The sequence below is a fragment of the Mycobacterium sp. SMC-15 genome (assembly GCF_045310925.1).
Classification (GTDB): domain Bacteria; phylum Actinomycetota; class Actinomycetes; order Mycobacteriales; family Mycobacteriaceae; genus Mycobacterium.
In genome coordinates this window covers 1-57,671 of sequence record NZ_JBJIAJ010000015.1, presented here as the reverse complement: position 1 = coordinate 57,671, position 57,671 = coordinate 1, and the positions used below count along the sequence as shown (strand labels likewise).

Sequence of the window (57,671 nt, the reverse complement as noted above, 5' to 3'; positions counted from 1 at the left end):
GGCCCGGGATGCGCGTCCATGTGCTGGCGCCCTCGGGAACCTTCGTGCCCAAGTCACTGGACGCCGACTTTCTGCTGCTGGCCGCCGGCAGCGGGATCACCCCGATGATGGCGATCTGCAAATCGGCGCTGTCGCAGGGCAGCGGCAAGGTGGTGCTGGTCTACGCCAACCGCGACGAGCGGTCGGTGATCTTCGGCGCCGCGCTGCGCGAGCTGGTCGACAAATACCCCGACCGGCTGACGGTCCTGCACTGGCTGGAGTCGGTCCAGGGCCTGCCGAGTCGTGCGGCGCTGGCACAGCTGGCCGCCCCCTACACCGATCGCCAGGTCTTCATCTGCGGTCCGGGCCCCTTCATGGCGGCCGCTCGCGAGGCCCTGGATGCCTGCAACGTCCCGGCCGATCAGGTCCATCTGGAGGTGTTCAAGTCGCTGGACAGCGACCCGTTCGCCGCGGTCAAGATCACCGAAGCTCCCGAAGGCGAGCAGGCCGCGGCGCCGGCCACCGTCATCGTCGAGCTGGACGGCGAGAAGCACGAGTTCGCGTGGCCCCGGCACGTCAAACTGCTCGATCTGCTGCTCGACAAGGGCCTCGACGCCCCGTTCTCCTGCCGGGAGGGCCACTGCGGCGCGTGCGCCTGTGAGCTGAAGAAGGGCAAGGTCTCCATGGAGATCAACGACGTGCTCGAACCCCAGGACCTCGCCGAAGGGCTGATCCTGGCCTGCCAAGCCCATCCCGAGACCGATTCGGTGGAAGTGACCTACGACGAGTGATGTCCGGTCTAGGTTGGTGCGACATGAAGCGGTTGCTGATGATCCCAGCGGCCTTGACGCTGTTGGCGGCGCTGATCCCGTCCGCGATCGCGTCGGCGGCCAGTGACACCAAGACCACGTTGTTCCCGGTGAACGACGCCGATCAGCTGCAGACTCACAGCTGGGTCGACTGCAGCGCACCGCCGCTGTGCCGATTCACCGTCGGGGTGCAACTGCAGACGCCCGCGGGGATGGCCGGGTTCCCGCCGGACCTGTGGGCTCGCCAAAGCACCGAGATCCGCTCGTCCAAGCGCACCGCCTACCTGGACGTGCACACCGACGGCGGTGAGGGCTGGTTCAAGGACCGCGGCGGCCCGGGAACCAAGGTGTTCAAGGACGGCACCGGCGCGGTGATCCAATCGATGTACTACGGCGAGGGCCCGCCGGAGAAATACCAGACCAACGGCAGCATCGATGTCCTGGAATACTCCACCGGCCGGCCCAAGACCGACGCCAACGTGATCGTGTGCACCCATGTGCAGGTGGTCTACGCCGGAGTCAACCTGACCACGCCGTCCACCTGCGCCCAGACGGTTTTTTAGAGGCGCACTCAGTACACGTCGCGCTGGTAGCGACCGGCGGACGACAGCGCCCGCACATGGGCCTTGGCGGCGTCGCGGGCGAGCAGCCCATGGCGCGCGGCGATATCGCAGATCGCGCGGTCGACCTCCTTGGCCATCTGGCTGGCATCGCCGCACACGTAGAGGTGTGCGCCGTCCTGCAACCACGCCCATACTTGGGCGCCGCGCGCGCGGAGCAGGTCTTGTACGTAGACCTTCTCCGGCTGATCGCGGGAGAACGCCAGATCGAGTTCGGTGAGGAAACCGCTGGCGTGCATGTCGTTCAGCTCGTCGCGGTAGTAGAAATCGGTGGCGGCATTGCGTTCGCCGAAGAACAACCAGTTCCGGCCTCGGTGCCCGAGCGCACGGCGCTGCTGCAGGAAACCACGGAACGGTGCGACGCCGGTCCCGGGCCCAATCATGATCATCGGAGCGTTGGGATCCGCCGGCGGCCGGAAATGATTGGTGGGCTGTACGAATATCCCGATCTCGGCGTCGTCGCTTCGATCAGCCAGATACGTCGAGCACACGCCGCCGCGCGGCATTCCCTGACATTCATAACGCACTGCGCCGACCGTCACGTGCACCTCGCCCGGATTGTCCACGCATGCCGACGAAATCGAATACATCCGCGGCGTCAGCGGTTTGAGCACGGCAAGCCAGTCGTCGACGGCGGCATGGACCGGGGTTGCGGCCAGCACATCCACCGACTGGCGACCCCACATCCAGTCCGTCAGCACGGCTTTGTTCTCCGGCCGCAACAACTCGACCAGCTCGCGGTCTTGACTGCGCTGCGCCACGAACCGTAGTAATTCACCGGTGACACGGGCGATCTCGAATCGCTCGACCAGGGCTTGTCGCAATGGCATCGATCCGTAGTCGGCGGCCTCGACGACGTGCCCGCCATCGAGGCCGGTCACCGTCAGCCATTCGTCTACCAGTGCGGCGCAGTTGCGTGGCCACACCCCGAGCGCATCACCGGCCTGATAGCTCAGAGACTTGTCCGGGAGCTCGAACACCAGCTGCCGCACCTCTTTGGTCGAACCCGGTCCGCTGAGCACGGTGTTACGTATCAGCCTGGTGAGCAGCGGGTTCTTCCTGCTGTACCGCCCCGGTACCCGCGACGAGCGGGCCGCGACGGGAGCCGCCACAGCCGGTGCCGACGCGGCGCCCAGCGCCCCGCGGAGCGTACTGAACCACTCGTCCACGGCGTCGTCGTAGTCGGGCTCGCAGTCGACACGGTCCAGCATGCGGGTGGCGCCGAGTTCTGCCAGCCGGGTATCGAGTTTGCGCCCGTAACCACAGAAGTCGTCGTAGTTGGAGTCGCCCAGCGCCAGCACGGCGTAGCGCGTGTCGGTGAGTTGCGGTGTGCCCTCGGCGGATAACTCGTCCCAAAGGACAGCGCCGTTGTCGGGCGGCTCACCGTCGCCGGTGGTGCTGGAGACCAGGATCAACTGTCGGGTTGCGGACAGGTCGGTCACCGGGAAGTCGTTCATCGTGTGCAGCGCGACCGGAAGTCCGGCCTCGCCGAGGTGTGCCGCGCAACGGGCGGCCACCTCTTCGGCATTGCCGGTCTGCGAGGCCCACAACACCACGATCGACTCAGGCCGAGACCCGATGTCCTGGGGTGGGGACGCCGCCGGCGTTGGGCACCGGGAGAACAACCCGGCCAACAGGCCGTCTACCCACATTCGGGTGGCCGGCTCCAGCGGTGCGTTGGCCGGTACCGTCGGCACACCGCTGGCGCTGCGCCCGGCCTCGGTGCGGAGCGCGGTCAGCAACCCACTCAGATATATGCGCTCCATGGGAGCGAATGAGGGCACCGTGGTCACGGATTCCCCACTGAGCCCGAACAATTCGATGAGGGTATCCACCCGGTCCAAGCTGACTTGGCCGGTCTTCGGCGTCTCGGGCGTTTCCGGTTCGGGCGGCGAATCGACCAGAACCTTCGCCAAGGTGACCGCACACGCCTTGTACTCCGGCTGTTGCGATGTCGGGTCGACGGCGTCATTGGTGACGGCGTTGATCGACAGGTATTCACCGAACGCGTCGTTCCAGTGGAACGGAGCGAAACAGTTCCCCGGCCGCACCCGATCGGTGACCACCGCCGGGAGCACGGCCCGGCCCCGGCGCGAGGCGATCTCCACCGCATCGCCCTCGACGGCGCCCAGTCGGATGGCGTCGTCGGGGTGGATCTCCACGAACGGGCCCGGGTTGAGCTTGTTGAGTTTGGCGACCTTTCCGGTCTTGGTCATGGTGTGCCACTGATGCGGCAGCCGTCCGGTATTGAGCAGGAAGGGATAGTCGTCATCGGGCATCTCGTCGGGCAGCAGGTGCGGACGGGGGTAGAAGACCGCTCGGCCGGACTCGGTCGCGAACGCCAACCGCGGCACGCCGCCGTCCTCGCGGACCACCAGTGTCTGACTGACCCCGTCGTTGAGGTAGCGGATCGGGTGGCGGTCTTGCGCGCTCTCCGGCGGGCAGGGCCACTGGATCGGGCTCTGACGCAATCGCTCGTAGCTGATTCCGCGTAGGTCGTAGCCGGTCTTGGGGTTGGCGAATCGTTTGATCTCTTCGAACACGTCCTCGGCGCTCGAGTAGTCGAACGCGTTGGCGTAACCCATTTCTGCCGCGACGCGGGCGATGATCTGCCAGTCCGGCAACGATTGCCCGACCGGGTCGACCGCCTGCTGAAAGAGCGTGAGATTACGCTCGGAGTTGACCATCACGCCGTCGCACTCGCTCCACAACGCCGCCGGTAGCAGCACATCGGCGTAGGCGCTGGTCTCGGTGTCGGCGAACGCGTCCTGGGCGATCACCAGCTCAGCCCGTTCCAGCCCTTCCAGCACCGTCTTGCGATTGGCCACTGTGGCAACCGGATTGGTGCAGATGATCCAGCACGCCTTGATCTGGCCATCGGCCATCCGCGCGAACATGTCGATGGTGCCGGCGCCCACCTCGGTGCGCAGCGAGCCGCGCGGGATACCCCAGATGTCCTCGACGAATTCGCGATCGTCGGCGCAGACGACGCTGCGCTGACCCGGTAGACCCGGGCCCATGTAACCCATTTCCCGGCCGCCCATCGCATTGGGCTGACCGGTCAGGGAGAACGGCCCGCTGCCGGTCTTGCAGATGGCTCCGGTGGCCAGGTGCAGATTGCAGATGGCGTTGGTGTTCCAGGTTCCGTGGGTGCTCTGGTTGAGTCCCATCGTCCAGCAGCTCATCCAGTTGCCCGCCTCGCCGATCCACTCCGCGGCGGTGCGGATGTCGTCCTCGGGGATTCCGGTGAGCTCGGCCACCACCTCCGGCGTGAACTGTTCGAGGAAGCTGGGCATGACCTCCCAGCCCTGCGTGTACTCGGCGATGAATTCGTCATCGGTGTGGCCATTCGCGACGATCAGGTGCAGCAGCCCGTTGAGCAGCGCCAGATCGGTTCCGGGCGCGATCTGCAAGAACAGGTCGGCCTTCTCCGCGGTGGCAGTGCGGCGCGGGTCGACGACGATCAGCTTGGCGCCGGCCTTGACGCGATCCATCATCCGCAGGAACAGAATCGGGTGGCAGTCGGCCATATTCGCGCCGATCACGAAGAACACGTCGGCGTGATCGAAGTCCTGATAGGAGCCGGGCGGCCCGTCGGCGCCGAGTGACTGCTTGTAGCCGCTGCCCGCGCTGGCCATACACAGCCGCGAGTTGGACTCGATCTGATTGGTGCCGATGAAGCCTTTGGCGAGCTTGTTCGCCAGGTATTGGGCCTCGGTGGACATCTGGCCGGAGACGTAAAGCGCTACGGCATCGGGCCCGTGCTGGTCGATGATCGCCCGCAGCCGGCCGGCACAGTGGGTGATGGCGGCGTCGATGTCGGTCGGCTCGACGGGCTCGTCGCGTTCGGGCCGCAGGTAAGCCGATTCCATGCGGCCGGGTGCGGCGAGCAGGTCGGCGGTCGTGGCTCCCTTGGTGCACAGTCGGCCGAAGTTGGTCGGGTGGGATTGGTCGCCGGTGGATTTGGCCACCCGGCGACGCCCGCTGGCCGGATCGGTTTCGACCTGCAGCACCACGCCGCAGCCGACCCCGCAGTAGGCGCAGAGACTGGAGACGGCCGGTGCGCGCGGGGAGTCGTCTGACGTGGGCACGGAAGCTCACCTCCTGCGGTTGCGGGCCTTGCCGCCACCCTGCCGCGCCCAGGTTTCAAGATCATTTCAGGACCATTACCACGCGTTGCGATATTCCTGCAGAGTTGCCGACCGGAGGTGATGCCGACGTCATCGCGGGAAGAATGTTGCGTGAATCACTTCGGGGCCAAGGACTTCTGGGGCAGACGCAGAACCGCGAACGAATGCCCCGGCAACCGTGTGATGTCGCTCTCACACTCTGGTGTCCCCCAGCCCAGTACCAGCTCGCCACAGACCGGCACACTCACCGTGTCCTCGCCGAGATTGCAGACGAGCAGCAGCGGACCGCGGCGCATGGCGATCCATCGCCTGTCCTCGTCGTAGTCGATCACGAGCTGGCTCAACCAGGGGCCGACCGGATCGATCTCGGTGCGCAGCCCGATCAGCGCCTGGTAGAGGCGGAGCAGCTGCACGTGGCGTTGGTCTTCGAGCTCGCCCCACGCCAGCTTGGACCGGTGGAAGGTATCGGGATCCTGCGGGTCGGGGATCTCGTCGGCGTTCCAGCCGTGCTCGGCGAACTCGGCCTTGCGGCCTTCGGCGGTGGCGCGTGCCACCTGTGGGTCCTCATGGGAACTGAAGAATTGAAACGGGGTGAGCGCACCCCATTCCTCCCCCATGAAAAGCATTGCGGTATAGGGCGACAGCAGTACCAGCGCAGCTTTTATCGCGAGTTGCCCGGCGGTCAGGTTCTGCGATGGGCGGTCACCGAGCGCGCGGTTGCCGACCTGGTCGTGCGTGCACGTGTAGGCCAATAGGCGGGTGGCCGGGATCTGTGAGATCGGCAACGGCCGGCCATGGCGCCGGCGGCGAAACGACGAGTAGGTGGCCGCATGGAAGAAGCCGTTGCGCAACGTGGTCGCCAGGGTGGCCATGCTCCCGAAGTCGGCGTAATAGCCTTGCCGCTCGCCGGATACCGCGGTGTGGATGGCGTGGTGGATGTCGTCATCCCATTGCGCGGTGATCCCGTAACCGCCGTCCTCGCGCCGGGTGACGGTCCGTGGGTCGTTGCGATCGCTTTCCGCGATGAGTGACAGCGGACGCCCCAGCTGCGCGGCAAGCGCGTCGGTTTCGGCAGCCAGCTCCTCAAGAATATTGATCGCTGTGGTGTCCACCAGCGCGTGCACGGCGTCCAGTCGGAGGCCGTCGACGTGGAAGACGCGCATCCAGCGCAGCGCACAGTCGATGATGTAGCGGCGTACTTCGTCGGAGTCGGCGCCGTCGATGTTGATGGAATTGCCCCATGGGTTACGGGCTTGCGACAGGTACGGCCCGAAGCGGGGAAGGAAATTCCCGGACGGCCCAAGGTGATTGAAGACGGCATCGATCAGCACGCCGAGGCCGCGTTCATGGCAGGCGTCGACAAAGCGCGCCAACCCATCCGGGCCGCCATAGGGCTCATGCACGGCGTACCACAACACACCGTCGTATCCCCAGCCGTGCTCACCGGAGAAGGCGTTGACCGGCATCAGTTCCACGAAGTCGACGCCCAGATCGACCAGGTGATCCAGCTTGGCGATCGCGGAGTCGAATGTGCCGACGGGCGTGAATGTGCCGATGTGCAGTTCGTAGATCACCGCGCCTTCGACCGGCCTTCCCTTCCAGTCGTCGTCGGTCCATTTCAGGCTGGACGCATCCCACAAGGCCGAGCGCGCGTGCACTCCGTCGGGCTGGCGGGCCGACCGCGGATCCGGGAGTACCTGCGGGTCGTCATCGAGCAGGTAGCCGTAGCGCGCATCCGGCGCCACGTCGACCGTCGTTCGCCACCACCCATCATCCGAACGGGCCATCGGGTGCGGCACCCCGTCGACATCGAGGCCGACGACTGCCGAATTCGGTGCCCAGACGGCGAACTCAGTCATCGACACGCTCCAGCAGCACAACCGGTAGATCGGCGAACAACTCGACGGCCCGCACCGGCCCGCTGTGTCTGATGCCGGAGAGCACGTCAGACCACGTGCCGGGAGGCAGCGCGACCACCGTATCGCCCCACCCGGTGCCCTGCAGGCGCACCGTCCACCGGCTGACCGCCACCACTACGTCATCGCCCCGGCGAAAAGCCACGACCTGATCTCCGGCCGCGCCCGACGCCGGCAGGGGCTGATAGCCGCCGTGCAGGAAGGTGTCGGGACGTGCTCGTCTCATCTGCAGCGCGGCGGCGACCACCCGCATCTTCCGGTGCCGATGCAAAGACTCCAGCGCTTCGCGGCGCGCGGCGTAGTCGACCGGTCGCCGGTTGTCCGGGTCGACCAAACTGTCATCGCAGAGTTCGGTGCCCTGATAGACGTCCGGGATGCCGGGGACGGTCAGGGCCAAGAGCTTCTGGCCGAGGATGTCGCTGTCGATGTGCGGAGCGAGTTCGGCAACGAACTGCGTCAGCTCCTGAGCGATGGGGCCATCCAGTATGTCGTCGAGCCATCGGTGCAGCGCACCCTCGAACTCTGCGTCGGGGTCGTGCCACGATGTCCGGCGGTCCGCCTCGCGAACCGCCTTTTCGGCATAGGCGTGCAACCGCTCGCGCAGTGCGGTGGTCACCCGGCCGTCGGCTGGCCACACACCGAAAATGTTCTGCCACAGGAAAAGTCCGGTAGCCAGATCGGGTGCGGGCGTCCTGGATTCCCAACGAGCGACGAACTCCGCCCATAACGACGGCACCTGCGACAGCACGCCGATGCGCGCCCGTACATCCTCGCCGCGTTTGGTGTCGTGGGTGGACAGCGTCGTCATGGTCTGCGGCCAATGCCGAGCCCGGGTGGCGGCCCGGTGATGAAACTCGGCCGAGCCCACACCGAAATACTGTGGGTTGCCGCCGACTTCGTTGAGCGACACCAGCCGGGCATCCCGGTAGAACAGGCAGTCTTCGGTTGCCTTGGCGGTCACCGCTCCGCACAGCTGTTGCAGCCGCACCGCTGCTTCCCCACCGTCGGCGATCGCAGCCGCGAGGACTGCAAGCGGTTCGTCGAGTTCGGGCCGCTGCGCATGCGCGTGTGCCAGCGCCACCGGCAATATCGCCGCCAACCCGGGATAGTCGCCGCGATAGACACCCACCTGACCGAGCACGGCCACGATGGCGTCGGCCAACCGCGGATGGTCGGCGCCGGCGGCACTCACCACACAACGACACAGCCGCGCCAGCTCGCTGCCCAGCGTCTCGGCAGCGGCGATCTCCTTCTGCTCGGCCAGCAGGATCGGCATCGCGCGGTAGTCAACGCCGGCGGTTTCACACAACTCGGTCAGCGCCGGTTCACCGTTCGGGTCGATGAACAACCCGCCGATCTCCCGCAGGACGTCGTAACCGGTGGAGCCGGCCACCGGAAGGTTGACGTCGAGTGACTCGTCAACGGCCAGAATCTTTTCCACGACGATCCAGGCGTCAGGTCCGACCAGCTCCCGCAGCCATTGCAGATACCCCTGCGGATCCGCCAGCCCATCCGGGTGGTCGACCCGCACCCCATCGACAAGGCCCGCGTCGAACCAGCGCGCCAGCTCGGCGTGCCAGGCGTCGAAGACCACCCGGTCCTCTTGACGCAGGCCGGCCAGCGACGTGATCGAGAAGAAGCGGCGGTATCCACAGCCGCCGTTGCGCCAGCCGACCAGCCGATAGTGCTGGCGATCGTGGACTTGGGCTCCGCTGCCGGCGCCGGTTCCGGGCGCGATCGGAAACACCAGATCACCCAGACGGAGCGACTCGCCGTCGACGGCCAGGTCGGCGACGTCGTCGTCAGAGCCCAGTACCGGCAGCATGATTCGTCCGTCACCAAGGTCCCAATCGATGTCGAAGAACGCGGCATACCGCGAGGATCGGCCGTGCTTGAGCACGTCCCACCACCACGGGTTCTGCTCGGGCCTTTGCACGCCGACATGATTGGGCACGATGTCGATGATCAGACCGATCCCGCGGGCATGCGCGGCCGCCGAGAGCCGCGCCAAACCCGCCGGGCCGCCCAGCTCGGCGGAGACCGTGGTCGGATCGACGACGTCGTAACCATGGCTCGATCCGCGCACCGCGGTCATGATCGGCGAGAGGTAGAGGTGCGAAATCCCCAGCGCATCGAAATAGCCGAGAAGTTTCTCGACGTCGGCGAAGGTGAACGCGAAGCCGCTTTCTGCGCCCCGCAGCTGTAACCGGTAGGTGGACAGCACTGGGCGGGCCATGCGTTAGCGCACTTTCCTCAAGACCAGCAGCGAAACGGGCAGCGCGCCCCCGGGTCGCACGGCCTGCTCAGCGCGGGATGCCGGCTCTGCGGTGTCCAATTCGACGGTCCATTCTGGGGCGTAATCCTTGCCGGGAACGGCGAACTCGCCCGTCCCCTCGTGCGCATTGAAGCACAGCAGGAACCGGTCAACCACCCCGCCGGACCTCGGGCAATGCCCGTCCTCGCCCAATTTCGTCAGCACTTTCGATTCCACCCGCCTTTGCCGACGGGGGCTACCCGCCCGCCGCCCGGTCAAACTATCGCCTGCTACGACACTACGGTCCGGTTCACGATGCAGACTGTTGAAATGCACCCCGGGTGGGTATAGGCGTTGTTCGTGGCACCCGATGACCTACGCCGGCTGGCCGCGGCACACGGCGTAGCCACCGCCTATCGCAACGAACGGCGCGAGTTGGTGCAGGTGGATGCCGACGTCGTTGTCCGGGTTCTTCGGCTGATGGAAGTCGAGGCGGGCAACCAAGCCGCCCGTCGTCATGAGTTGCTCAGGCTGGACGAACGCGAGCGTGCGGGCGGCTCGCCTCCGACGGCCGCCGTGCGGGTGACCGGCACTGCCCTACCGTTTCCCGGGGCCGCCGCACTGGTGAGCGAGGACGGCGAGCGCACGGTGGTGCGCGATGAACTGCCCGCCGAGCTGTCGCCGGGCTGGTACCAAGTTGAGCTGCGCAGCGGCCAAGAGGCCACCCTGGTGGCGGCTCCGACGCGGGTGCCGCAGGCGCCGGATGCCTGGGGATGGATGCTGCAGCTGTACGCGTTGCGGTCCGCGCGCTCCTGGGGAATCGGCGACCTGTCAGACCTGCGGGATTGGGTGTCCTGGACAGCCGCCGAGCACGGCGCCGGCGCGGTGCTGCTCAATCCGCTGCACGCGCCGGGGCCGACGCATCCGGTGCAGCCGTCACCGTATACGCCGTCGAGCCGGCGGTTCGCCAACCCGTTGGCACTGTGCGTCGTTGACCTGGCCGCCTACCAGCGCGCCGATCCGGACACCCGGGCGGAGGTCGACGCGCTGCGGGTCGCTGCGGACACCGCACGAATCGACTACGACCTGGTCTGGGCAGCCAAACGCTCGGCCCTGGAGTTGCTCTGGCGTGCTGAAGGGCGTCCCAGCGGGCTTGACGAGTCGTCGGAGCCCCGGGCGCTGCGTGACTGGGCCACCTACTGCGCACTGGCCGAACGCCACGGTGGTCGGTGGTCCGGTTGGCCTGCGCCGCTGCAGGACGTAACCGGCGCCGCGGTGGCGGCCGCGCGGCGGGAGCTCGCGCCGAGGGTCGCGTTTCATGCGTGGGTGCAGCAGCGCTGCACCGAGCAGCTGCTGGCGGTGCAGCGCGCCGCCAGGGACTCGGGCATGGCCGTGGGCGTGCTGCACGACCTGGCCGTCGGCGTCGACGGCGATGGCGCCGATGCGTGGGCCCTGGCCGACGTACTGGCCGTTGAGGCCAGCGTCGGCGCGCCCCCGGATACGTTCAGCCCTCGCGGACAGGACTGGTGTCTACCGCCCTGGCGGCCGGACCGCTTGGCGGCCACCGGCTACCGCGCGGTGCGCGACATGTTGCGGGCCGTCCTGGCCCACGCGGACGGTGTGCGTATCGATCACGTCGCCGGCTTGTGGCGGCTGTGGTGGATCCCGCCTGGCGAGAGCCCCGATCGCGGCACCTACGTCCACTACGACGCCGACGTCATGATCGCGGTGCTGGCGCTGGAGGCGCATCGCGCCAACGCCGTCGTCATCGGCGAGGACCTGGGCACCGTCGAACCCTCCGTCACCCGTGCGCTGGCCGACAACGGAATGCTGGGATGCGCGGTCTCCTGGTTCACCCGCGACGATTCGGCCCCCGGTCAGCCGTTACTTCCGCCGGGGAAGTGGCCCGCGCGGGTGGCTGCCAGCATCTCCACCCACGACCTACCCACCGCGGCCGGATTCTTCCGCGCCGAGCATGTGCGGGCACGCGCGGAGCGGGGTCTGCTCGACGACGTGGCGGCCGCGCAGGACGCCGCCGAGAAAGAACGCGCCGAATGGCTGGCGCTGCTGCGTTCCGAAGGGTTCCTCGAGCATGACGACATGGCCCCGGATGAGCCGCGAATCATCGACGCCATGCACCGTTTCTTGGCAGCCACGCCGAGCCGGCTGAAACTCCTCTCCCCTTACGACGTGCTGGCCGAACCCTGTCAGCCCAACCTGCCCGGCACCGTCGACCAGTATCCGAACTGGCGCCTGCCGCTGTCCGAGCCTCTTGAGCTGTTGCAGACCGATCCGAGGATCGCCCGCACTGCCGCGTTGTTCTCGCACGATCACGGTCACCAAACCTCCGCCAGGTAATCACGTCCGGAATGGGGTACATGTCGAGATATGGCCATCGACGCTGACGACGAATTTGGTCAGGACCTAGCGGACCCCGTGGCGGGCAGCCATGTCGAGGACGGCATCGTCGAGCACCCGAGCGCGGACGACTTCGGCGATGCCGCGGCCCTGCCGGCGGATCCCGTCTGGTTCAAGCGAGCGGTGTTCTACGAGGTGCTGGTCCGGGCGTTCTACGACTCCAATGGGGATGGCATCGGTGACCTGCGGGGCCTGACCGAGCGACTGGACTACCTGCAGTGGCTCGGCGTCGACTGCCTGTGGCTGCCGCCGTTCTACGACTCGCCGTTGCGCGACGGTGGCTACGACATCCGGGACTTCTACAAGGTTCTGCCGGAGTTCGGCACGGTCGACGATTTCGTCGAACTGCTCGACGCTGCGCACCGCCGCGGTATTCGGGTGATCACCGACCTGGTGATGAACCACACCTCCGACAGCCACCCCTGGTTTCAACAGTCGCGGCAAGACCCGGACGGCCCACATGGCGACTACTACGTGTGGAGCGACACCAGCGAACGGTATGCCGACGCCCGGATCATCTTCGTCGACGCCGAGGAATCCAACTGGACGTTCGACGCGGTGCGCAAGCAGTTCTATTGGCACCGGTTCTTCTCCCACCAGCCCGACCTGAACTATGACAACCCCGCGGTGCAGGAGGCCATGATCGACGTGCTGCGGTTCTGGCTGAACCTCGGTATCGACGGTTTTCGTTTGGACGCGGTGCCGTACCTGTTCGAGAGGGAGGGAACCAATTGCGAAAACCTGCCCGAGACACATGATTTCCTGAAGCGCTGCCGCAAGGTGGTCGACGACGAGTTCCCGGGCAGGGTTCTGCTGGCCGAGGCCAATCAATGGCCCACAGATGTGGTCGAATACTTCGGCAACCCCGACACCGGCGGCGATGAATGCCACATGGCATTCCACTTCCCTTTGATGCCACGTATTTTCATGGCGGTGCGTCGCGAGTCGCGCTTCCCGATTTCCGAGATCATGGCGCAGACGCCACCGATCCCCCACCTGGCGCAATGGGGAATCTTCCTGCGCAACCACGACGAACTGACCTTGGAGATGGTCACCGACGACGAGCGCGACTACATGTACGCCGAATACGCGAAAGACCCGCGGATGAAGGCGAATGTGGGGATCCGACGCCGGTTGGCCCCGCTGCTGGACAAAGACCGCAACCAGATCGAACTGTTCACCGCACTGCTGCTGTCGTTACCCGGATCCCCGATCCTCTACTACGGTGACGAGATAGGAATGGGCGACATCATCTGGCTGGGTGACCGCGACGCGGTACGCACCCCGATGCAGTGGACACCCGATCGCAATGCGGGCTTCTCCACCGCGAACCCCGGCCGTCTTTACCTGCCTCCCATTCAAGACGCGGTGTACGGCCATCAGTCGGTCAACGTCGAATCGCAACGCGATACCTCCACGTCGCTGCTCAACTGGACCCGCACCATGCTCGCCATTCGACGCCGATACGAAGCTTTCGCCCTCGGCGGATTCCGGGAATTGGGCGGGTCCAATCCCTCGGTGCTGGCCTATGTACGGGAGATCTCCGGCGGCGATGGGCGCGTCCAGGGGCACACCGTCTTGTGCGTCAACAACCTGTCCCGGTTTCCGCAGCCGATCGAATTGAATCTGCAGCACTGGGACGGCCACACGCCGGTGGAACTCACCGGGTCCGTGGAGTTTCCGCGAATCGGAAAACTCCCCTACCTACTCACGCTGCCCGGCCACGGCTTCTACTGGTTTCAGCTGAGCGAGCCATGCGAGCCGAAGGAGGACATGTCATGACTGGTGGCATCGGCGAACCAGCGCACCTGCCGTGGGCCGAATGGCTACCGACCCGGCGCTGGTACGCGGGACGCAATCGGCAACTGGCGAGCGCAGATCCCGCCCAGGTGGTGCAGCTGGGCGGTGGACTGCAACTGGTGCTGATCGATGCCGACTACACCGACGGAACCACCGATCGCTACCAGGTGCTTGTCAGCTGGGATGTGGACATGGCACCGGAGTACGCCCAGATCGCGATGATCGGAACCCACGATGGGCATACCGCCTACGACGCGCTGTATGACGTTGCGGCAACCCGAGTCTTGTTGTCGCTGATCGATTCTTCGGCCCGACGCGGCGAGGTCACGTTCACACCGGAGCCGGGAGTGCCGCTGCCGGTTCGGGCCGATTCTCGCGTATCGGAAGCCGAGCAGAGCAACACCAGCGTCATCGTCGAGGAAAAGGTGGTCCTCAAGGTTTTCCGGCGGATCAGGGCTGGCATCAATCCGGACATCGAGCTCAACGCGGCGCTGGGTCGGGCCGCCAACCCACACGTGCCGCGCCTGCTGGGCTCCTACCAGATCGAGTTGCCGAGCGACTCTGGCGCGCTGCCCTACGCGTTGGGCATGGTCAGCGAATACGCGATGAACTCAGCCGAGGGTTGGGCGATGGCGACCGCCAGTGTGCGTGACCTGTTCGCCGAGGCCGATCTGTATGCCTATGAAGTGGGCGGCGACTTTGCCGGTGAGTCCTACCGTCTCGGCGAGGCTGTCGCATCGGTCCATCGGGCACTTGCCGACAGTTTGGGGACGTCGCAGTCGGTCTTCCCCGCCGAGGCACTGCTGTCACGGTTGGCGGCGACGGCGGCGACGGTGCCCGAGGTACGCCCCCACATGGCCGCTATCGAACAACGGTTTGCGGCGCTGGCCGGTGAGACCATCACGGTCCAGCGAGTCCACGGCGACTTGCATCTGGGCCAGGTGCTTCGCACCCCGAACGGATGGCTGCTGATCGACTTCGAAGGCGAACCCGGTGCGCCGTTGTCGGAGCGTCGGAGGCCGGACTCGCCGCTGCGAGACGTGGCCGGCGTGCTGCGGTCCTACGAGTACGCCGCGTACGGGAAGCTGGCCGACGTGGCGCGTGATGGTCAAGACCGGCAACTGGCCACCCGGGCGCGCGAGTGGCTGGACCGTTGTCGCAGCGCCTTCTGTGACGGCTATGGCGCGGAATCGGGCACCGATCCGCGCGACTGCGCCGCACTGCTGGCCGCCTACGAAGTGGACAAGGCGGTCTATGAGGCCGGCTACGAGGCCCGGCACCGGCCCGCCTGGCTGCCCATTCCACTGCGCGCGCTGAATCGACTCACCAGCCCGGCGTGACAACAGCCTCCTGGGGCTCCAGCCACAGCGCCGACAGCGGCGGCAGCACCAGCACCGCAGAGGCGGGGCGGCCGTGACGGGGCTCGTCGACGGCGTCCACGCCACCGAAATTGCCTGCGCCGCCGCCGTTGTAATCGACGGCATCGGTGTTGAGTATTTCGCGCCACCGGCCCGCGAAGGGCAGACCCAGGTGGTAGTCGGTGTGCGCCACACCGGAGAAGTTGAACACCGCCGCCAGCACTGACCCGTCCGACGCGTAGCGCAAGAAGCTCAGCACATTGTTGGCGGAGTCGTTGGCGTCGATCCAGGAATAGCCGTTCGGGTTGAAGTCTTCGCTCCACAGCGCGGGGCGACTGCGGTAAACGGAGTTGAGATCGCGTGCCAAGCACTGTATTCCGGTGGAGAATCCAGAGTCTGCACGTTGCGGGTCGAGCTGGAACCAGTCCAATCCGCGCTCCTGCGACCACTCGGCACGCTGACCGAACTCCTGGCCCATGAACAGCAGCTGCTTACCGGGGTGCGCCCACTGGTAGGCCAACAGGCTGCGCACCCCGGCCGCCCTGGCATGGTCGTCGCCAGGCATCCGGCTCCACAGTGTGCCCTTGCCGTGCACCACTTCGTCATGGCTGATCGGCAGCACGAAGTTCTCGCTGTAGGCGTAGAGCATCGAGAAGGTCATCTCGTGGTGGTGATAGGAGCGATGCACCGGGTCGTGACCGAGATAGGACAGCGTGTCGTGCATCCAGCCCATGTTCCACTTCATCGAAAAGCCCAGCCCGCCAAGGCTGGTCGGCCTCGATACGCCGGGCCACGAGGTGGATTCTTCGGCGATGGTGACGATGCCGGGCACCGACTTGTGTGCGGTTGCGTTCATCTCCTGCAGGAACTGGACTGCCTCCAAGTTCTCCCGCCCGCCGTGGACGTTGGGCGTCCAGCCGCCCTCCGGCCGTGAATAGTCCAGGTAGAGCATCGAAGCCACGGCGTCCACTCGCAGCCCGTCGATGTGGAATTCCAGCAGCCAATACAGTGCATTGGCCACCAGAAAGTTACGCACCTCGGGGCGGCCGAAGTCGAACACATAGGTGCCCCAGTCGAGTTGCTCGCCGCGGCGCGGGTCAGCATGTTCGTACAGCGCGGTGCCGTCGAACCGGCCCAATGCCCAGGCATCCTTCGGGAAGTGCGCCGGCACCCAGTCCACGATTACTCCGATGCCGGCGCGGTGCAGCGCGTCGACCAAGGCACGGAAGTCGTCCGGAGTGCCGAAGCGAGCAGTCGGCGCGTAGTACGACGTCACCTGATATCCCCACGACCCGCCGAACGGGTGCTCGGCGACCGGCAGCAGTTCGATATGGGTGAACCCTTGCTCCACAACGTAGTCCGTCAATTCGGTGGCAAGCTGGCGGTAGTTCAACCCCGGCCGCCAGGAGCCGAGGTGCACCTCGTAGATGCTCATCGCTTCGAATGCGGGATCTGCGGTGGCCCGCCGTCTCATCCAGTCGCCGTCACCCCAGGTGTAGCGACTGGTGGTGACGCGCGAGGCGGTGTGCGGCGGAGTTTCGGCGGCGAACGCCATCGGATCGGCCCGCTCGGTGACGACGTCGTCTACGCCGTGGACCCGAAACTTGTACAGGCCGCCGATCGGGAATCCCGGCCAGAACAGCTCCCACACACCGGAAGAGCCGAGTACCCGCATGGGCGCTCCGATGCCGTCCCAGCCGGTGCTGTCACTGATCAACCCGATTCCCTTGGCGTTGGGCGCCCACACCGCGAACGACACACCCGTCACCGACCCGTCCGGGGTGGTGAACGTGCGTGGATGGGCGCCAAGGACCTCCCACAGCCGTTCGTGTCGCCCCTCGCCGAACAGATGCAGGTCGATCTCGCCCAGTGTCGGCAGGAAGCGATACCCGTCGGCCACAGTCTGCGGTTCCGCGGTACCGGGATAGTCGATCTGCAACCGATAGTCGATCAGGTCGGCGAACGGCAGCGTCGCGGCGAACAACCCCTCACCCAGGTACTCCATGGGCACCCGGTCGTCACCCACCAGGATCGTCACGGCTGCCGCCCCCGGGCGCAGGGCGCGGATCACCGTGCATTCACCGTTGTCGTGGGCGCCAAGGATCGCGTGTGGATCGTGATGGGCACCGGACAACAGCCGGTCGATCTCGATTCGGTCCAGCACCGAGCTCCCCGTTCGTCGGATCGACTTGCGTCTTTCCGACCGGGATACCCGCGGCGGGCCGAAGCTATGCGGACGGCGGGTCTACCCGCGCGGCAGCCCCAGCAGCCGCTCGGCGGCCAGCGTCAACAGGATCTGCTCGGTGCCCCCGGCGATCGACAGGCACCTGGTGTTGAGGAAGTCGTGCACCTCGCGCCCGGCCACCGCGCCGGCCCCGTCGGCCACGTCCATCCGGAACTCGGCCAGCTCCTGGCGGTAGCGCACCCCGATCAGCTTGCGCACCGAGGACTCCGAGCCGGGGTCTTGGCCGCCGACAGCAAGCTGGGCGATGCGTTGATCCAGCAGCGAACCCGCCTGCGCGGCGATGATCAGCCGGGCCAGCCGCTCGGCGGTGGCGGTGTCGGGTTCCCGATCCGCCAGGGTCTTCAGCAGCTCCTCCATCGGGTTACCCAGCGCGGTTCCGCCGGCGATCGCGACGCGCTCGTTGGCCAGCGTGGTGCGGGCCAGCCGCCAGCCGTCGTTGACGCCGCCGACCACGTGCTCGTCGGGGACGAATACGTCGTCGAGGAAGACCTCGTTGAACAAGGCCTCGCCGGTGATCTCCCGCAGCGGCCGGATGTCGATGCCCTCGGCGGCCATGTCGACCAGGAAATAGGTGATGCCCTTGTGTTTCGGGGCCTCGGCATCGGTTCGAGCCAGGCAGACGCCCCACTGCGAGTCATGGGCCCGCGACGTCCAGACCTTCTGACCGGTCAGCCGCCAGCCGCCGTCGACCTTCACGGCCTTGGTGCGCAGTGCCGCCAAGTCCGATCCGGCGCCGGGCTCGGAGAACAACTGGCACCAGAACACCTCGCCGGTCAGGGTGGCCGGGATGAAGCGCTCGATCTGCTCGGGCGTGCCGTGCTCGAGAATCGTCGGCGCCGCCCACCAGCCGACCACCAGGTCAGGGCGCCCGACGCCGGCCGCGGCCAGTTCCTGGTCGATCACCAGCTGTTCGGCGGGGCCGGCCGCGCGGCCGTAGGGAACCGGCCAGTGCGGCGCCAGCAGCCCCGATTCGGCCAGCGCCACCTGGCGCTGGTCGGTCGGCAACGCCGCAATGCGGGCCGCCTCCGCGGCGATCTCGGGCCGGACCTCGGTGGCCTCACCCAGGTCGACCTCCAGTCGACGTCGCAGGCCGTCGCGGGTCAGCGCGGCGGTACGGCGCAGCCAGCGCTCGGGCCCGCCCAGTGCCTGCCCGATGCCGTAGGCCCGGCGCAGGTACAGGTGCGCGTCGTGCTCCCAGGTGATGCCGATGCCGCCGAGCACCTGGATGCAGTCCTTGGCGTTGGCCTTGGCAGCATCGATGCAGATCGCGGCGGCGACCGCGGCCGCGATCGTGAACTGCTGGTCATCGGGGTCCGACGCGGCACTCGCCACGTCGCTGGCCGCCACCGCGGCCTGGTCGGCCCGGCACAGCATCTCCGCACACAGGTGCTTGATGGCCTGGAAGCTACCGATCGGCTTGCCGAACTGTTCACGCACCTTGGCGTATTCGACGGCGGTGTCCAACGCCCAGCGGGCGACCCCTGCGGCCTCGGCGGCCAACACCGTGACCACCAGGTTCTCCACCCGGTTGCCCGCATCGACCAGCACCGCCGGCGCGCCCGACAGCGTCACCTTGGCCAGCGGCCGGGAGAAGTCGGTGGCGGCCAGCGGTTCGACCTCCACGCCGTCCGCTCGGGCGTCCACGAGTACCCAGGCCTGACCTTCTTGACCGGCCGGCAGCAGCAGCAGACCGTCGGCGGTGGCACCGAGCACCCGCTCAGCGGTGCCGGAGGCCTGACCAGCCGCGGCGTCGAAGCTCACCGCCGCCGAGGCAGGGTCGGTGACCACGCCGGCCACCCGTTCGCCGGCGGCCAGGGCTTCGACCAGCGCCGGATCGGTGACCACCAAGGTGGCCAGCGCGGTGGTCGCCACCGGCCCGGGAACCAGGGCCTTGGCGGCCTCATCGACCATCGCGCACAGGTCTTCGAGTCGCCCACCGGCCCCGCCGGACTCCTCGGGCACCGCCACTCCGAACAGGCCCAAATCGGCCAGGCGCGCGAAAACGGCTCGCCAGGAATCGGTTTCACCCAACTCCGCGGCACGAATCGCCTCGGCGGTGCCCGCGGCGGCGGCCCAGTCGCGGACCAGCTCGCGGGCAGCGAGCTGTTCGTCGTTGATGGTCACGGACACGCTGGGCTCCTCGGGGTCGAGATGGGCTTGAGAGAGGCGGGTCACGAACGCCCCCACCAACCACTAGAACGTGTTCTAATAGTGCCAGCGTCCGAGCGTCAAGTCGAACCGTAATGGCTGGACACGTTGGGTCCGGCCGATGTCGGGAGTGCGAAATTCAACTACGCGGTGCGTATCGTTATGGGCCAATAGATCGACGGAGGGAGCCGCGCAGCACATGTCGTCACCAGCTGGGGGCACCGCAGGCCGCGGATCGTCGAGCCAACCGCGAGAGGTGGTCAGCGTCGCCGTGCTGACCGAATCCGACCTGGGCTCCGAAGCGCAGCGCGAGCGGCGAAAGCGCATCCTCGACGCGACGCTGGCGATCGCCTCCAAGGGCGGCTACGACGCCGTGCAGATGCGCGCGGTCGCCGATCGTGCGGACGTGGCCGTCGGCACCCTGTACCGCTACTTCCCGTCGAAGGTTCACCTACTGGTTTCGGCGATGGGCCGCGAGATCGCGCGGGTGGACACCAAGACCGACCCGGCAACGTTCGCCGCAACCACGCGGCACCAGCGACTCAACCTGGTGGTCAACAAGCTCAACCGCGCCATGCAGCGCAATCCGCTGCTCACCGAGGCGATGACCCGGGCCTACGTCTTCGCCGACGCCTCGGCGGCCGGCGAAGTCGACCACGTGCAGAAGTTGATCGACTCGATGTTCGCCGGGGCCATGAGCGACGGCGAGCCGACCGAGGAGCAGTACCACATCTCCCGGGTGATCTCGGATGTGTGGCTGTCGAACCTGCTCGCCTGGCTGACCCGGCGGGCGTCGGCCACCGATTTCAGCACCCGACTGGACTTGGCTGTCCGATTGCTGATCGGCGACGACGACAGCCCCAAGGTCTAGCCCCACTTCTCTAGACAGATGCGGACCGGTTTGCGAGATTCAAAACCGGTGACGGATCCAAGTTCACGCCGGCTGGCGCACGCGCTGGATCTGTTGAACTTCACCCTGGCCGACGTACGGGACGGGCTGGGCCCCTATCTGTCGGTCTACCTGTTGGTGACCCACCATTGGGACCAGGCGTCGATCGGCCTCGTGATGGCGATCGGCGGGATCGCCGCGGTCGTGGCGCAGACCCCGGTAGGAGCGCTGGTCGATCGAACCACCGCCAAGCGAGCACTACTCGTCGTCGGTGCGCTGGCGGTCACGGCGGCGGCATTGGCAATGCCGCTGTTCCCCGGCTTCTACAGCGTCGCCGCGTTGCAGTTGCTCACCGGAATCGCGGGTTCGGTGTTCGCCCCGGCACTGGCCGCGATCACCCTCGGCGTGGTCGGCCCCCGCATGTTCGCAAAACGGCTCGGCCGCAACGAATCGTTCAACCATGCCGGCAATGCCGCGACCGCGGCAGCCACCGGGGCCATGGCCTATTTCTACGGCCCGATCGTGGTGTTCTGGATGCTGGCCGCCATGGCCGCGCTGAGCGTCGTGGCCACCTTGCGGGTGCCCGAGTCCGCGATCGACCACGACGTAGCCCGGGGCATGGACCATCTGGCCGGCCAGCCCCATCCGCAGCCGTCGGGATACGCGGTACTGCTGCGCAATCGGCGACTGCTGGTGTTCGCCGCGACCGTGGTGATGTTCCACTTCGCCAACGCGGCGATGCTGCCGTTGGTCGGCCAGGAACTGGCACTGGTCAACACCGAGGTAGGCACGGCTCTGATGGCGGCGTGCATCGTGGCCGCCCAGCTGGTGATGGTGCCGGTGGCCTATCTGACCGGCTCCAAAGCCGATGCCTGGGGCCGCAAGCCGATCTTCCTGGTGGGGTTCGCGGTGCTGACCATCCGCGGACTGCTCTACCCGGTCTGGGACAACTCCTACTGGCTGGTCGGAGTGCAGCTGCTCGACGGGGTGGGAGCGGGGATCTTCGGGGCGCTGTTCCCGCTGGTGGTCCAGGACATCACGCACGGCACCGGCCGCTTCAACGTCAGCTTGGGGGCCATCACCGCGGCCTGCGGCGTCGGCGCCGCATTGTCGAACTTCGTCGCCGGCCACATCGTCTCGGCCGTGGGCTACAACGCGGCGTTCATCACCCTGGCCGCGGTGGCCGGCGCGGGCTTCATGCTCTACCTGACCGCGATGCCCGAGACGGCCAGACTCAGCGGCGCCTCCGCACCCCCGTTAGCCTAAGCGGATGCGCCTCAAGCTCGGCCGCCCCGACATCGGCCGGTACGCCGACCGGTTCGACGTCACACCCGCGGCGCCGGGTGCACCGTTGTCGGTGACGTGGCTCGGCGTGACCAGCATGCTGATCGACGACGGGTCGTCGGCGCTGATGACCGACGGTTATTTCTCCCGACCCAGCCTGGCGCAGGTGGCACTGCGCAAGGTGTCGCCGTCGGCCGCCCGCATCGACGGCTGCCTGGCCCGGGCCGGCGTCCATGAGCTGGCTGCGGTGATCCCCCTGCACTCACACATCGACCACGCGCTGGACTCGGCCGTGGTGGCCGAACGTACCGGTGCGACGCTGGTGGGCGGTGAGTCGACAGCCAATGTCGGCCGGGGCCATGGACTCTCGGACAACCGCCTGATCGTGGCCACCACCGGAGCGTCCCTCACGTTGGGCAGCTACGACGTCACCCTGATCGAGTCGCGGCATTGCCCTCCGGACCGCTTCCCCGGCATCATCACCACTGCGGTGGTTCCGCCGGTGCGGGCGTCCGCCTACAAATGCGGTGAGGCATGGTCGGCGTTGGTGGCCCACCGCTCCTCGGGGCGCAGCCTGCTGATCATGGGCAGCGCGGGGTTCATCCCGGGGGCGTTGGCCGGCCGCAGCGCCGACGTGGTTTACCTGGGCATCGGCCAGCTCGGCATCCAGCCGCGGCAATATCTGGTCGACTACTGGAACGAGACCGTCCGCGCCGTCGGTGCCTCGACGGTGGTGTTGACGCACTGGGACGACTTCTTCCTGCCCCTGTCGAAACCGTTGCGCGCCTTGCCCTACGCCGGCGATGACCTCGACGTCACCATGCGGGTGCTCAGCGAGTTGGCCGAATCCGACGGAGTCGGACTACACCTGCCCACCGTGTGGCGTCGTGAGGATCCGTGGGCCTGAACCTGGCTCTCGCGCTGCTGCTGCTTGCCGCGGTGCTGGGCTTCGCGGTGGTTCGCCCGCGGGGCTGGCCGGAGATGTTCGCTGCGGTGCCGGCCGCCGGCATCCTTGTTGCCACCGGCGCGATCTCGATGCAGGACGCACTCACCGAAGCCGCCACGCTGCTGCACGTCGTCGCGTTCCTGGGCGCGGTACTGGTGCTGGCTCGGCTCTGTGACGATGAGGGCCTGTTCGAAGCGGCCGGCGCGGCGATGGCACGAGGCGATGTCGGCCCGCCGCAACATCTGCTACGCCGTGTCTTCGTCATCGCGGCCGGCCTGACCGCGGTGCTGAGCCTGGACGCGACGGTGGTGCTGCTGACTCCGGTGGTACTGATGATGGCCCGCCGCCGCCACGCCCCGATCCGTCCGCACGCCTATGCGACCGCGCACCTGGCCAACACGGCGTCCCTGCTGCTGCCGGTGTCCAACCTGACGAATCTGTTGGCGTTCAACCAAGCTGGGCTGTCGTTCGTGAAGTTCACCGCGCTGATGGCGGCGCCGTGGCTGGCCACCACGGCCGTTGTCTATCTGATCTTCCGCTGGTTTTTCCGCGCCGATCTGCGGGCCACACCGGTGCACCAGCACGCCGGCCCGCCGCCTCCGGTCCCGGTGTTCGTGCTGGTGGTACTGGGCCTGACCTTGGCCGGCTTCGTGGTCGCCGAGACATTCGGCGTGCCGGCGGCGTGGGCGGCCGTCGCCGGTGCGGCCGTGCTCGCCGTCCGTGGTCTGGCACAGCGGCGCAGCACCCCGGCCGGTATCGCGCGGGCCGCCCACCCGGGCTTCCTGGTGTTCGTGCTGGCGCTCGGCGTGGTGGTGCGTGCCGTCGTGGACAACGGGCTGGGCGAGCGGATGACCACGGTGTTGCCGACGGGATCGGGACTGCCGGCGCTGCTGGGTATCGCGGCGGTGGCCGCGGTGCTGGCCAACGTCGTCAACAATCTGCCGGCGACCCTGGTACTGGTGCCGTTGGTGGCACCGAGCGGCCCACTGGCAGTGCTGGCGGTGTTGATCGGAGTCAACATCGGGCCCAACCTCAGCTACACCGGCTCGTTGTCGAATCTGCTGTGGCGCCGGGTATTGCGCCGCTACAGTGTTGCGGCCGGGGTCGGCGAATACACCCGTCTGGGGCTGTGCACGGTTCCGGCCACGCTGGGAGTGGCGGTGCTGGCCCTGTGGGCCGGCGCTCGACTGCTGGGTGTCTAGGACCGGGGAAACGACGGCGGCAGGGGCATGCCGAGGTCGGCCATGACGGCACGCAGGCGCGCCGGATAGTCGGTGATGAGCCCGTCGACGCCGGCAGCGATCTGCTCGCGCATGGCATCGGCATCGTTGACCGTCCACGGAATCACCCGCAGCCCAGCGGCATGCGCGCGTTCGACGAAGGCTCGATCCACCATCGAGTAGTCCGGGGACACGATGTCGGCACCGACCCCCACCGCCCCAAAGATCGGGTCGGGCCCCTGTTCGGCCAGCGCCACCAGCGGAATGGCCGGTTCGACGGCGCGAACCATCGGCAGAGTGCGCCAGTCGAAACTCTGGATCTCGACGGAATCCAGCTTGCCGGCGGCGCGCACCGCCGCCAGGATCACGTCGACGAGCTGCTGCTGGTTGGCCGCGTCGACCTTGGTCTCGATGTTGTACCGGACGCCCGTGTGGCCGGCGAGCGCGAAGACCTCCGGCAGGGTCGCGATCACGTTGTGCTGCACGACTTCCGCGTCGGGGAATTCCGGCAGCAGCTGTCCACAGTCCAAGGTTCGGATCTGGGCGAGGGTGAGATCGGCTACCCGCTTGCCGACGTACGGGTAATCGGGGTCGCCGGCGAAGGCCGGTCCGGTGTCGACGCACTTCGCCGGCTCGAGGACCGGGTCGTGCCACACCAACGGCTGGCCATCGCGGGTCAGCACGATGTCCAACTCCAGGGTGCTGACCCCCAACTCAAGTGACTTGGCGAAGGCTCGCAGCGATTCCTCGGTGGTCTCGCCCCGGCCCCCGCGATGCGCCTGCAGATCGAACGCCGGCGGTTGCGCGGCGGCGGTTGACGAAGGATTCACTACCGAAGCGATCAGGACCGCAGCGATCAACGCGCGGCGAATCACCGTCGCTGACGCGCGATCTCGGCCAGTACCACCCCGGCAGCCACCGATGCGTTGAGCGACTCGGTGGGCCCGGACATCGGGATCGACACGATGGCGTCGCAGTTCTGCCGGACCAGCCGGGACAGCCCCTTGCCCTCGGAACCGACGACCAGCACCATCGGCGTGGTGCCGTCCAACTCATCGACCACGGTGTCGCCGCCGGCATCCAAGCCGACGATCTGCAGGCCGCGGTCTGCCCACGTTTTCAGCGTTTGGTTCAGGTTGGGCGCACGCGCAATGGGAACCCGAGCTGCCGCACCGGCACTGGTGCGCCAGGCCACCGCCGTCACCGACGCCGACCGACGCTGCGGAATGACCACGCCGTGCCCGCCGAACGCCGCGACCGAACGCACAATGGCGCCGAGATTGCGTGGATCGGAGATGTTGTCCAGTGCGACCAGCAACGGCGGTGCGACATCGCGCCGCGCGGCGGCGATCAGGTCGTCGGGATGCGCGTAGTTGTAGGGCGGAACCTGTAGCGCGATGCCCTGATGCAGACCGTTGGTGGTCATCTTGTCCAGGTCGGACCGCGGGACCTCCAGGATTGGCAATCCGGAATCGGCTGCCCGAGTAACTGATTCAGTCAGGCGCTCATCGGCTTCGGCCCCCAGCGCCACATACAGCGCGTTGGCCGGGATTCCGGCACGCAGGCACTCCAGGACCGGGTTGCGGCCCAGCACGGTCTCGTTCTCGTCGGTGCGCTTGGTGGTCCGGTAGGCGCGCTGCTTCGCCGCGCGCTTGGCCGCCTTGGCCGCCGGGTGGTATTCCCGCTGGTGCGCCGGCGGGGTGGCGCCGCGGCCTTCGAGCCCACGGCGGCGCTGACCTCCGGAACCGACGGTGGGCCCCTTCTTGGTGCCCGGCTTGCGCACCGCACCCTTGCGCTTGGAATTTCCGGCCATCTACTCAGACCCCTCCACCAGTAGTGACCATTGCGGACCGTCTCCGGTGTCGGTGACGTCGATACCGGCATCCTTTAGCCTGCAGCGGATCTCATCGGCCAGCTGCCAATCCCGTTCCGCGCGAGCCGTTTCCCTGCGTTCCAGTTCGGCTCGGACCAGCACGTCGACCGCGGCCAGTGCCGCCGAGGTCTCATCGCGCGATTCCCAGCGCTCGTTGAGCGGGTCGCAACCCAGCACTTCCATCATCGCCCGAATGGCACCGGCGGCAGCCAGCGCGCCCTCGTGGTCACCGGAGTCCAGGGCCCGGTTTCCCTCCGCGCGCGTGCGGTGCACCTCGGCCAGCGCGATCGGCACCGCCAGGTCGTCGTCGAGCGCTGCGGCGAAACGGTCCGTCCAGGTGCTGGGAACCACGGCGCCCACCCGACTGCGCACTCGGTGCAGGAAGTCCTCGATACCGACGTAGGCGTTGACGGCGTCACGCAACGCGGTCTCGGAGAATTCGAGCATCGACCGGTAGTGCGCGCTGCCCAGGTAGTACCGCAGCTCGGCGGGCCGGACCCGCTGCAGCACCGCCGACATCGAGAGCACATTGCCCAGCGACTTGCTCATCTTCTCGCCACCCAGGGTGACCCAGCCGTTGTGCAGCCAGTAGTTCGCGAATCCGTCTCCGGCGGCGCGGCTCTGAGCGATCTCGTTCTCATGGTGCGGGAAGACCAGGTCCATCCCGCCGCAGTGGATGTCGAATTCGGCGCCGAGGTAGGAGCGGGCCATCGCCGAACACTCCAGGTGCCAGCCCGGCCGGCCCGGGCCCCACGGCGTGGGCCAGCTGGGCTCACCGGGCTTGGCGCCTTTCCACAGCGTGAAGTCGCGCGGATCGCGCTTGCCGGTGGCGACCCCCTCGCCCTGGTGCACATCGTCGATCCGATGACCGGACAGCTGGCCGTAGTCGGGGTAGCTGAGCACGTCGAAGTACACGTCGCCGCCGCCGGCATAGGCGTGGCCTCGCTCGATCAACCGCTCGATCAGCTCCACCATCTGGGTGATGTGTCCGGTGGCGCGCGGTTCAGCCGACGGCGGCAGCACGCCCAGCGCTTCGTAGGCGGCGGTGAACTCACGCTCATGGGTAGCGGCCCACTCCCACCACGGCCGGCCCGCCGCGGCGGCCTTGGTGAGGATCTTGTCGTCGATGTCGGTCACGTTGCGCACAAAGGCGACGTCGTAGCCGCGGGCGGTGAGCCACCGGCGCAATACGTCGAACGCCACGCCGCTGCGGACGTGGCCGATGTGGGGCGCGGCCTGGACGGTGGCACCGCATAGATAAATAGAGGCATGACCGGGCCGCAGCGGGATGAATTCACGCACGGCGCCGGTTGCCGTGTCGTGCAGCCGCAGGCTGGGGCGATCGGTCACGACGGGCCAGCTTACCGGGCGCCGAGCCCACGACCGGCACGCCCGCCGCTACCAGGGCCTTGCCAGGAACGGCCACCACCTGCCGTATCGGTGGACAGGGGGTGTGACGTGGCATATATTGCGGCAGTGAGTAAACGTCTGGTGGCAGTCTCGGGAGCAGTCTTGGCTGCGGTCGCATTTGCAGGTAGCGCGACCGCCTACGCCGATGAGCCGAACAACAACCAGCAGCCTCAGCCCGCAGAAGTTGTGGCTGCGGTTACTCCGGTGCCAGCCGAGCACCAGGCGACGCCAGACCTCCAGGCCCAGCAGGCCCCGCAGGCGGTAGACCCGGACATGCAGTCCCAGCACGAGGCGATGCAGGACGCCCAGGCCGAGCAGCAGCGGCAGCAGGCCGAGGCGCAGGCCGACCAGGCGGCGGGCGCCGCTGGTGCTGCTGGCGCCGGCGCGAGCAGCGCCAGCATGGCTGCGATGGGTCCCCAGATCGGTATGTCGATGGCGATGATGGCGCCGATGGTCGGGATGATGGGCTTGCCCCTGGTGACGCCCCTGTTGACCTCGGGGCTGACTGGTCTCGCCACGTCGGGCGCGAACAACGGTGCGAACGCGGCTGCCGACGCCGGTTCGGCCGCGGCGACCGACGCGCTGAACTTGGGAGCACCGGACGTCGGCTCGGCCGCGGCGACCGACGCCTTCAACCTGTTCGATCCGGCGACCGACGGTTTCAGCCTGGCAGCGGCCGATGTGCCGCTTGACGTCCCCGTGGACGTGCCCCTTGGCGACATCCCGCTTGACGTCGACATCACCCCGTTCCTGGACGGCACTGCGGCCCTCGACGGTGCCGCCGAGCTGCCGGTTGCGCTCGCGGACGCCGGCGCGCAGATTGGCACGACGGTGGCCACCGAGGTCCCGTGTGGCATCGTCGGCGCCATCTTCGGCGTCGGCTGCTAAAACTCGCCTGACTGTTTAAGCAGGCACTACCAACGCGGTAGCCACTGCGGCCAGTCCCTCGCCACGACCGGTGAGCCCTAGGCCGTCGGTGGTTGTCGCCGACACCGAGACCGGTGCGCCCAACAATTCCGACAGCAACTGCTGCGCTTCGGCGCGGCGGGGCCCCACCTTCGGCCGGTTGCCGATGACCTGCACCGCGGCATTCCCGATCACGAACCCGCTCTCGGCGAGCAGTTCGCGCACGTGGCCGAGCATCACAGCACCGGTTACTCGTGCCCAGCGAGGCTCGTCGACGCCGAACACCGTCCCGAGGTCCCCCAACCCTGCCGCCGACAACAGCGCGTCACACAGGGCGTGTGCGGCCACGTCGCCGTCGGAGTGTCCGGCGCAGCCATCGGCGTCGGGAAACAGCAATCCCAACAACCAGCAGGGCCGCCCCGGCTCGATCGGGTGCACGTCGGTGCCCAGCCCGACCCGCGGCAGCGCGCTCACCGGTTGACCACCGCCTCGGCGAGTACCGCATCCAGCGCGGTGGTGATCTTGAAGGCCAACGGATCGCCTTCGACGGTCTGGACCTGGCCGCCGACGTGCTCGACCATCGAGGCGTCGTCGGTGAACTGCGTGCCCGCACCGGCCTGCTGGTAGGCCCGTAACAGCAGCTCGGCGGCGAAGCCCTGCGGTGTCTGTACGGCCCGTAGTCCGGCCCGCTCAGGTGTGCCCAGCACCGTGCCGTTGGCGTCGACCGCCTTGATGGTGTCGGCCACCGGAAGCACCGGAACGACTGCGCGGTGCCCGGCGTGCAAGGCCTCGACCACCCGGGTCACCAGTGCGGGCGGAGTCAACGGTCGGGCGGCGTCGTGGACCAGCACGAAATCGGGCTCTCCAGCGCTGGCCAGCGCCAACCGGACGGAATCGACGCGGTCGGCGCCACCGGCGACGATGGTGGCGGCCCCACCGAGGATCAATTTGGCCTCATCGGTGCGGTCCGGCGGCACCGCGACCACGACCTGATCGACTACCCCGGACTCCCGCAGGCCGGCCACCGCGCGCTCAACAAGCGTCACGCCGCCCAGCAGAAAGAACGCCTTCGGTATGCCGGCGCCCAGCCGCACACCCGAACCGGCAGCCGGTACCACGGCTACTGTGCTTGGCACCGGGTCCTCGGTAGCTCAGAACGACGCGGTAAGGACACTGCGGTCAGGACGCCGCGGCCAGCACCTCGTCGAGGATGGTCTCCGCCTTGGCGTCATCGGTGTTCTCGGCCAGGGCCAGCTCACCAACCAGGATCTGACGTGCCTTGGCCAGCATGCGCTTCTCACCGGCGGACAGACCGCGCTCCTGGTCACGCCGCCACAGGTCACGAACAACCTCGGCTACCTTGTGCACATCACCGGAGGCGAGCTTCTCCAGGTTGGCCTTGTAACGACGCGACCAGTTGGTCGGTTCTTCAGTGTGCGGGGCCCGCAATACCTGGAAGACCTTGTCCAGGCCCTCCTGGCCGACAACGTCACGCACACCGACATATTCGGCATTCTCAGCGGGAACTCGAACGGTGAGGTCGCCCTGCGCCACCTTAAGGACCAGATAGTCCTTTTGCTCGCCTTTGATGGTCCGGGTTTCAATCGCCTCGATCAACGCTGCACCGTGGTGTGGATATACGACGGTGTCTCCGACCTTAAAGATCATCTGATTTGAGCCCCTTTCGCTACCCCATGCTAACACGCCGCCACAACACGCGACCACCAACGGTGCAGGTCAGGGGCACCGCGACCCCAGAAGGGGGGTTGACACCACGACGGAAGCGTGCTGGGTCGATCCTGATTGGAGCCTGATCGGGGCTGGTCGATGGGGGTGGTGGACGACCGGTAACCCTGCGCTACCGCCAGCAGATGGTTCCTACTACAGTGCATAGTCACAAGTCGCCACGGCCGAGCAGGAGACCATACGTGAACTCGTTCAGCAGGGCCTTCAACAAGGCTGCGATCGCGCTGATTGCTGCAGCGGCGCTGGCCGGCTGCGGTACCGGTCAGATCTCTCAGACCGCAGACCAGGCATCCGCGGTCAACGGCTCCTCGGCCACCATCGGTGACCTGGCACTGCGCGACGTGCGGATCCAGGCGACTCAGACCGGCGACGCGTTGGAGCCCGGCCAGACCGTCGACCTGGTGTTCGTGGTCAGCAACCAGTCGACCGACGCCGACGACGAGCTGACCGACATCAAGACTTCGATCGGCAAGGTGTCACCGACCGGTAGCAAGACCGTGCCGGTCGGCGGTGTCCTGGTCGTGAGCGCGCCGGCCGGCCCCGACCTGCCGACGGCTCCCGCGGCCAAGGCACTGCCCGAGGTCGCCAACGCCAACACCGCCACGGCGACGGTGACCCTGGACAAGGCGATCCGCAACGGGCTCACCTACGACTTCACCTTCAACTTCAAGAAGGCCGGCGAGGTGCGCGTGGACGTCCCGATCTCGGCCGGCCCGGTTTCGCACCACTGACGCATCGGTCGCCGCCGACACTGTCGGACCTAACCGATACGGTCGCCGGGTGGCCAAAGCGCGTTCGCTCTATCGCTGTTCGGAATGCGGGAACACCACCGCGAAGTGGCTGGGCCGTTGCCCGGATTGCGGCAGCTGGGGTGGTATCGACCCGGTAGGCGAAGCGGCAGCACCGGCGGGCGGGCTGCGGCCGGCGGCACCGGCGCGGCCCGCGGTCCCGATCAGCTCCATCGCGGCGGGGCGCGCACAGCCGGCGCCCACCGGTGTCACCGAACTCGACCGGGTGTTGGGCGGCGGGGTCGTCCCCGGCTCGGTCACCCTGTTGGCCGGCGATCCCGGGGTCGGCAAGTCGACGCTGCTGCTCGAGGTCGCCCACCGCTGGGCGCTGGCCGGGCGCCGGGCGCTGTACGTCTCCGGAGAGGAGTCCGCGGGGCAGATCCGGTTGCGCGCCGAACGCACCGGATGTAGCCACGACGAGATCTACCTGGCCTCCGAGGCCGACCTGCAGACCGTGCTGGGCCACATCGAGGCAGTGCGGCCCACCCTGGTGGTGGTGGATTCGGTGCAGACGCTGGCCGCTGCCGACACCGACGGCGTGGCCGGCGGGGTCACCCAGGTGCGGGCCGTCACGGCCGCCCTGACCGCGGCCGCCAAGACCGCCGATGTGGCACTGATCCTGGTCGGACACGTGACCAAGGACGGTGCCATCGCCGGCCCACGTTCACTGGAGCACCTCGTCGACGTGGTCCTGCACTTCGAGGGAGACCGCAACTCGGTGCTGCGAATGGTGCGAGCGGTCAAGAATCGATTCGGTGCCACCGACGAGGTGGGCTGTTTCCTGCTCCGTGACAACGGCATCGAACCAATCGCCGACCCGTCCGGCCTGTTCCTGGAACAGCGCAGCGAGCCGGTGCCGGGCACCGCGATCACCATCGCACTCGATGGCAAGCGACCGTTGATCGGCGAAGTGCAGGCGCTGCTGGCCAAGCCTGCGGGTGGGTCGCCGCGCCGCGCGGTCAGTGGCATCGACCACGCCCGGGCGGCCATGATCACCGCGGTGCTGGACAAGCACGCCGAGCTTCCGATCGCGGCCGGCGACATCTACCTGTCCACGGTGGGCGGTATGCGGTTGACCGATCCGTCCACGGATCTGGCCGTCGCCATCGCACTGGCGTCGGCCTATGCGGATCTGCCGCTACCGGCGACCACCGTTGTGGTGGGCGAAGTCGGTCTGGCCGGTGACCTGCGCCCTGTCAGCGGGATGGACCGCCGGCTCGCTGAGGCGGCCAGGCTCGGATTCACCACCGCACTGACTCCCCCGGGCGCCCCGGCCAGCGTCGGTGCCCTGCGTACGGTGCCGGCCGCCAATATCGTTGCGGCGCTGCACCATCTGGTCGAGATCGCCGACCGGCGTGTGGGACAGCTGGCGCCACCGAAACTACTGGACCGGAGCTAAAGCCAACCCGACGATCAGTTGCCCGGCGGCGGAGCGTCCGGCGGGGGCACGTCCTGCCCCGGCGGCGGCAGGTCCGGTGAAGGCTCGGTAAGCATGAACGGCACCGTCGCTGATCGCAGATTGCCCAGTTGGACGACGAGGTTGTAGGTACCGGGCCCGATCGGCTGCCGTGGCAGTGGGCACTGCGGCGCCGAACCCATTCCGGTCCAGGTCACCGTGGTGGTCACCTGCTCACCGGGATCGAACGTCTTCACCAGGGTTTCGTTCGACGGCGCGCAGTCCAGGTTCGACCACAGCCGTTGGTTGTCCAGCGAGTAGACGTAGGCAGCCAGTACCGCGGCACCCACGTCCCGCTTGCAGGCCACCAACCCGATGTTGGTGACGACCATGGTGAACTGGGGCTGTTCACCCACCGTGTACTGCGGACCGGTCAGACCCTTGACCGCCAGCGTCGAGTCGGGGCAGTCGTCGCCCTCCTTGAGCACTGGGGGCGGGGTCACCGCAGCGGTAGGCGTCGGCGCTTGGGGTGGCACCTGCTCCGCGGGAGCCACCACAGGCGTCTTGACCTCTTCAGGCGAGGGGTTCTGTGGCTTGGCGTGCTGCGCGGCGGAAGACTTCTTCCCGTCGGCGTTGTCGGCACCAGCGCTGCCATGAATGACACCGAAGATGATGGCCGACACGACTGCAATCACGATGAGCGCAATGCCCAGCGCGAGGCCACGTCGTCGCCAATAGATCTGCGAAGGCAGCGGACCCTGCGGTTCCAAATCGAGCACGTTCTCACGGTAGGACGACCTCACCGAGAGTTGTTCGACCCGTCCCGGCGTGTCGTAGCCGCGTTGTGACCTTCGGCGACTATTCGGCGCCGTAATCGCCGATGTCGCCCAGGTGATTGCGCGCCGACACCCGTCCGTCGGCCAGGTGATAGGTGGCGCCGACGATCGCCAACGAACCGGCCACGATCCGCTCGGCGATCGCCGCGGACCGCGTTGCCAGCTGGGCCACCGTCTCGGTCACGTGCCGGGCTTCGAACTCGTCGACGGCACTCAGCCCGTCGCGGCGGCCCAGCAGGATCGACGGCATGACCCGCTCGACGATGTCCCGCAGATAACCGCCCGGCACGGCCCCGCCGTCCAGCGCACCCAGGGTCGCCGAGATCGCCCCACAGCTGTCGTGGCCGAGCACGACGATCAACGGAACGTTGAGCACCTCCACCGCGAATTCGATCGAGCCCAGCACCGCCGCGTCGACGACGTGGCCGGCGGTGCGGACCACGAACATGTCGCCCAGACCCTGGTCGAAGATCAGCTCGGCGGCCACCCGACTGTCACCGCAGCCGAACACCACCGCGGTCGGCTTCTGACCGGCGGCCAGTGCAGCGCGGCGCGCGACGTCCTGGCTGGGATGGCTGGGCTCGCCTGCGACGAAGCGCTCGTTACCCTCTTTGAGTGCTTTCCACGCTGAGATCGGGTTGGAATTAGGCATGCCCGATATTCTGCCTGTGAATCCAACGCAGCGCGCGGCGAGCATCGAATTTCACCAGCTGTTCAACTGGTTCGCGTCGGCTGAACGCGATCTGCCTTGGCGGGCGGGCGATGTCACGCCGTGGCAGATCCTGGTCAGCGAGTTCATGCTGCAGCAGACGCCGGTCGCACGGGTCCTGCCGATCTGGCCGGACTGGGTGGCACGCTGGCCGACGCCGTCGGCGACGGCGGCCGCAAGCCAGGCCGACATCCTGCGGGCATGGGGCAAACTCGGCTATCCCCGCCGCGCCATGCGGCTGCATGAATGCGCGACGGTGATCGCTCGGGAATTCGCCGACGTAGTGCCCGACGACGTCGATGTCTTGCAGCAGCTGCCCGGGATCGGCAGCTACACAGCCAGGGCGGTGGCCAGCTTCGCCTACCGCCAGCCGGTTCCGGTGGTGGACACCAACGTGCGCCGGGTGGTGGCCCGGGCCGTGCACGGGCAGGCCGACGCCGGTGCCCCGTCGGCAAAACGCGACCACGCCGACGTCGGCGCCCTGCTGGCCCTACTGCCCAAAGCCGACCGGGCCGCCACGTTCTCCGCGGCGCTGATGGAGCTGGGCGCCATCGTGTGCACCGCGCGGTCGCCGCGCTGTGACGCCTGCCCGCTGCGGGCTACCTGCCAGTGGCGGCTGGCCGGCTCGCCGCCGCCCACCGGTCAGAAGCGCCCCACCCAACGCTATGCCGGCACCGACCGCCAGGTCCGCGGACGGCTACTGGATGTGTTGCGGGACAACGCCGTTGCAGTGACACGCGCCGAGCTTGACCTCGCCTGGCCGGCCGACGCGGTGCAGCGCGAGCGCGCCCTGAGCTCCCTGCTGGGCGACGGACTGGTGGAATTACTGCCCGACGGCCGCTTCGCGCTGCCAGGTCAGGACAGGAACGACTCGACGGCCTCGCGGTAGACCTGCGGCGCCTCGTCGTGCACCAGGTGTCCCGCCTCGGGGACGTGCAGGTAGGTGCTGTCGAAGGCGATGCGGTGCATTTCGCGCATCTGCCCCGGCGGGGTCACCGAGTTACCGGCCTCGATCAGCAGGGCCGGCGCACGCACCGCGCGCCACTGCTCCCAGTAGTCCCGAGTGCCCCACTCGGCGGCGATCTGCAACCACCACTCGGGTCGACCATGGAGCCGCCAGCCGGTCTCGGTGTGGTCGAAGGCTTCCAGGAAGTAGCGTCCGGCGATGTCGCCGAATTCGGCGATCACCTGCTCAGCGCTGGGGAACTCCACCGGCAGGGCATGCACCCACGGCTCCCACGGGCCGGTGGTGCGGCCCCGGAAGTCCGGCGCCATGTCCTCGACCACCAGCGCGGAGATGAGTTCGGGGCGACGGGCCGCCAGGCACCACGAATGCAATCCGCCCATCGAATGTCCGATCAGCCGCACCGGGCCGGGCAACTGCTCCACCGCGGTGGCCAGGTCGGCGACGAAGCGTTCGGTGGCGATGGGATGGGGGTCGGCGACCTCGCGGCCTCGATGCCAGGGGGCGTCGTAGGTGTAGACCGCACCGAGCCTGGTCAGCCAGGGCAGTTGCCGCGGCCAGGTGGTGCCACGCCCCATCAGGCCGTGCACCAGCACCAACGGCGCCCCGCGTCCGCCGCGGTAGGTCAGCAACTCGGTCGACGCGATCCCCACCCGGGGCACGGTAGCCTAGGCCCATGTCAGTGGTGAAGATCAATGCAATCGAGGTGCCCGCCGACGCCGGGCCCGAACTGGAGAAACGGTTTGCAAATCGCGCGCACGCGGTGGAGAACCAGCCCGGTTTTCTTGGCTTCCAGCTGCTGCGCCCCGTCAAGGGCGACGACCGCTACTTCGTGGTGACGCACTGGGAGTCCGACGAAGCGTTCCAGGCGTGGGCGCAGGGACCCGCCGTCGAAGCCCACGCCGGGCAGCGCGCCAAGCCGGTGGCGACCGGGGCATCATTGCTGGAGTTCGAGGTCGTGCTTGACGTCGCCGGAACCGCCGCACAGGCCTAGTCCCGTGCGGCGCCACCTGGCGGCATGGACGACCGCTCTGACCCTGGTCCCCCTCGCCGCCGGGGCAGCCGCCGGCTGCGCCCCTTCACCGGCATCTCCCGCCGACGCCGGCGCCGACAGCGGCGTGACGATTTCGACCAAGACGCCGCCGGGTCTGCGCGCCAAGCAGACCATGGACATGCTGAACTCCGACTGGCCGATCGGCCCGATCGGGGTGGCGACCCTGGCCGCACCGGACAAGGTCGAGCAGGTGGTCACGACCATGGAATCACTGTGGTGGGACCGGCCGTTCCACCTCGACAGCGTCGACATTCGCGCCGGCGCGGCCACCCTGCACCTGACCACCTCCTACGGCGCTCGGCAGGACATCAGGCTCCGCACCGACGACAACGGCATGGTCGACCTGTTCAAGCCGACCACCGAGGCACCGACCATCGCCTCGTGGCATGACCTCGATGCGGTGCTGAAAAAGACCCGCGCGCGGTACTCCTACCAGGCCTCGCGGATCGAGGGCGGTGCCTGTAAACCGGTGGCCGGTGCCAACACCGCCCAGCCCCTGCCGCTGGCATCGATCTTCAAGTTGTACGTGCTGCTGGCGGTGGCCAACGAGGTGAAGGCCGGGACGGTGTCCTGGGACGACCCGCTGACCATCACCGGCCGAGCCAAGGCGGTCGGCTCATCCGGGCTCGAGGAGCTGCCCGACGGCGCCCATGTCTCGGTACGCAGGGCAGCCGAGAAGATGATCGCCACCAGCGACAACATGGCGACCGACCTGCTCATCGGCCGGGTGGGCACTCGGGCGGTCGAGCGCGCGCTGGCCGCGGCCGGCCACCACGACCCGGCCAGCATGACACCGTTTCCCACCATGTACGAACTGTTCTCGGTGGGCTGGGGCAAACCAGACCTGCGCGAGCAGTGGCAGCACGGCTCACCGCAGGAACGGGCAAAGCTGCTGCAGCAGGCCGATTCCCGGCCCTATGAGCCGGATCCGATCCGTGCGCACATCCCGGCGTCCGCGTACGGCGCCGAGTGGTACGGCAGCGCCGAGGACATCTGCCGGGTGCACGTCGCGTTGCAGGCCGCTGCGGTCGGCAAGGCCGCACCGGTCCGGGAGATCCTGTCCGCGGTGCGTGGCATCGACCTGCCACGCACCGACTGGCCCTATATCGGCGCCAAAGCCGGTGGCCTGCCCGGCGATCTGACCTTCAGTTGGTACGCCGTTGACCGGGGCGGTCAGCCATGGGTGGTCAGCTTCCAGCTCAATTGGCCGCGTGACCACGGCAAGAGCGTCGGTAGCTGGATGCTGCAGGTCGCCAAGCAGGCGTTCGGTCTGCTGCCCGTCCAGCGCTAGCCCGAACCGCCGCACCGTGCAACCAGGAAGGGACCCCATGCGACAGCTGGTCCGGGTGCAGAACTTCAGCATTTCCAGCGACGGATACGGCGCAGGGGAAGGACAAAGCCGCGAGCGTCCGTTCGGTCACGCCGATCCGGCGGACTTCATGTCCTGGGCAGGTGCCACCGCGCACTGGGTCAACCGGACCGATCCCGGCGGCAGCTTCGGTCTAGATGACTACATCACCCGCGACTGGGCCAACAACATCGGCGCAGAGATCATGGGGCGCAACAAATTCGGCCCGCAGCGGGGTCCGTGGGAAAACTACGACTGGCAAGGATGGTGGGGCGACGAGCCCCCGTTCCGCACACCGGTGTTCGTCCTCACCCACCATGCGCGGCCATCTTTCACACTGGCAGACACCACCTTCCATTTCCTCGACGTCTCCCCCGAGGAAGCACTGGCCCGCGCATTGTCTGCGGCCCAGGGCAAAGACGTGCGCATCGGCGGCGGCGTTGCCACGGTGCGGGAGTTCCTCGACGCCGATCTCATCGACACGATGCATGTCGCGGTGGCACCGGTCGAGCTCGGCCGCGGGGAACGGTTGTGGACGAGCCCCGACGAACTCGTGGACCGTTTCCATCTCGAGCAGGTCCCCAGCCCCAGCGGGATGGTGCATCACTTCTTCTGGCGTCGAGGCCTGAGCTGACCAGTCTGCCGGAAACGAAACGGGCGGCACCTCGAGTGAAGGTGCCGCCCGTTTCGCGTCAGTAGCAGTTACTCGCCAGTGGGCGCGCCCGCCTTGGCCAGGTCGGACGCCTCCGCGGTCGGCTTCTGGCTACCGGCAAAGGTGAACACCGCGTTCTCGTGTGCACCCTCGCCGTCCCAGTTGTCGACATCGACGGTGACCAGCTGACCGGGACCGATCTCGTCGAACAGGATCTTCTCCGAGAGCTGGTCCTCGATCTCGCGCTGGATGGTGCGCCGCAGCGGACGCGCACCCAGCACCGGGTCGAAGCCACGCTTGGCCAGCAAGGACTTGGCCCTGTCGGTCAGCGCGATGTCCATGTCCTTGGCCCGCAGCTGCTTGGCCACCCGGCCGATCATCAGGTCGACCATCTCGATGATCTCTTCCCTGGTGAGCTGGTGGAAGACGATGATGTCGTCGATGCGGTTGAGGAACTCCGGACGGAAGTGCTTCTTGAGCTCGTCGTTGACCTTGAGCTTCATCCGCTCGTAGTTGTTCTCCCCGCCGCCCTGGGTGAAGCCCAATCCGACCGCCTTGGAGATGTCGGAGGTGCCCAGGTTGGAGGTGAAGATCAGCACGCAGTTCTTGAAGTCCACCGTGCGACCCTGCCCGTCGGTGAGCCGGCCGTCCTCGAGAACCTGCAACAGGCTGTTGTAGATCTCGGCGTGGGCCTTCTCGATCTCGTCGAACAGCACCACCGAGAACGGCTTGCGCCGCACCTTCTCGGTCAGCTGACCGCCCTCTTCGTAGCCGACGTAGCCCGGAGGGGCACCGAACAGCCGCGACGCGGTGAAGCGATCGTGGAACTCGCCCATGTCGATCTGGATGAGCGCGTCGTCGTCGCCGAACAGGAACTCAGCCAGCGCCTTGGACAGCTCGGTCTTACCGACACCGGACGGGCCGGCGAAGATGAACGAGCCAGACGGCCGCTTGGGGTCCTTCAGCCCGGCGCGGGTACGCCGGATCGCCTTGCTGACCGCCTTGACCGCATCCTCCTGGCCGATGATCCGCTTGTGCAGCTCGTCTTCCATCCGCAGCAGGCGGGTGGTCTCGGCCTCGGTGAGCTTGAACACCGGGATACCGGTCCAGTTGCCCAGCACCTCGGCGATCTGCTCGTCATCGACCTCGGCCACGACATCCAGATCACCCGAGCGCCACTGCTTTTCACGCTCGGCGCGCTGCGCGACGAGTTGCTTCTCCCGGTCCCGCAGACTGGCCGCCTTCTCGAAGTCCTGCGCGTCGATCGCGGACTCCTTCTCCCGACGTGCGTCGGCGATCTTCTCGTCGAACTCACGCAAGTCCGGCGGCGCGGTCATCCGGCGGATACGCATCCGGGCGCCGGCCTCGTCGATCAGGTCGATCGCCTTGTCCGGCAAGAACCGGTCGTTGATGTAGCGGTCCGCCAGGGTGGCCGCCGCCACGATCGCCGAGTCGCTGATCGAGACCCGGTGGTGGGCCTCGTAGCGGTCCCGCAGACCCTTGAGGATCTCGATGGTGTGCTCGACGGTGGGCTCGCCGACCTGCACCGGCTGGAACCGGCGCTCCAGTGCGGCGTCCTTCTCGATGTATTTGCGGTACTCGTCGAGAGTCGTGGCGCCGATGGTCTGGAGTTCACCGCGAGCCAGCTTCGGCTTGAGGATCGAGGCCGCGTCGATCGCGCCCTCGGCCGCACCGGCACCCACCAGGGTGTGCAGCTCGTCGATGAACAAGATGATGTCGCCGCGGGTGTTGATCTCCTTGAGGACCTTCTTCAGGCGTTCCTCGAAGTCACCGCGGTAACGGCTGCCGGCCACCAGCGAACCCAGGTCCAGGGTGTAGAGCTGCTTGTCCTTCAGCGTCTCGGGGACCTCGCCGGCCACGATGGCCTGCGCCAGGCCCTCCACCACGGCGGTCTTGCCGACGCCGGGCTCACCGATCAGCACCGGGTTGTTCTTGGTGCGCCGGGACAGCACCTGCATGACCCGCTCGATTTCCTTCTCGCGGCCGATGACCGGGTCGAGCTTGCCCTCCATGGCGGCCGCGGTCAGGTTGCGGCCGAACTGGTCGAGCACCAGCGAGGTGGACGGCGAGCCGGACTCGCCGCCCCGGCCTCCGGTGCCGGCCTCCGCGGTCTCCTTGCCCTGGTAGCCACTCAGCAGCTGGATCACCTGCTGGCGCACCCGGGTGAGGTCGGCACCCAGCTTGACCAGAACCTGCGCGGCGACGCCCTCACCCTCACGGATCAGGCCGAGCAGAATGTGCTCGGTGCCGATGTAGTTGTGGCCGAGCTGCAGCGCCTCGCGCAGACTCAGCTCGAGCACCTTCTTGGCGCGCGGGGTGAACGGGATGTGCCCGGACGGCGCCTGCTGGCCCTGGCCGATGATCTCCTCGACCTGGCTGCGCACCCCTTCCAAAGAGATGCCCAGGGACTCCAGCGACTTGGCGGCTACGCCTTCACCCTCGTGGATCAGGCCCAGCAGGATGTGCTCGGTCCCGATGTAGTTGTGGTTGAGCATCCGGGCCTCTTCTTGGGCCAGGACGACAACCCTGCGGGCGCGGTCGGTAAATCTCTCGAACATCGGTGGCTACCTGCTCTCCCTCGCGATCGGCACTTGATCGGCCTCGGCTCGGCCGGCGTGCCTGCTGTCCACTCTAGTGGGCGGCGCAGCGCGCTGTGACCTGCCTTGCAGTGCGTACTGAATCGACCACCCGATGGCCCGGCCCCGAAGGACCTGGCACCGGATGCAAGGGAGCAACGTCTAACCCATCGAATGTGTTTCCGACGGGTCCCCGGTTCGCCAGCAGCGAAACCTATCGGGTCCACGCGACGGTCCCAGGTTCGCCGATCCTGCGTCGAGCCTCGCTGAACCGCCGGCTAGGTTGCGGCGTGAAATGCGTCGATGATGTCGGCCGGGATACGCCCGCGGGTCGACACATTGTGTCCGTTGCGGCGGGCCCATTCGCGGATCGCGGCGCTCTGCTCACGGTCGATGGTTCCACGGCGGCCACCACCGGACCGTCCGCGCCGGCGACCCCCGACCCGACGGCCCGCGTCGGCCCACTTCTTCAGTTCTGCGCGCAGTTTTGTAGCATTCTTGCTCGAAAGGTCGATCTCGTAGGTCACCCCGTCCAGGCCGAATTCGACCGTTTCATCGGCGGCACCCTCACCATCGAAATCATCGATCAAGGTGACGGTCACTTTTTTCGCCATTGGTACCCCTAGGTAGCTTTCCTGCGCGCGAACGGAGCGCAAAGCCGTATTCGACCTCGCCGACTAATCTGCCATAAAAATACGCCTGCTTCAACACAACAGGCTGCGGCGCAGTTCAGTTGCCTTGACGACGAACAATCGGAAACAAAACGGTGTCCCTAATTGATAGACCCGTCAACACCATCAACAGGCGGTCGATACCCATTCCGGTACCTGTGCAGGGCGGCATCGCATGTTCCATGGCCGCCAGGAAGTCCTCGTCGAGCGCCATCGCCTCGTCATCGCCGGCGGCCGCCGCGCGCGCCTGTTCCGCGAAACGCTCACGCTGCACCACCGGGTCGACGAGCTCGGAATAGCCGGTGGCCAGTTCAACACCGCGCATATAGAGATCCCACTTCTCCGTGACACCCTCGATGCTGCGGTGCTGGCGGGTCAGCGGCGTCGTCTCGACCGGGAAATCCCGGACAAAAGTTGGGGCGTTCAAGGCGTTGCCGACGGCATGTTCCCACAGTTCCTCGACCAGTTTCCCGTGACCATAGCCGCGGTCTTTGGGTATCTCTACGCCGAGGCGATCCGCGATCGCCCACAAGTCGGCCACCGAGGTGGCCGGGGTGATCTCTTGGCCGAGCGCGGTCGACAATGATGGATACATTTCAACGGTCGCCCATTCACCGTCAATGTCGTAGATGCTGCCGTCGGGCAGCGGCAGTTGACGGGTCCCGATCACCTCATCGGCGACCTCTTGAATAATCTCGCGGGTGGCCACCGCAGAGTCGTCGTAGGTGCCGTAGGCCTGGTAGGTCTCCAGCATCGAAAACTCGGGCGAATGCGTGGAATCGGCGCCTTCATTCCGGAACACCCGATTCAGTTCGAAGACCCGGTCGAAGCCGCCGACAACGCACCGTTTCAGGAACAGTTCTGGTGCGATTCTCAGGAAAAGGTCCGCGTCGAGCGCGTTCGAATGAGTGACGAAAGGCCGGGCGGCCGCTCCGCCGGCCAATGTCTGCAACATCGGAGTTTCGACTTCAAGGAATCCGCGCCGCTCAAGCGCGTTGCGCACGGCGCGAATGACCGCGATGCGCTGACGCGCCACGGTACGGGCTTCCGGCCGGACGATCAGGTCGACGTAGCGCTGCCGGACCCGCGACTCCTCGCTCATCTCCTTGTGCGCGACCGGAAGGGGCCGCAATGACTTCGACGCCATCTGCCAGGAGTCGCCCAGCACCGACAGCTCGCCGCGGCGGGAGCTGATCACCTCGCCGTGCACGTAGACGATGTCGCCGAGGTCGACGTCGGTCTTCCACGCCTCCAGCTCCTGTTCCCCGACGCTGGCCAGGCTGATCATCACCTGTAACTGGGTGCCGTCGCCCTCCTGCAGGGTCGCGAAGCACAGTTTGCCCGAGTTGCGGGAGAACACCACCCGACCCGCGACGCCGACGACGTCGCCCGTGGCGGTGTCCGCCTCCAGATCGGGGTAGTCGGCCCGGATCTGGGCAAGTGTGTGGGTGCGATCGACCGCGACCGGGTAGGGATCACGGCCTTCGGCCAGCAACCGAGCTCGCTTGTCGCGTCGGATCCGGAACTGCTCGGGGAGGTCGGATTCGTCCTGCGTCTCAGGGGATACATCGGCGGAGCTCACGACCCGCCAGCTTAGAGGAACACGGCGACAGGACGAAAAGCCCGCGACACTCAGCGCGCCGGGCGCAGTTTGCCCCGCTGACTGTCCCGATTGCGTTCGAACACCAGCCGCAGTCCGTCCAGGGTGAGGTTGGGGTCGTGATGGTCGACAGTCTCCAGATCGGCCAGCAACAGCGGTGCGGAGTGACCGGTGGCCACCACGGTCACGTCGTCTCCGGCTCCCGCGGCTTCCTCGCGGACCCGGCGAACCAGACCGTCGACCAGACCGGCGAACCCGTAGACCGCGCCGGCCTGCATGCATTCGACGGTGTTCTTGCCGATCACCGAGCGCGGCCGGGTGAGTTCGACCCGGCGCAGGCCGGCGGAGCGGGCCGCGGCGGCATCCGAAGAGATCTGGACGCCGGGCGCGATGGCGCCGCCCAGGAATTCGCCCTTGGCCGAAACCACATCGACGCAGATCGAAGAACCGAAGTCGACGACGATCGCCGCTGTCTTGAACTTGTGAAACGCGGCCAACCCGTTGACGATCCGGTCAGCCCCCACTTCCTTGGGATTGTCCACCAGCAGTGGGATCCCGGTGCGCACCCCCGGCTCGATCAACACGGCGGGGATCGAGGGCCAGTACTGGTCGAGCATCAGCCGGACTTCGTGCAGCACCGACGGCACGGTGGACAGTGCGGCGGCACCGGTGAGCTGTTCGCCGTCATCGCCGATGAGTCCGTCCAGGGTCAGCGCCAGCTCGTCCGCAGTGATCTCCGCCTCGGTCCTGATCCGCCACTGCTGCACGACGTTGCCGTGATCACCGGAGCCGGCGATCAGGCCGATGACGGTGTGGGTGTTGCGGACGTCGATCGCCAGCAGCACGGTTAGCGCACGCTTCTGGGCGAGAGTAGATCCGAGACGTCATCGGGCACGAAGGCCGGGTCATCGCCGAGATCCACCTGCTTGTTCTCGGCGTCGACGAACACGATCCGCGGCCGGTAACGGCGGGCCTCGGCGTCCTCCATGGTGCCGTAGGCGATCAGGATGACCAGGTCACCGGGATGCACCAGATGCGCTGCCGCACCGTTGATCCCGATGACACCGCTGCCCCGCTCGCCGGTGATGGCGTAGGTCACCAGCCGGGCGCCGTTGTCGATGTCGACGATCGTGACCTGCTCACCCTCGAGCAGGTCGGCGGCGTCCATCAGATCGGCGTCGATGGTCACCGAGCCGACATAGTGCAGGTCCGCATGGGTGACCGTGGCACGGTGAATCTTCGACTTGAGCATCGTCCGAAACATCAATTCCTCCGGGTTTGTGCGGCTAACGCCACGTCGGCGTCGATGGGAAGTCCGAGCGTGATCGCCGCGTTGTCGAGCAGTCGGGTAGAACCCACCCGGGCGGCGATCAGCAGCCGTCCGGGTCCGTCGGTGGGGGCCGGGCCGAGGTCGACGCCTCGAACCTGCAGGTAGTCGACGTCGACGGCGGGGACCGCGGACAGCACCGCGGCGGCGGCGTCCAGCGCCGCTGGTGCACCGGCCGCGGCCGCGCGCTCACCGGCAGCCAGTGCGGCCGACAGGGCCGTCGCCGCTTCGCGCTGCGCCGCGTCGAGGTAGCGGTTGCGTGACGACATCGCCAGGCCGTCGGATTCGCGCACGGTGGGTACGCCGACCACGGTCACGTCGAGGTTGAGGTCGGTGACCATCTGCCGCACCAACACCAACTGCTGATAGTCCTTCTCGCCCAAGAACACCCGGTCGGGGCTCACGATCGACAGCAATTTCGCGACCACGGTGAGCATGCCGGCGAAGTGGGTCGGGCGCGCGGCACCTTCGAGTTCGGCGCCCAGCGGACCCGGGTGCACCGCGGTACGCGGGCCGTTCGGGTACATGGCCGCGGCGGTCGGCGTGAAAACCAGGTCTACGCCCGCGGCGCGCAACGCGATCAGATCGGCATCCAGGGTGCGCGGGTAGGCGTCGAGGTCTTCACCGGCGCCGAACTGCAGCGGGTTGACGAAGATCGACACCGCGACCACCGAACCGGGCACTCGCTGCGCCGCTCGAATCAGCGACAGGTGGCCGTCGTGCAGGGCGCCCATGGTCGGCACCAGCATCACCCGGCGACCGGTCGACCGCAGCGCGCGGCTGACGCGGGCGACGTCCTCCGGGCGCTCGTAGACGTTGAACCCGCCGGCGGTGAAGGTGGGCTGCGGACCCCGGGACGTGTTCGGGCTCATCGGGCCAGCACCTCCAATACGTCGTCGGCGGCACCGGCGCGGTGCGCGGTGCGCAGCGCGTTGGTGCGATATGCCTCGGCCAGGTCCGGGTCCACATCGGCCAGCGCGCCCAGGTGCCGGGCCAGGGTGGCCGAGTCGCCGCGGGCCACCGGCCCGGTCAGCGCGGCCCGGCCGTCACGCAGGGTGTTGGCCAGCGCGGCACGCACCAACGGTCCGAGCACCCGCTCGGCAATCCCGTCCGGGTCATCGGCGGCCACTGAGCCGATCCGCCCCGGCAACGCCGCCCGCAACGCCGCCAGCGCGTCGTCGATCACGGTCACCACATGGTTTCCGCCGTGACAGAGCGCGGCGTGATAGAGGGTGCGGGCGGACTCGTCGACCCGGAACGGCGCGGCGCCGATCTCGCAGGTCAGCGCTTCAGCGACGGCGTAGCCGATCTCGTCGGCGGCGGTGATGCCGAAGCAGCTCTCCGACAACCGGTCGATGTCCTCATCCGAACCGGTGAAAGTCATCGCGGGATGGATGGCCAGCGGCAGGCAGCCCTGCTGCGTCAGCGGCGCGAGAACGCCGATCCCGGCGGCGCCGGAGGTGTGCACCACGATCGTGCCGGCCCGCACCGCACCGGTGGCGGCCAGGCCGGACACGATGCCGGCCAGTTCGGTGTCGGGAACGGCGAGCAGCAGCAATTCAGCGTCCGCGGCGACGTCGGGTGCCGACCGCACCAGGCTGTCGGGCAGCCGGCGCCGGGCGCGCTGGCGCGATTCCTCGGAGATGGCGCTGCAGGCCACCACCACATGTTCGGCGCGCTCCAGCGCGACACCGAGCGCGGTGCCGACGCGGCCGGCCGAGATGACGCCGACCTTGAGCCGGGCGGGCCGCAGTCCGTCGAACTGCGCCATGCAGACGACCTCACAGGTTCTCTTGGTATTCGTTCCAGTCCCGCGCTGCGGGTACCGGACGGTCGCCGGTGAGTCTATCCCGATCGGTCGCGGCGCTGCGAGTGACGTTGGTCGCAGTTGGCCGCGGATCACCCCTCGCGACGGCGGTGCCGGCGCCCTTCGCCCGCGGTGGGCTGCAGCCGGGCCAGCAGGTCGGCCACCGACTGGCCGCCGGTGCTGGGCCCCTCGGCGCTCCCGTCGGCGCCGGCGGAATGCCGCGACGCGGGCGCACTGGCGTGGGCCGGAGCCGGCGGCTCGGCCGGCTGCGGTTCGGCGGCTACCGGGGGCGTGGCGTCGTCCTGCGCCGGCCGGGCATGGTCGCCGGCCTGCTCCGCCGCGTGCCGGGAGCGCGCCCGCCGGCGCCCCCCTCCCTCGTTGGGTGCCGGCTCGGCGCCGTTGACCGGCGGACCGGCGACGGATTCGGCGGGGTCTGCGTGGCGACCGTGTCGGCTCGGCGCTTCCGCGCTGCGGTCGGGCGCCCCGTGCCGCCCGGTGTCGGCCGGAACATCCGCGGACCAGTTGCTACCCGGCACGCCCGGCGGCAGCCATTCCCCTTCGGCACCAACGGGTTTCCAGGGTGGGGTAGGCGCTGCGGCCCGGGGAGGCTGGGGGGCCGGCGGAGGCTGCGGCGGTTCCGGCTCACGGCGGGGTTCGGGCGCGATGAAGGGCTGCGGCGGCTGCGCCCAACGGGCGGCGGCCGGTTGCGGTGGCGGCGTCTCGTCGGGGGCCCGCCGTGGTGACTCTTCGGCGCTGCGCCGGGGTGACTCGTCGGCACGCCGGCGATGCGAACCGCGGCGGCCCTCGGCGTGCGGCGCCTGCGGCGTCGGCGACGCCTGCGGTGTGGGGCTTCCGGCGGCCGGAATCCGTACCTCCGGAACGTCGATGATCGGGTTCTCCGCGGTCTGGGTGACCGAGTCCGGCGGGTAGATCGATGTGGCCGACGACGCGACTCGGGTGGCGCCCGTGGAGGGTTCTCCGCCCGAGCGCGCCCAGTCGCTGTAGGCACGGACCGGGGTGCGCTCAGGCTCGAGTGCCGGCCGGTGGCTCAGGTCGGCGTCGAAGAGGATCTCCAGGTTGGTGCGCAGCGCTGCCAACTCCGACCGCAGGGCCGCGACCTCGTCAGCGGCCTGCGCCCGCAGTTCAGAGGCCAGCTCGCGGCGCAGCTGGGACTCCACCGTCAGCTCATACTCGCGCCGCGCGGAAATCTCGCGATCCAATTGCAGGTCGTAGACCAACTTGAGGTCGCGCGCCCGCGCCTGGTCGACATCGCTTTGCCGCCGATAGATGACCGACACGAATGCCGCCGCGACCGCGGCCCACAGCGCGATGATGACTGCGAGTTTGAGCAGCTCCACCCGACTGGTGAACACCAGCGCCGAACTCGCGGCGATCGCAAGAATCAGCAACGCCGTCATCAGTGTCCAGCCCGGCCTGCGAACTCCACGCCGACCCGGGGCGCGGGACAGGACCGAATTCATCTGCGCCGCTCCACCTCGTCGCTCTGTCCCGTATCGTTGCTGGCGCGCATTGCCCGACTGTACCTGTACGAGGTCAATCCGCGTGTCGCCCCGCTCCGGCGATTCTTACCCGGCTTGATTTCCGGTCAGCTCGGCGGGCGGGCCGGGATCTTCCGGCGATTTGCAGCGGTTCTGCAACCACAGCGCGGCGATGAGCAGAGCCAGCGCGCTGGCCGCCGCGACCACCGCCCCGCCGGTGTCCTGGTCCGCGACGTGCAGGGTGGACCGGCGCGGCAGCAGATAGCCGAGCACACCCAGCCAGAAGCCCAGTACCAGCGCCCCCATCCAGGCCGACGCCTTGGCGACCACCACGGTGCGGGCCACCGCAAGCGGATGCAGCCGGCCGGCTCCGGCGCCGATCTGACCGTCGTCGATCTTCGCGCCGACGTAGCGGCCCCAGGCCAGCTCGGCGATCGCGACCGCCAGCAGCGATATCCCGGTCCACACGGTGATCGGCGGAAACCATCGGTACAGCAGCGGAACCGCCAGGTAGCTGATGATCGCGACCACAGCGGCCGCGGCGGCCACGTCACGCTTGCGAGTCGGGCCCATCAGAGCCGCAGACCCAGGTCGGTCAGCGACACCCCGGCGCGCTCCGCCGGTTCCAGCTCGTCGAGCAGCTCCGTCACCGCACGCGGCCGGCCGCCCACCGTGAGCCGGGCCTGCGGCTCCACCGACAGCCAGGGCACCAGCACGAACGCACGCAGATGGGCCCGGGGATGGGGCAACGTCAGCTGTTCGTCGTCGGACAGCACCTCCGTGCCCCCGGTGTCGTGGCAGCTGATCACGTCGACATCCAGGGTCCGCGGCCCCCACCGCTGGGTGCGCACCCGCTCGGCCGCCTGCTCCAGTTCGTGCGCGCGGCGCAACCAGCCGTGCGCATCGGCGGCCGGGTCGTCAACGATCAGCACCGCGTTGAGGAAGGGCCCCTGTTCGACGCCGCCCCACGCCTGCGTCTCGTACACCCCCGACACCGCGCGCACCGCGCGGCCCAGGCCGTCGACCGCCGACTGCAGCAGGGCCAACCGGTCCCCCAGGTTGGATCCCACCGAGAGCACGGCGTGACTCATGCCGGAACCACCTTGCCGCGCCGGTCGCTGCGTGAGCGCCGTGCCACCACCGCGACGTCGGCGAAGGTGAGCGGGATCGGGGCGTGCGGCTTGTGCAGCGTCACCTCCACGGCCTGCACTCGCGCGTCGCCCATCACCTCCTCGGCGATCTCGGCGGCGACGGTCTCGATGAGATCGCGAGCCGGGCCGGCGATGATATTCGCGGCGCGCTGCGCGAGCAGTCCGTAGTCGTAGGTGTCGGCCAAGTTGTCGCTGGCCGCGGCGACGGCGAGATCCATCCAGACCGTGATGTCGACGATGAAGTCCTGACCGTCGGCCCGCTCGTGCTCGAACACACCGTGGTTGCCGCGAACCTTCAAGCCGCGCAGCTCGATCCGATCAGTCACCGCTCGCACCTCCTTGGCTCCAGGCTCCCAGGACACGTAGCGCGTCGACCGAGGCTCGCACGTCGTGCACCCGCACGCCCCAGGCGCCGTGCAGCCCGGACAACGCCGATATCACCGCAGTGGCCGTTTCGCGCTCGTCGGGCGGCCGCGGCGTACCGTCCTCGCTGGCCAGCAGCGTACCGAGAAACCGCTTGCGTGACGCGCCAACGAGAACCGGCATGCCGAGATCGACCAATTGCGGCAGCCCATGCAGCAGGGCCCAATTGTGTTGGGCGGTCTTGGCGAAGCCCAGGCCGGGATCGACGATCAACTGCGAGGGATCCACGCCGGCGGCCACGGCCGCGTCGACGGCGGCGAGCAGATCCTCACGGACCTCGGCGGCCACGTCGCGGTAGCACGGCACCCGATGTGGATTGTCCGGATCGACCGGCCGCCAATGCATCAGCACCCATCGGGCACCCGAGGAAGCCAACAGCGGTGCCATGGCCGGGTCCGCGGCTCCCCCGGACACGTCGTTGACGATCGTGGCGCCGGCGTCCAGCGCGGCATCGGCGACGGCGGCGTTCATCGTATCGATGCTGACGGTAATACCTTGCTCAGCAAGTTGTTTCACGACCGGAACGACCCGCTGAACCTCCGCCCGCGGATCGGCGCGCAGCGCACCCGGCCGGGTCGATTCGCCCCCCACGTCGATGATCGCCGCACCCTGGCCCGCCAGCCGGCGGCCATGCTCAACGGCGCGATCGACGTTGAGGTAGCGCCCGCCGTCGGAGAACGAATCGGCGGTGACGTTGACCACCCCGACGACCTGCACGCGTGTCGTGCTCACTTGCGCCGAATGAGTTCCAGGGCCTCAGCGCGCGACGTGCTGTCGGATTTGAACTGTCCGCGGACCGCCGACGTAGTGGTGATCGCGCCGGGCTTGCGCACTCCGCGCATCGCCATGCAGAGGTGCTCGGCCTCGACCACCACGATGACTCCGCGCGGATTGAGTTTGCGCATCAGGGCGTCGGCGACCTGCGCGGTCAACCGCTCCTGCACCTGCGGCCGCTTCGCGTAGAGATCCACCACCCGGGCCAGCTTGGACAGACCGGTGATCCGGCCGTCGTAGCCGGGGATGTACCCGACGTGCGCGACACCGTGAAAGGACACCAGGTGATGCTCACAGGTTGAGTAGAGCGGGATCTCCTTGACGATCACCAGCTCTTCGTGCTGCTCGTCGAAGGTGGTCTCCAGCACTGCATCCGGGTCGGTGTAGAGCCCGGCGAACATCTCCTGATAAGCCCGCGCGACCCGCGCCGGGGTGTCGAGCAGACCCGCCCGGTCGGGGTCTTCGCCCACCGCGAGCAGCAGCTCGCGCACGGCGGCCTCGGCCCGCGCCTGATCGAAAATTGCCGACGTCATCGTCGACCCCGCTTTCTCAGTCACCGGACGGCTGCTCGGACCGGTTGTTCTCCGTGCCACGACCACCACCGTCGGCCTCACCGGACGATGCCGGCGGTGGCGGCGGCTGGCCGGCACCGGGGTACGGCTGGGGCCGGTGCTGATAGGGCGGGTAGTGCTGGGCGGGCGGGTAACCGCTGGGCGGCCAGTGCTGCGGGGGATACCAGTAGCCGCCCTGCTGCTGGGGCTGCGACTGCGGGGAGGGCGGCCAGCCCGGTGCGTGCCAGCCCGCCGGGGCCCCATAGTCCGGTTGGGTGCCCGCCTCACCGCCGGCGGGCACACCGTTACTGCCGTTGGGGCCGGATTCACCCGCCCGCGCGGCCGCCTCCCGGGACGCCTGAGCGATCGCGGCCTTGAACGCGGGTTCCGGCTTCGGCTGCGGCCACGGCTCGCCCCGCTCGATGGCCAGCTCACCGGGGGTCTTGATCGGCGGCTTGTCGGACGGGACCCGACCGCCGAAGTCGTCGAACGCCGTCAACCGGGGCCGCTTGTTCACGTCGCCGAAGATCTTCTCCAGGTCGGCGCGGTGCAGCGTCTCCTTCTCCAACAGCTCGCCGGCCAGGACGTCGAGGACGTCGCGGTATTCGGTCAGGATCTCCCAGGCCTCGGTGTGCGCGGCCTCGATCAGTTTGCGGACCTCGTCGTCGATGTCGCGGGCCACTTCGTGCGAGTAGTCGGCCTGCGTACCCATCGCTCGTCCGACGAACGGATCGCCGTGGTCGGTGCCGTAGCGGACCGCGCCCAGCTTGGCGCTCATGCCGTATTCGGTGACCATGGCGCGCGCGACCGCGGTGGCCTTCTCGATGTCGGAGACCGCGCCGGTGGTCGGCTCGCGGAACACCAGTTCTTCGGCGGCGCGCCCGCCCATGGCGAAGACCAGCTGGGCGATCATCTCCGAGCGGGTGCGCAGTCCCTTGTCTTCCTCGGGCACCGCCACCGCGTGCCCGCCGGTACGGCCGCGAGCCAGGATGGTGACCTTGTAGACCGGGTCGATGTCGGGCATCGCCCACGCCGCCAGGGTGTGGCCGCCCTCGTGGTAGGCGGTGATCTTCTTCTCGTGTTCGCTGATGATCCGGCCCTTGCGCCGGGGGCCGCCGATCACCCGGTCCACCGCTTCTTCCAGCGCCGCGCCGGTGATCACGGTGCCGTTCTCGCGCGCGGTCAGCAGCGCCGCTTCGTTGATCACGTTGGCCAGGTCGGCGCCGGACATCCCGACGGTGCGCTTGGCCAGCCCATCCAGGTCGGCGTCAGGGCCGATCGGCTTGCCCGCCGAATGCACCCGCAACACCGCCCGCCGCCCGGCGATGTCGGGGTTGGTCACCGGGATCTGGCGGTCGAACCGGCCGGGCCGCAGCAACGCGGGGTCGAGGATGTCGGGCCGGTTGGTGGCCGCGATCAGGATGACCCCGGCCCGCTCACCGAACCCGTCCATCTCCACCAGCAACTGGTTGAGGGTCTGCTCCCGCTCGTCGTGTCCGCCGCCCATGCCGGCGCCGCGCTGGCGGCCGACGGCGTCGATCTCGTCCACGAACACGATGCACGGGCTGTTCTGTTTGGCCTGCTCGAACAGGTCCCGCACCCGGGAGGCGCCGACACCGACGAACATCTCCACGAAGTCCGAGCCGGAGATGGTGAAAAAGGGCACACCTGCCTCACCGGCGACCGCGCGGGCCAGCAGCGTCTTACCGGTGCCGGGCGGGCCGTAGAGCAGCACGCCTTTGGGGATCTTGGCGCCCAGCGCCTGGTAGCGGCCCGGGTTCTGCAGAAAGTCTTTGATCTCGTAGAGCTCTTCGACCGCCTCATCCACGCCGGCGACGTCGGCGAAGGTGGTCTTGGGCATGTCCTTGCCCAGCTGTTTGGCCCGTGATTTGCCCATGCCGAAGCCCATCCGGGCGCCGCCCTGCATGCGGGAGAACATCACGAACAACCCGATCAGCAGCAACATCGGCAACATATAGATCAGCAGTGACCCGAGCAGGCTGCCCTGGTTCACCACGGTGTTGATCTGGGCCTTCTTCGCCGTCAACGCGGTGTAGAGCGGAACCGCGTACCCGGTCGGGTACTTGGTGATCAGCTTGTCGACCTTCTCGGCCCGGCCGGGCTTGTCGGCTTTGCCCGACTGGCCGGCCTTGTCGGTCACCTCGACGCTGGTGAGCGGAGTCTTCAGGACCAGCCGCAGCTGTTGCTCGCGGTCGTCGAGCTGGGCGCTCTTGACGTTGCCGCTGTGGATCTGGGCCACCGCCACCGAGGTGTCGACGGGCTTGTATCCGCGGGTGTCGTCACTGAAATAGAAGAACGACCAACCGAGCAGCAACACCACTGCGATCGCGGTTACGGTGCGGATCACGTTTTTGCGATTCATCAGACATCGGCCGGGCGCGGCCAAATCCTTCCAATACATGCAGCTGGGCATGTTCAGGCTACCGTCCCTTGCGGTTAACCTGCCTGGCCGGACTCGGGAACCCTGTTCGATCCCGGCCCGGTTGTGCTTTGGTGTGACGGTGGCTCCCGCAATCGAACGAGCAACTCAACGATTCGTCGACACCAACGGCGTGACCCTGCGGGTCACCGAAGCGGGCGAGTGCGGTGCCCCGGTGGTGTTGCTGGCGCACGGATTCCCGGAGTTGGCCTTCTCCTGGCGACATCAGATCCCGGCCCTGGCCGACGCGGGCTTCCACGTACTGGCCCCCGATCAGCGCGGCTACGGCGGCTCGTCGCGACCGGACGAGATCGCGGCCTACGACATGGCAGCGCTCACCGGCGATCTGGTCGGCCTGCTGGACGACGTCGGCGCCGAGCAGGCAATCTGGATCGGCCACGATTGGGGCGGTCCGGTGGTGTGGAACGCCGCGCAGCTGCACCCCGAGCGGGTGGCCGCGGTGGTGGGGCTCAGTGTGCCGCCGGTGCCCCGCCCGCAACTGCCGCCGACCGAGGCGTTCGCCAAGGTCTTCGGCGAGAACTTCTTCTACATGCTCTATTTCCAGGAGCCGGGCGTCGCCGATGCGGAACTGGATGCCGACCCCGCCCGCACCATGCGCCGGATGATGGGCAGCCTCAGCCCGGCCGACCACGACACGGCGCTGCTGATGGTCGCGCCCGGCCCGATGGGTTTCATCGATCGACTGGCCGAGCCGGCGGCGCGACCGGACTGGATCAGCGCCGCCGAACTGGACCACTACATCGCCGAATTCACCCGCACCGGTTTCACCGGTGGGCTGAACTGGTACCGCAACCTCGACCGCAACTGGGAGATCATGACCAATCCGGCCGCCGCCACCATCGACGTCCCGACCCTGTTCATCGCCGGATCCGCCGACCCGGTGCTGACCTTCACCCGCCGCGACCGGGCCGCCGAGCTGGTGACCGGCCCCTACCGCGAGGTGATCATCGATGGCGCCGGCCACTGGCTGCAGCAGGAGCGGCCCGACGAGGTCAACACGGTGCTGCTGGAATTCCTGGCGGGCCTGCCGGCCGGAGCGGCATCGTGACCGCCCGGCCGCTGGGCTTCGGGGTCTTCATCACCCCGTTTCACGCGCTGGGTCAATCACCGACCGTCGCACTGGAATACGACCTGGAGCGCGTTGTCGCTCTGGACCGGCTGGGCTTCGACGAAGCCTGGTTCGGCGAACACCATTCGGGCGGCTACGAGCTGATCGCCTGCCCCGAGGTGTTCATCGCCGCGGCTGCCGAACGCACCAAGCACATCCGGCTGGGTACCGGCGTGGTTTCGCTGCCCTACCACCACCCGTTGATGGTGGCCGACCGTTGGGTACTGCTGGATCATTTGACGCGCGGCCGAGTGATGTTCGGTGCGGGGCCGGGCGCCCTGCCCACCGACGCCCACATGATGGGCATCGACCCCGTCGAGCAGCGCCGGATGATGCAGGAGTCCCTGGAGGCGATCCTGGCGCTGTTCCGGGCTGAGCCGGGCGAATTGATCACCCGGCATTCGGACTGGTTCACCCTGCGCGACGCGGCCCTGCATATTCGCCCCTACACCTGGCCGTACCCGGAAATTTCTGCGGCCGCGATGATTTCGCCGTCCGGACCGCGGTTGGCCGGCGCGCTGGGCACCTCACTGCTGTCCCTGTCGATGTCGGTGCCGGGCGGCTTCGCCGCACTGGAGAACACCTGGCAGGTGGTGTGCGATCAGGCCGCCAAGGCCGGCCGCGACGAGCCGGATCGGGGTGACTGGCGGGTGCTGAGCATCATGCACATCGCCGACACCCGCGAGCAGGCGGTGGCCGACTGCACCTACGGGCTGCAGGATTTCGCGGACTACTTCGGCGCGGCCGGGTTCGTACCGCTGGCAAGCGAAGTCGAAGGATCGCCGCAGACGCCGACCGAGTTCGTCGAGGCCTACGCCGCCGCCGGGAGCTGCTGTATCGGCACCCCCGACGACGCCATCGAACACATCACCGGCCTGCTGGAGCGCTCCGGCGGGTTCGGCACCTTGCTGTTCCTCGGGCACGACTGGGCCTCACCGGAGGCCACCTATCACAGCTACGAGCTGTTGGCCCGCAAGGTGATTCCGCACTTCAAGGGTCAGCTCACCGCACCCAAGGCATCACACGAATGGGCCCGGGGCATGCGCGACACATTGTTCGGCCGGGCCGGCGAGGCGATCAAGAACGCCGTCGTCGAGCACGTCACCGAGTCGGGCGGCGGGTCACGCTGATGCGCGCGGCGGTGCTGCGCGACGGGCGGATGGTCTATCGCGACGACGTGCCGGAGCCGACGCCCGGTCCGGGCCAGGTGCTCGTCGAGGTGACCGCCTGCGGCATCTGCGGATCCGACCTGCATTTCGCCTCGCATGGCGAGCAGGTGCTGGCCGCGACACAGGCCATGTCCGGCAGCCCGTCCTCGCGTGCGTCCGTCGATCTGGGCGCCGATATCTTCATGGGCCACGAGTTCAGCGCGACGGTGCTCGAAGCCGGTCCCGGCACCGACACGTTTGCCGCTGGAACGCCGATCACCTCCATACCGGTCCTGCTGGCCGCCAAGGGTATTGAACCGATCGTCTACTCCAACACCACGGTGGGCGGCTACGCCGAGAAGATGCTGCTGTCGGCCCCGCTGTTGGTGCCGATCCCCAACGGGCTGGATCCCCGCCACGCCGCGCTGACCGAGCCGATGGCGGTGGGCCTGCACGCGGTCAACAAATCCGGCATCGCGGCTGGCGAGACTGCGCTGGTGCTGGGCTGCGGACCGATCGGGATGGCGATCATCGCCGCCTTGCGCACCACAGGCGTGGAAGACATTGTGGCCGCTGACTATTCGCCCGCCCGGCGAGAACTTGCGGTCAGAATGGGTGCGCATCGCACGCTCGATCCGGCGCAGGGCTCGCCGTTCGACACCGTTACCCCGAAGGTGATCTTCGAGGCGGTCGGGGTGCCGGGCGTCATCGACGACGTGCTGCGGCGAGCGCCGGTGGGCAGCCGGCTGGTGGTGGCCGGCGTGTGCATGGAATCTGACACCGTGCACCCGTTCTACGGCATCGCCAAGGAAATCAGCGTGCAGTTCGTACTGGCCTACGAGCCGGCGGAGTTCGCCGCGTCGCTGCGGGCCATCGCCGAGGGCCACATCGACGTGGCGCCGCTCATCACCGGCGAGGTCGGACTCGACGGCGTGGGTGCGGCCTTCCAGGAGCTGGCCGACCCCGACCGGCACTGCAAGATCCTGGTTACCCCTTAGCCGAAGCGCCCAGCCACGCCTTCGGGAAACCACCGGCGTCGACCAGCTGCTTCGACCACCCGCCCACCAGTTCCACCAGTTCACCCAGGTCGTCACCGAGGCGGGCCACGATCCGGGCACATGCCGCATCGGTTGACGTCTCGACCGCCTCGCGCGCGGCGCGTCCGGCATCGCTGAGCACGCCGTCGCGCGCCAGGCCGCGCTCGGCCAGCCGGGCCTCACCCCCGGTCAAGTCGTCATCGCTCCACGCCCGGGACCGGACGTAGGTGCGCGGCGGAAATCCGCGATAGAGCTCGGTGATCAGACCGATCTCGACGGCATCGAATCCCGCTGCGACCCAGGCGTTCACGTGCGCGTCGCCACGGAATTCGCGGAGCTGGTCGGCCAACAGCCAGGCATCGGTCAGCGGCTCACCGACCAGCCCGTCGGCAACCAGCCCGGCGAACAGCGGCTTGCCCGCCACCGAGAGACCATCCACGGCGCGGCGCAGCAGCTCCACGGCGCGCTCGATGCCGTCGGGGGCTGCACCCAGGACCCGGCGCAGCTGAGCCAGCGCACCCTCGGTACGCGCCGCCCGGATGGTCGGCGCATCGGTCAGCTTCCAGCCGTAACCGACGGCGGGAACGACCACGGCCGGATTGAACACCCCGAACGTCGCGGCGATCACGTCGCCGGGCGCCTGTCCCAGCGCGGAACCCCTGCTGCAGAAGTACGCTGGCCCGTCCGGCATTTCGACCCCATCGGTTGTTGCGGGGCTGGCACCGAAACCGAGCGCCGCGTAGCCGCGGTGACACTCCGGGGAGAAGTACACCTGGCCGGCGAACGGCTCGATGGCGCTGGACAGTGCTCGCGACGGCGCGGAGGTCATCACCTCAGTGTGCCGCATGGATCTTTTCCGCCGGTGTCTGCGTCGACTCCGATAAGGTGCCACTCATGCCGACACACAGTGCCCGGATGGTTCTCCGCTGGTCGATGACGCTGGCGCTGGCCGGCGTGGCCACGCTCGCGATGGCCGGCTGCGACGCCGCACCGAGCGGCGGGACGGACATCCCACGTCAGGTGACCGTGGTGGGCACCGGCGAGGTCCAGGGAGTTCCGGACACGCTCACCACGGAGGCTGGTATCGAGTTCGTCGCCGGAGACGTCACCAGCGCGATGAACCAGACAAGCGAGCGTCAGCAGGCGGTGATCGATGCACTGGTGGATGCCGGCGTGGACCGCAAGGACATCAGCACCACCGGCGTCAGCCTGCAGCCGCAGTACGGCAATCCCGACGCCAGCGGGTCGGCGAACATCACCGGCTACCGCGCCGGCAACACCATCCGGGTCAGGGTCGAGCGCGACTCCGCCTCCCAGGTGCTGGCAGTGATCGTGCGGGCCGGCGGGGACGCCACCCGAATCAATGGAGTGAGCTACTCCATCGAGGACGATTCGGCGCTGGTGCGCGGCGCCCGGGAGCGGGCCTTCAACGACGCCAAGGACCGCGCCGAGCAGTACGCCCAGTTGTCGGGCCTGCGGCTCGGTCAGGTGATCTCGATCTCCGAGATCGCCGGCGGGACGCCGCCGCCGTCACCGGTGGGGATGCCGATGCCCCGCGCAATGGCCGCCGCTCCCCCGGTCGAGCCCGGGCAACAGACCGTGAGCTTCACCGTCACGGCGATCTGGGAGCTGAGCTAAGACTCCCAACCTTCTGATCCGTAGTCAGATCTCACTCCACAGCCTTCCAACTGTGGCCGCAGTTATCCACAACTGGCGACCCTGCCAAATAGCTTGAGTCAGTGCGTGTTGCCTCACGTCAAGATGCGCGCGAGGGCGGGTTCGTTGCCTCACGTGATTGTGCGCGCTTGGGGACTCGGGA

At 68.0% G+C, this 57,671-nt stretch carries 50 protein-coding genes (1 of these 50 running past the window's edge); 20 read left to right on the top strand and 30 right to left on the bottom strand.

Translation table 11 applies throughout. From position 1 onward, the window contains the following. Positions 1 to 770, top strand: the 3' portion of a protein-coding gene (locus ACJH71_RS19980) for a 2Fe-2S iron-sulfur cluster-binding protein (protein ID WP_406759784.1). The gene continues 319 nt to the left of window position 1, outside the view; 770 of the gene's 1,089 nt are visible here — the last part of the coding sequence; the start codon falls outside the window, past its left edge; its stop codon occupies positions 768 to 770. 23 nt (positions 771 to 793) lie between these two features. Then, positions 794 to 1,351 carry a hypothetical protein gene (locus ACJH71_RS19975; RefSeq protein ID WP_406759717.1) on the top strand — a complete coding sequence of 186 codons (558 nt, stop codon included), beginning with the start codon at positions 794 to 796 and terminating at the stop codon, positions 1,349 to 1,351. Positions 1,352 to 1,359: 8 nt separating this feature from the next. On the opposite strand, the gene ACJH71_RS19970 is transcribed toward ACJH71_RS19975, so the two are convergent. The 4 genes from ACJH71_RS19970 to ACJH71_RS19955 all read right to left on the bottom strand — a co-directional run bounded on the left by ACJH71_RS19970 (position 1,360) and on the right by ACJH71_RS19955 (position 9,945). After that, positions 1,360 to 5,499, bottom strand: coding sequence for a molybdopterin-dependent oxidoreductase (locus ACJH71_RS19970; RefSeq protein WP_406759716.1), 4,140 nt, complete (start codon positions 5,497 to 5,499; stop codon positions 1,360 to 1,362). Positions 5,500 to 5,654: 155 nt separating this feature from the next. Further along, positions 5,655 to 7,397, bottom strand: coding sequence for a malto-oligosyltrehalose trehalohydrolase (treZ, locus tag ACJH71_RS19965; protein ID WP_406759715.1), 1,743 nt, complete (start codon positions 7,395 to 7,397; stop codon positions 5,655 to 5,657). Then, complete coding sequence (gene treY, locus ACJH71_RS19960; RefSeq protein WP_406759714.1) at positions 7,390 to 9,690, bottom strand: malto-oligosyltrehalose synthase; 2,301 nt, start codon at positions 9,688 to 9,690, stop codon at positions 7,390 to 7,392. The genes treZ and treY overlap by 8 nt, the downstream gene beginning before the upstream one ends. 3 nt (positions 9,691 to 9,693) lie before the next feature. Then, positions 9,694 to 9,945, bottom strand: a complete 252-nt coding sequence (locus ACJH71_RS19955; protein WP_406759713.1) for a hypothetical protein — start codon at positions 9,943 to 9,945, stop codon at positions 9,694 to 9,696. 123 nt (positions 9,946 to 10,068) lie between these two features. Between ACJH71_RS19955 and malQ the strand changes: the two genes are divergently transcribed. Genes malQ through ACJH71_RS19940 form a run of 3 tightly spaced genes read left to right on the top strand, consistent with a single transcriptional unit; the run spans position 10,069 to position 15,266 of the window. Next, a complete protein-coding gene (malQ, locus tag ACJH71_RS19950; RefSeq protein WP_406759712.1) occupies positions 10,069 to 12,066 on the top strand; it encodes a 4-alpha-glucanotransferase in 1,998 nt (665 codons plus the stop codon). Between the two features lie 30 nt (positions 12,067 to 12,096). Next, positions 12,097 to 13,908: a maltose alpha-D-glucosyltransferase gene (treS, locus tag ACJH71_RS19945; RefSeq protein ID WP_406759711.1), complete on the top strand. Its 1,812-nt coding sequence runs from the start codon at positions 12,097 to 12,099 to the stop codon at positions 13,906 to 13,908. Then, on the top strand, positions 13,905 to 15,266 hold the full coding sequence (locus ACJH71_RS19940; RefSeq protein ID WP_406759710.1) for a maltokinase N-terminal cap-like domain-containing protein: 1,362 nt from the start codon (positions 13,905 to 13,907) through the stop codon (positions 15,264 to 15,266). The genes treS and ACJH71_RS19940 overlap by 4 nt, the downstream gene beginning before the upstream one ends. Here ACJH71_RS19940 and glgB read toward each other — a convergent pair. Both glgB and ACJH71_RS19930 read right to left on the bottom strand, forming a co-directional pair. Continuing rightward, positions 15,250 to 17,448: a 1,4-alpha-glucan branching protein GlgB gene (gene glgB / locus ACJH71_RS19935; RefSeq protein WP_406759709.1), complete on the bottom strand. Its 2,199-nt coding sequence runs from the start codon at positions 17,446 to 17,448 to the stop codon at positions 15,250 to 15,252. The genes ACJH71_RS19940 and glgB overlap by 17 nt on opposite strands. Positions 17,449 to 17,529: 81 nt before the next feature. Continuing rightward, positions 17,530 to 19,659 (bottom strand): acyl-CoA dehydrogenase, encoded by a 2,130-nt coding sequence (locus ACJH71_RS19930; protein WP_406759708.1) that lies wholly within the window; start codon positions 19,657 to 19,659, stop codon positions 17,530 to 17,532. A 217-nt stretch (positions 19,660 to 19,876) separates the two neighbouring features. Here ACJH71_RS19930 and kstR point away from each other — a divergent pair, with 217 nt between their 5' ends. From kstR to ACJH71_RS19910, 4 genes are read left to right on the top strand one after another with little or no spacing between them, the layout of a single operon-like run. After that, complete coding sequence (gene kstR / locus ACJH71_RS19925; RefSeq protein WP_406759707.1) at positions 19,877 to 20,548, top strand: cholesterol catabolism transcriptional regulator KstR; 672 nt, start codon at positions 19,877 to 19,879, stop codon at positions 20,546 to 20,548. A gap of 48 nt (positions 20,549 to 20,596) precedes the next feature. Beyond that, positions 20,597 to 21,832, top strand: a complete 1,236-nt coding sequence (locus ACJH71_RS19920; RefSeq protein ID WP_406759706.1) for an MFS transporter — start codon at positions 20,597 to 20,599, stop codon at positions 21,830 to 21,832. A gap of 4 nt (positions 21,833 to 21,836) precedes the next feature. After that, positions 21,837 to 22,757: an MBL fold metallo-hydrolase gene (locus ACJH71_RS19915; protein WP_406759705.1), complete on the top strand. Its 921-nt coding sequence runs from the start codon at positions 21,837 to 21,839 to the stop codon at positions 22,755 to 22,757. After that, positions 22,754 to 23,998, top strand: a complete 1,245-nt coding sequence (locus tag ACJH71_RS19910) for an SLC13 family permease (RefSeq protein WP_406759783.1) — start codon at positions 22,754 to 22,756, stop codon at positions 23,996 to 23,998. Before ACJH71_RS19915 ends, ACJH71_RS19910 begins: the two co-directional genes overlap by 4 nt. On the opposite strand, the gene ACJH71_RS19905 is transcribed toward ACJH71_RS19910, so the two are convergent. From ACJH71_RS19905 to cysS, 3 genes are read right to left on the bottom strand one after another with little or no spacing between them, the layout of a single operon-like run. Then, positions 23,995 to 24,846, bottom strand: coding sequence for a glycerophosphodiester phosphodiesterase family protein (locus ACJH71_RS19905; RefSeq protein WP_406759704.1), 852 nt, complete (start codon positions 24,844 to 24,846; stop codon positions 23,995 to 23,997). The two genes, ACJH71_RS19910 and ACJH71_RS19905, sit on opposite strands and share 4 nt — an antisense overlap. Before the next feature lie 41 nt (positions 24,847 to 24,887). Further along, positions 24,888 to 25,829 carry a 23S rRNA (guanosine(2251)-2'-O)-methyltransferase RlmB gene (gene rlmB, locus ACJH71_RS19900; RefSeq protein ID WP_406759703.1) on the bottom strand — a complete coding sequence of 314 codons (942 nt, stop codon included), beginning with the start codon at positions 25,827 to 25,829 and terminating at the stop codon, positions 24,888 to 24,890. Beyond that, the gene (gene cysS, locus ACJH71_RS19895; protein WP_406759702.1) at positions 25,830 to 27,239 is read right to left on the bottom strand and encodes a cysteine--tRNA ligase; all 1,410 of its coding nucleotides are present in this window, start codon (positions 27,237 to 27,239) and stop codon (positions 25,830 to 25,832) included. 126 nt (positions 27,240 to 27,365) lie between these two features. Between cysS and ACJH71_RS19890 the strand changes: the two genes are divergently transcribed. Beyond that, positions 27,366 to 28,187, top strand: coding sequence for a hypothetical protein (locus tag ACJH71_RS19890; RefSeq protein ID WP_406759701.1), 822 nt, complete (start codon positions 27,366 to 27,368; stop codon positions 28,185 to 28,187). A gap of 15 nt (positions 28,188 to 28,202) precedes the next feature. Here the strand turns inward: ACJH71_RS19890 and ispF are convergent, their stop codons facing one another. Genes ispF through carD form a run of 3 tightly spaced genes read right to left on the bottom strand, consistent with a single transcriptional unit; the run spans position 28,203 to position 29,873 of the window. After that, positions 28,203 to 28,679, bottom strand: coding sequence for a 2-C-methyl-D-erythritol 2,4-cyclodiphosphate synthase (gene ispF, locus ACJH71_RS19885; protein ID WP_220694915.1), 477 nt, complete (start codon positions 28,677 to 28,679; stop codon positions 28,203 to 28,205). Further along, positions 28,676 to 29,341: a 2-C-methyl-D-erythritol 4-phosphate cytidylyltransferase gene (gene ispD / locus ACJH71_RS19880; protein ID WP_406759700.1), complete on the bottom strand. Its 666-nt coding sequence runs from the start codon at positions 29,339 to 29,341 to the stop codon at positions 28,676 to 28,678. Before ispD ends, ispF begins: the two co-directional genes overlap by 4 nt. A 43-nt stretch (positions 29,342 to 29,384) precedes the next feature. Next, complete coding sequence (carD, locus tag ACJH71_RS19875; RefSeq protein WP_013830798.1) at positions 29,385 to 29,873, bottom strand: RNA polymerase-binding transcription factor CarD; 489 nt, start codon at positions 29,871 to 29,873, stop codon at positions 29,385 to 29,387. Positions 29,874 to 30,133: 260 nt separating this feature from the next. Here carD and ACJH71_RS19870 point away from each other — a divergent pair, with 260 nt between their 5' ends. After that, complete coding sequence (locus ACJH71_RS19870; protein ID WP_406759699.1) at positions 30,134 to 30,682, top strand: hypothetical protein; 549 nt, start codon at positions 30,134 to 30,136, stop codon at positions 30,680 to 30,682. 49 nt (positions 30,683 to 30,731) lie between these two features. Continuing rightward, the gene (radA, locus tag ACJH71_RS19865) at positions 30,732 to 32,138 is read left to right on the top strand and encodes a DNA repair protein RadA (RefSeq protein WP_406759698.1); all 1,407 of its coding nucleotides are present in this window, start codon (positions 30,732 to 30,734) and stop codon (positions 32,136 to 32,138) included. A gap of 14 nt (positions 32,139 to 32,152) precedes the next feature. Here radA and ACJH71_RS19860 read toward each other — a convergent pair whose 3' ends face one another. Together ACJH71_RS19860 and ACJH71_RS19855 are read right to left on the bottom strand one after the other, a co-directional pair. Continuing rightward, entirely contained in the window at positions 32,153 to 32,914 is a 762-nt protein-coding gene (locus ACJH71_RS19860) for a hypothetical protein (RefSeq protein ID WP_406759697.1), read from the bottom strand. A 79-nt stretch (positions 32,915 to 32,993) separates the two neighbouring features. Continuing rightward, positions 32,994 to 33,623 carry a carbonic anhydrase gene (locus ACJH71_RS19855; RefSeq protein ID WP_406759696.1) on the bottom strand — a complete coding sequence of 210 codons (630 nt, stop codon included), beginning with the start codon at positions 33,621 to 33,623 and terminating at the stop codon, positions 32,994 to 32,996. On the opposite strand from ACJH71_RS19855, the gene ACJH71_RS19850 reads away from it, so the two are divergent. Continuing rightward, complete coding sequence (locus ACJH71_RS19850; RefSeq protein WP_406759695.1) at positions 33,622 to 34,569, top strand: A/G-specific adenine glycosylase; 948 nt, start codon at positions 33,622 to 33,624, stop codon at positions 34,567 to 34,569. The two genes, ACJH71_RS19855 and ACJH71_RS19850, sit on opposite strands and share 2 nt — an antisense overlap. On the opposite strand, the gene ACJH71_RS19845 is transcribed toward ACJH71_RS19850, so the two are convergent. Then, entirely contained in the window at positions 34,536 to 35,297 is a 762-nt protein-coding gene (locus ACJH71_RS19845; protein ID WP_406759694.1) for an alpha/beta fold hydrolase, read from the bottom strand. The two genes, ACJH71_RS19850 and ACJH71_RS19845, sit on opposite strands and share 34 nt — an antisense overlap. Positions 35,298 to 35,320: 23 nt before the next feature. Here ACJH71_RS19845 and mhuD point away from each other — a divergent pair, with 23 nt between their 5' ends. From mhuD to ACJH71_RS19830, 3 genes are read left to right on the top strand one after another with little or no spacing between them, the layout of a single operon-like run. Beyond that, on the top strand, positions 35,321 to 35,638 hold the full coding sequence (mhuD, locus tag ACJH71_RS19840; protein WP_024442369.1) for a mycobilin-forming heme oxygenase MhuD: 318 nt from the start codon (positions 35,321 to 35,323) through the stop codon (positions 35,636 to 35,638). Between the two features lie 4 nt (positions 35,639 to 35,642). Beyond that, a complete protein-coding gene (locus tag ACJH71_RS19835) occupies positions 35,643 to 36,989 on the top strand; it encodes a serine hydrolase (protein WP_406759693.1) in 1,347 nt (448 codons plus the stop codon). A 37-nt stretch (positions 36,990 to 37,026) separates the two neighbouring features. Further along, entirely contained in the window at positions 37,027 to 37,680 is a 654-nt protein-coding gene (locus ACJH71_RS19830) for a dihydrofolate reductase family protein (protein ID WP_406759692.1), read from the top strand. Positions 37,681 to 37,748: 68 nt separating this feature from the next. Here ACJH71_RS19830 and clpC1 read toward each other — a convergent pair whose 3' ends face one another. From clpC1 to ftsH, 14 genes are all read right to left on the bottom strand, one after another. After that, on the bottom strand, positions 37,749 to 40,277 hold the full coding sequence (gene clpC1 / locus ACJH71_RS19825; RefSeq protein ID WP_406759691.1) for an ATP-dependent protease ATP-binding subunit ClpC: 2,529 nt from the start codon (positions 40,275 to 40,277) through the stop codon (positions 37,749 to 37,751). 296 nt (positions 40,278 to 40,573) lie between these two features. Further along, the gene (gene lsr2 / locus ACJH71_RS19820; RefSeq protein WP_024442366.1) at positions 40,574 to 40,909 is read right to left on the bottom strand and encodes a histone-like nucleoid-structuring protein Lsr2; all 336 of its coding nucleotides are present in this window, start codon (positions 40,907 to 40,909) and stop codon (positions 40,574 to 40,576) included. Between the two features lie 115 nt (positions 40,910 to 41,024). Continuing rightward, on the bottom strand, positions 41,025 to 42,548 hold the full coding sequence (lysS, locus tag ACJH71_RS19815) for a lysine--tRNA ligase (RefSeq protein WP_406759690.1): 1,524 nt from the start codon (positions 42,546 to 42,548) through the stop codon (positions 41,025 to 41,027). A gap of 50 nt (positions 42,549 to 42,598) precedes the next feature. Next, entirely contained in the window at positions 42,599 to 43,411 is an 813-nt protein-coding gene (locus tag ACJH71_RS19810) for a type III pantothenate kinase (protein WP_406759689.1), read from the bottom strand. 2 nt (positions 43,412 to 43,413) lie between these two features. Beyond that, positions 43,414 to 43,830 carry an aspartate 1-decarboxylase gene (gene panD / locus ACJH71_RS19805; RefSeq protein WP_406759688.1) on the bottom strand — a complete coding sequence of 139 codons (417 nt, stop codon included), beginning with the start codon at positions 43,828 to 43,830 and terminating at the stop codon, positions 43,414 to 43,416. Continuing rightward, a complete protein-coding gene (gene panC, locus ACJH71_RS19800) occupies positions 43,830 to 44,765 on the bottom strand; it encodes a pantoate--beta-alanine ligase (RefSeq protein WP_406759687.1) in 936 nt (311 codons plus the stop codon). The genes panD and panC overlap by 1 nt, the downstream gene beginning before the upstream one ends. After that, positions 44,762 to 45,664 carry a Rossmann-like and DUF2520 domain-containing protein gene (locus ACJH71_RS19795; RefSeq protein WP_406759686.1) on the bottom strand — a complete coding sequence of 301 codons (903 nt, stop codon included), beginning with the start codon at positions 45,662 to 45,664 and terminating at the stop codon, positions 44,762 to 44,764. Before ACJH71_RS19795 ends, panC begins: the two co-directional genes overlap by 4 nt. A gap of 128 nt (positions 45,665 to 45,792) precedes the next feature. Next, positions 45,793 to 47,181: a DUF6779 domain-containing protein gene (locus ACJH71_RS19790; RefSeq protein WP_406759685.1), complete on the bottom strand. Its 1,389-nt coding sequence runs from the start codon at positions 47,179 to 47,181 to the stop codon at positions 45,793 to 45,795. Positions 47,182 to 47,286: 105 nt separating this feature from the next. Further along, entirely contained in the window at positions 47,287 to 47,772 is a 486-nt protein-coding gene (locus ACJH71_RS19785) for a DUF3180 domain-containing protein (RefSeq protein ID WP_406759684.1), read from the bottom strand. Further along, positions 47,772 to 48,290, bottom strand: a complete 519-nt coding sequence (gene folK, locus ACJH71_RS19780) for a 2-amino-4-hydroxy-6-hydroxymethyldihydropteridine diphosphokinase (RefSeq protein WP_406759683.1) — start codon at positions 48,288 to 48,290, stop codon at positions 47,772 to 47,774. Before folK ends, ACJH71_RS19785 begins: the two co-directional genes overlap by 1 nt. Continuing rightward, on the bottom strand, positions 48,287 to 48,676 hold the full coding sequence (gene folB / locus ACJH71_RS19775) for a dihydroneopterin aldolase (RefSeq protein ID WP_406759682.1): 390 nt from the start codon (positions 48,674 to 48,676) through the stop codon (positions 48,287 to 48,289). The genes folK and folB overlap by 4 nt, the downstream gene beginning before the upstream one ends. Beyond that, entirely contained in the window at positions 48,669 to 49,505 is an 837-nt protein-coding gene (gene folP / locus ACJH71_RS19770; RefSeq protein WP_406759681.1) for a dihydropteroate synthase, read from the bottom strand. The genes folB and folP overlap by 8 nt, the downstream gene beginning before the upstream one ends. Continuing rightward, on the bottom strand, positions 49,502 to 50,080 hold the full coding sequence (folE, locus tag ACJH71_RS19765; RefSeq protein ID WP_406759782.1) for a GTP cyclohydrolase I FolE: 579 nt from the start codon (positions 50,078 to 50,080) through the stop codon (positions 49,502 to 49,504). Before folE ends, folP begins: the two co-directional genes overlap by 4 nt. 16 nt (positions 50,081 to 50,096) lie before the next feature. Next, positions 50,097 to 52,481: an ATP-dependent zinc metalloprotease FtsH gene (gene ftsH / locus ACJH71_RS19760; protein ID WP_406759680.1), complete on the bottom strand. Its 2,385-nt coding sequence runs from the start codon at positions 52,479 to 52,481 to the stop codon at positions 50,097 to 50,099. A gap of 151 nt (positions 52,482 to 52,632) precedes the next feature. Here ftsH and ACJH71_RS19755 point away from each other — a divergent pair, with 151 nt between their 5' ends. Genes ACJH71_RS19755 through ACJH71_RS19745 form a run of 3 tightly spaced genes read left to right on the top strand, consistent with a single transcriptional unit; the run spans position 52,633 to position 55,813 of the window. After that, positions 52,633 to 53,607 carry an alpha/beta fold hydrolase gene (locus tag ACJH71_RS19755; protein ID WP_406759781.1) on the top strand — a complete coding sequence of 325 codons (975 nt, stop codon included), beginning with the start codon at positions 52,633 to 52,635 and terminating at the stop codon, positions 53,605 to 53,607. Next, positions 53,604 to 54,797 carry an LLM class flavin-dependent oxidoreductase gene (locus ACJH71_RS19750; RefSeq protein ID WP_406759679.1) on the top strand — a complete coding sequence of 398 codons (1,194 nt, stop codon included), beginning with the start codon at positions 53,604 to 53,606 and terminating at the stop codon, positions 54,795 to 54,797. The genes ACJH71_RS19755 and ACJH71_RS19750 overlap by 4 nt, the downstream gene beginning before the upstream one ends. Beyond that, entirely contained in the window at positions 54,797 to 55,813 is a 1,017-nt protein-coding gene (locus ACJH71_RS19745) for a zinc-binding dehydrogenase (protein ID WP_406759678.1), read from the top strand. The genes ACJH71_RS19750 and ACJH71_RS19745 overlap by 1 nt, the downstream gene beginning before the upstream one ends. Here ACJH71_RS19745 and ACJH71_RS19740 read toward each other — a convergent pair. Beyond that, the gene (locus ACJH71_RS19740; protein ID WP_406759677.1) at positions 55,803 to 56,681 is read right to left on the bottom strand and encodes an SCO6745 family protein; all 879 of its coding nucleotides are present in this window, start codon (positions 56,679 to 56,681) and stop codon (positions 55,803 to 55,805) included. The two genes, ACJH71_RS19745 and ACJH71_RS19740, sit on opposite strands and share 11 nt — an antisense overlap. A 65-nt stretch (positions 56,682 to 56,746) precedes the next feature. On the opposite strand from ACJH71_RS19740, the gene ACJH71_RS19735 reads away from it, so the two are divergent. Continuing rightward, positions 56,747 to 57,490, top strand: a complete 744-nt coding sequence (locus tag ACJH71_RS19735) for an SIMPL domain-containing protein (protein WP_406759676.1) — start codon at positions 56,747 to 56,749, stop codon at positions 57,488 to 57,490. The last annotated feature ends 181 nt before the right edge of the window (positions 57,491 to 57,671 follow it).

Bases quoted from the DNA above. Each gene is read 5' to 3' on its own strand.
- ACJH71_RS19975 (WP_406759717.1), top strand. From the start codon at position 794: ATGAAGCGGTTGCTGATGATCCCAGCGGCCTTGACGCTGTTGGCGGCG.
- treZ (WP_406759715.1), bottom strand. From the start codon at position 7,397: ATGACTGAGTTCGCCGTCTGGGCACCGAATTCGGCAGTCGTCGGCCTC.
- treY (WP_406759714.1), bottom strand. From the start codon at position 9,690: ATGGCCCGCCCAGTGCTGTCCACCTACCGGTTACAGCTGCGGGGCGCA.
- treS (WP_406759711.1), top strand. From the start codon at position 12,097: ATGGCCATCGACGCTGACGACGAATTTGGTCAGGACCTAGCGGACCCC.
- ACJH71_RS19940 (WP_406759710.1), top strand. From the start codon at position 13,905: ATGACTGGTGGCATCGGCGAACCAGCGCACCTGCCGTGGGCCGAATGG.
- kstR (WP_406759707.1), top strand. From the start codon at position 19,877: ATGTCGTCACCAGCTGGGGGCACCGCAGGCCGCGGATCGTCGAGCCAA.
- ACJH71_RS19915 (WP_406759705.1), top strand. From the start codon at position 21,837: ATGCGCCTCAAGCTCGGCCGCCCCGACATCGGCCGGTACGCCGACCGG.
- rlmB (WP_406759703.1), bottom strand. From the start codon at position 25,829: ATGGCCGGAAATTCCAAGCGCAAGGGTGCGGTGCGCAAGCCGGGCACC.
- carD (WP_013830798.1), bottom strand. From the start codon at position 29,873: ATGATCTTTAAGGTCGGAGACACCGTCGTATATCCACACCACGGTGCA.
- ACJH71_RS19850 (WP_406759695.1), top strand. From the start codon at position 33,622: ATGCCCGATATTCTGCCTGTGAATCCAACGCAGCGCGCGGCGAGCATC.
- ACJH71_RS19855 (WP_406759696.1), bottom strand. From the start codon at position 33,623: ATGCCTAATTCCAACCCGATCTCAGCGTGGAAAGCACTCAAAGAGGGT.
- mhuD (WP_024442369.1), top strand. From the start codon at position 35,321: ATGTCAGTGGTGAAGATCAATGCAATCGAGGTGCCCGCCGACGCCGGG.
- ACJH71_RS19830 (WP_406759692.1), top strand. From the start codon at position 37,027: ATGCGACAGCTGGTCCGGGTGCAGAACTTCAGCATTTCCAGCGACGGA.
- clpC1 (WP_406759691.1), bottom strand. From the start codon at position 40,277: ATGTTCGAGAGATTTACCGACCGCGCCCGCAGGGTTGTCGTCCTGGCC.
- lsr2 (WP_024442366.1), bottom strand. From the start codon at position 40,909: ATGGCGAAAAAAGTGACCGTCACCTTGATCGATGATTTCGATGGTGAG.
- panD (WP_406759688.1), bottom strand. From the start codon at position 43,830: ATGTTTCGGACGATGCTCAAGTCGAAGATTCACCGTGCCACGGTCACC.
- panC (WP_406759687.1), bottom strand. From the start codon at position 44,765: ATGAGCCCGAACACGTCCCGGGGTCCGCAGCCCACCTTCACCGCCGGC.
- ACJH71_RS19795 (WP_406759686.1), bottom strand. From the start codon at position 45,664: ATGGCGCAGTTCGACGGACTGCGGCCCGCCCGGCTCAAGGTCGGCGTC.
- ACJH71_RS19790 (WP_406759685.1), bottom strand. From the start codon at position 47,181: ATGAATTCGGTCCTGTCCCGCGCCCCGGGTCGGCGTGGAGTTCGCAGG.
- ACJH71_RS19785 (WP_406759684.1), bottom strand. From the start codon at position 47,772: ATGGGCCCGACTCGCAAGCGTGACGTGGCCGCCGCGGCCGCTGTGGTC.
- folK (WP_406759683.1), bottom strand. From the start codon at position 48,290: ATGAGTCACGCCGTGCTCTCGGTGGGATCCAACCTGGGGGACCGGTTG.
- folE (WP_406759782.1), bottom strand. From the start codon at position 50,080: ATGACGTCGGCAATTTTCGATCAGGCGCGGGCCGAGGCCGCCGTGCGC.
- ftsH (WP_406759680.1), bottom strand. From the start codon at position 52,481: ATGAATCGCAAAAACGTGATCCGCACCGTAACCGCGATCGCAGTGGTG.
- ACJH71_RS19745 (WP_406759678.1), top strand. From the start codon at position 54,797: ATGCGCGCGGCGGTGCTGCGCGACGGGCGGATGGTCTATCGCGACGAC.
- ACJH71_RS19740 (WP_406759677.1), bottom strand. From the start codon at position 56,681: ATGACCTCCGCGCCGTCGCGAGCACTGTCCAGCGCCATCGAGCCGTTC.
- ACJH71_RS19735 (WP_406759676.1), top strand. From the start codon at position 56,747: ATGCCGACACACAGTGCCCGGATGGTTCTCCGCTGGTCGATGACGCTG.